The sequence below is a fragment of the Planctomycetota bacterium genome (genome assembly GCA_016207825.1).
In the GTDB taxonomy this organism is placed as follows: Bacteria; Planctomycetota; MHYJ01; order JACQXL01; family JACQZI01; genus JACQZI01.
Genome location: JACQZI010000008.1, coordinates 142,152 through 199,822 on the forward strand (window position 1 = coordinate 142,152; position 57,671 = coordinate 199,822).

General features: G+C 45.7%; 54 protein-coding genes and 1 pseudogene (2 of these 55 cut by a window edge). 30 read left to right on the top strand and 25 right to left on the bottom strand.

Annotation, left to right across the window (positions count from 1 at the left end; genetic code table 11):
- The 3 genes and pseudogenes from HY811_03895 to HY811_03905 form a co-directional block, all read left to right on the top strand.
- Positions 1-591: pseudogene (locus HY811_03895) on the top strand (NAD(P)H-dependent oxidoreductase subunit E); it begins 1,336 nt to the left of the window's first position.
- Between the two features lie 63 nt (positions 592-654).
- Positions 655-2,157 (top strand): (2Fe-2S)-binding protein, encoded by a 1,503-nt coding sequence (locus tag HY811_03900; protein MBI4833947.1) that lies wholly within the window; start codon positions 655-657, stop codon positions 2,155-2,157.
- Between the two features lie 4 nt (positions 2,158-2,161).
- On the top strand, positions 2,162-3,085 hold the full coding sequence (locus HY811_03905; GenBank protein MBI4833948.1) for an ROK family protein: 924 nt from the start codon (positions 2,162-2,164) through the stop codon (positions 3,083-3,085).
- Here the strand turns inward: HY811_03905 and HY811_03910 are convergent.
- Positions 3,069-3,974: a hypothetical protein gene (locus HY811_03910; GenBank protein ID MBI4833949.1), complete on the bottom strand. Its 906-nt coding sequence runs from the start codon at positions 3,972-3,974 to the stop codon at positions 3,069-3,071. The two genes, HY811_03905 and HY811_03910, sit on opposite strands and share 17 nt — an antisense overlap.
- Before the next feature lie 117 nt (positions 3,975-4,091).
- On the opposite strand from HY811_03910, the gene HY811_03915 reads away from it, so the two are divergent.
- Entirely contained in the window at positions 4,092-6,398 is a 2,307-nt protein-coding gene (locus tag HY811_03915; protein MBI4833950.1) for a hypothetical protein, read from the top strand.
- A 33-nt stretch (positions 6,399-6,431) separates the two neighbouring features.
- Here HY811_03915 and HY811_03920 read toward each other — a convergent pair whose 3' ends face one another.
- From HY811_03920 to queF, 6 genes are all read right to left on the bottom strand, one after another.
- The gene (locus tag HY811_03920) at positions 6,432-7,574 is read right to left on the bottom strand and encodes an isoprenylcysteine carboxylmethyltransferase family protein (GenBank protein ID MBI4833951.1); all 1,143 of its coding nucleotides are present in this window, start codon (positions 7,572-7,574) and stop codon (positions 6,432-6,434) included.
- Positions 7,561-8,868: a (Fe-S)-binding protein gene (locus HY811_03925; protein ID MBI4833952.1), complete on the bottom strand. Its 1,308-nt coding sequence runs from the start codon at positions 8,866-8,868 to the stop codon at positions 7,561-7,563. Before HY811_03925 ends, HY811_03920 begins: the two co-directional genes overlap by 14 nt.
- 49 nt (positions 8,869-8,917) lie before the next feature.
- A complete protein-coding gene (locus HY811_03930) occupies positions 8,918-10,288 on the bottom strand; it encodes an FAD-binding protein (GenBank protein MBI4833953.1) in 1,371 nt (456 codons plus the stop codon).
- A gap of 7 nt (positions 10,289-10,295) precedes the next feature.
- Complete coding sequence (locus HY811_03935) at positions 10,296-11,084, bottom strand: inositol monophosphatase (GenBank protein ID MBI4833954.1); 789 nt, start codon at positions 11,082-11,084, stop codon at positions 10,296-10,298.
- Positions 11,085-12,287 (bottom strand): OFA family MFS transporter, encoded by a 1,203-nt coding sequence (locus tag HY811_03940; protein ID MBI4833955.1) that lies wholly within the window; start codon positions 12,285-12,287, stop codon positions 11,085-11,087.
- 82 nt (positions 12,288-12,369) lie between these two features.
- The gene (gene queF, locus HY811_03945) at positions 12,370-12,765 is read right to left on the bottom strand and encodes an NADPH-dependent 7-cyano-7-deazaguanine reductase QueF (GenBank protein MBI4833956.1); all 396 of its coding nucleotides are present in this window, start codon (positions 12,763-12,765) and stop codon (positions 12,370-12,372) included.
- A gap of 208 nt (positions 12,766-12,973) precedes the next feature.
- On the opposite strand from queF, the gene HY811_03950 reads away from it, so the two are divergent.
- The 11 genes from HY811_03950 to HY811_04000 all read left to right on the top strand — a co-directional run bounded on the left by HY811_03950 (position 12,974) and on the right by HY811_04000 (position 21,933).
- Positions 12,974-13,843, top strand: coding sequence for a purine-nucleoside phosphorylase (locus HY811_03950; GenBank protein ID MBI4833957.1), 870 nt, complete (start codon positions 12,974-12,976; stop codon positions 13,841-13,843).
- A 9-nt stretch (positions 13,844-13,852) separates the two neighbouring features.
- Positions 13,853-14,233, top strand: coding sequence for a cytidine deaminase (gene cdd, locus HY811_03955; GenBank protein ID MBI4833958.1), 381 nt, complete (start codon positions 13,853-13,855; stop codon positions 14,231-14,233).
- 61 nt (positions 14,234-14,294) lie between these two features.
- Positions 14,295-15,095 carry a phosphoribosylformylglycinamidine synthase I gene (gene purQ, locus HY811_03960; GenBank protein MBI4833959.1) on the top strand — a complete coding sequence of 267 codons (801 nt, stop codon included), beginning with the start codon at positions 14,295-14,297 and terminating at the stop codon, positions 15,093-15,095.
- A gap of 42 nt (positions 15,096-15,137) precedes the next feature.
- Positions 15,138-15,488: a four helix bundle protein gene (locus tag HY811_03965; protein ID MBI4833960.1), complete on the top strand. Its 351-nt coding sequence runs from the start codon at positions 15,138-15,140 to the stop codon at positions 15,486-15,488.
- Between the two features lie 54 nt (positions 15,489-15,542).
- On the top strand, positions 15,543-16,010 hold the full coding sequence (locus HY811_03970) for an AIR carboxylase family protein (GenBank protein ID MBI4833961.1): 468 nt from the start codon (positions 15,543-15,545) through the stop codon (positions 16,008-16,010).
- Between the two features lie 79 nt (positions 16,011-16,089).
- Positions 16,090-16,557 (top strand): transcription elongation factor GreA, encoded by a 468-nt coding sequence (greA, locus tag HY811_03975; protein MBI4833962.1) that lies wholly within the window; start codon positions 16,090-16,092, stop codon positions 16,555-16,557.
- 60 nt (positions 16,558-16,617) lie between these two features.
- Positions 16,618-17,181: a M48 family metallopeptidase gene (locus HY811_03980; GenBank protein MBI4833963.1), complete on the top strand. Its 564-nt coding sequence runs from the start codon at positions 16,618-16,620 to the stop codon at positions 17,179-17,181.
- Positions 17,182-17,352: 171 nt separating this feature from the next.
- A complete protein-coding gene (locus HY811_03985; GenBank protein ID MBI4833964.1) occupies positions 17,353-17,883 on the top strand; it encodes a TIGR03546 family protein in 531 nt (176 codons plus the stop codon).
- A 171-nt stretch (positions 17,884-18,054) separates the two neighbouring features.
- Positions 18,055-19,815, top strand: a complete 1,761-nt coding sequence (locus tag HY811_03990; protein MBI4833965.1) for a TIGR03545 family protein — start codon at positions 18,055-18,057, stop codon at positions 19,813-19,815.
- Positions 19,816-19,870: 55 nt separating this feature from the next.
- Entirely contained in the window at positions 19,871-20,167 is a 297-nt protein-coding gene (locus HY811_03995) for a hypothetical protein (protein ID MBI4833966.1), read from the top strand.
- An 89-nt stretch (positions 20,168-20,256) separates the two neighbouring features.
- Positions 20,257-21,933 (top strand): hypothetical protein, encoded by a 1,677-nt coding sequence (locus tag HY811_04000; protein MBI4833967.1) that lies wholly within the window; start codon positions 20,257-20,259, stop codon positions 21,931-21,933.
- Between the two features lie 980 nt (positions 21,934-22,913).
- Here HY811_04000 and truB read toward each other — a convergent pair.
- On the bottom strand, positions 22,914-23,603 hold the full coding sequence (gene truB, locus HY811_04005) for a tRNA pseudouridine(55) synthase TruB (protein MBI4833968.1): 690 nt from the start codon (positions 23,601-23,603) through the stop codon (positions 22,914-22,916).
- 78 nt (positions 23,604-23,681) lie between these two features.
- On the opposite strand from truB, the gene HY811_04010 reads away from it, so the two are divergent.
- Positions 23,682-25,520, top strand: coding sequence for a VWA domain-containing protein (locus HY811_04010; protein ID MBI4833969.1), 1,839 nt, complete (start codon positions 23,682-23,684; stop codon positions 25,518-25,520).
- A 5-nt stretch (positions 25,521-25,525) separates the two neighbouring features.
- Here HY811_04010 and tdh read toward each other — a convergent pair whose 3' ends face one another.
- On the bottom strand, positions 25,526-26,569 hold the full coding sequence (gene tdh / locus HY811_04015) for an L-threonine 3-dehydrogenase (GenBank protein MBI4833970.1): 1,044 nt from the start codon (positions 26,567-26,569) through the stop codon (positions 25,526-25,528).
- 144 nt (positions 26,570-26,713) lie between these two features.
- Between tdh and HY811_04020 the strand changes: the two genes are divergently transcribed.
- The 7 genes from HY811_04020 (at position 26,714) to HY811_04050 (ending at position 36,513) form a co-directional block, all read left to right on the top strand.
- On the top strand, positions 26,714-28,663 hold the full coding sequence (locus tag HY811_04020) for a sigma 54-interacting transcriptional regulator (protein ID MBI4833971.1): 1,950 nt from the start codon (positions 26,714-26,716) through the stop codon (positions 28,661-28,663).
- Positions 28,664-28,880: 217 nt separating this feature from the next.
- Complete coding sequence (locus tag HY811_04025; GenBank protein MBI4833972.1) at positions 28,881-30,548, top strand: hypothetical protein; 1,668 nt, start codon at positions 28,881-28,883, stop codon at positions 30,546-30,548.
- A gap of 54 nt (positions 30,549-30,602) precedes the next feature.
- The gene (locus tag HY811_04030) at positions 30,603-30,815 is read left to right on the top strand and encodes a hypothetical protein (GenBank protein MBI4833973.1); all 213 of its coding nucleotides are present in this window, start codon (positions 30,603-30,605) and stop codon (positions 30,813-30,815) included.
- Positions 30,816-30,976: 161 nt separating this feature from the next.
- On the top strand, positions 30,977-31,531 hold the full coding sequence (locus HY811_04035) for a hypothetical protein (GenBank protein ID MBI4833974.1): 555 nt from the start codon (positions 30,977-30,979) through the stop codon (positions 31,529-31,531).
- An 82-nt stretch (positions 31,532-31,613) separates the two neighbouring features.
- Positions 31,614-32,660, top strand: coding sequence for a TlpA family protein disulfide reductase (locus HY811_04040; GenBank protein MBI4833975.1), 1,047 nt, complete (start codon positions 31,614-31,616; stop codon positions 32,658-32,660).
- Between the two features lie 22 nt (positions 32,661-32,682).
- The gene (locus HY811_04045) at positions 32,683-34,638 is read left to right on the top strand and encodes a hypothetical protein (GenBank protein MBI4833976.1); all 1,956 of its coding nucleotides are present in this window, start codon (positions 32,683-32,685) and stop codon (positions 34,636-34,638) included.
- A gap of 135 nt (positions 34,639-34,773) precedes the next feature.
- On the top strand, positions 34,774-36,513 hold the full coding sequence (locus tag HY811_04050) for a DUF4082 domain-containing protein (protein MBI4833977.1): 1,740 nt from the start codon (positions 34,774-34,776) through the stop codon (positions 36,511-36,513).
- 816 nt (positions 36,514-37,329) lie between these two features.
- On the opposite strand, the gene HY811_04055 is transcribed toward HY811_04050, so the two are convergent.
- The 6 genes from HY811_04055 to HY811_04080 form a co-directional block, all read right to left on the bottom strand.
- A complete protein-coding gene (locus HY811_04055; protein ID MBI4833978.1) occupies positions 37,330-38,820 on the bottom strand; it encodes a UDP-N-acetylmuramoyl-L-alanyl-D-glutamate--2,6-diaminopimelate ligase in 1,491 nt (496 codons plus the stop codon).
- A 119-nt stretch (positions 38,821-38,939) separates the two neighbouring features.
- Complete coding sequence (locus HY811_04060) at positions 38,940-40,649, bottom strand: penicillin-binding protein 2 (GenBank protein ID MBI4833979.1); 1,710 nt, start codon at positions 40,647-40,649, stop codon at positions 38,940-38,942.
- Between the two features lie 29 nt (positions 40,650-40,678).
- Positions 40,679-40,990, bottom strand: coding sequence for a hypothetical protein (locus HY811_04065; GenBank protein MBI4833980.1), 312 nt, complete (start codon positions 40,988-40,990; stop codon positions 40,679-40,681).
- 113 nt (positions 40,991-41,103) lie between these two features.
- The gene (gene rsmH, locus HY811_04070; GenBank protein MBI4833981.1) at positions 41,104-41,988 is read right to left on the bottom strand and encodes a 16S rRNA (cytosine(1402)-N(4))-methyltransferase RsmH; all 885 of its coding nucleotides are present in this window, start codon (positions 41,986-41,988) and stop codon (positions 41,104-41,106) included.
- A 6-nt stretch (positions 41,989-41,994) separates the two neighbouring features.
- Positions 41,995-42,285 carry a hypothetical protein gene (locus HY811_04075; protein MBI4833982.1) on the bottom strand — a complete coding sequence of 97 codons (291 nt, stop codon included), beginning with the start codon at positions 42,283-42,285 and terminating at the stop codon, positions 41,995-41,997.
- Positions 42,286-42,304: 19 nt separating this feature from the next.
- On the bottom strand, positions 42,305-42,769 hold the full coding sequence (locus HY811_04080) for a hypothetical protein (GenBank protein ID MBI4833983.1): 465 nt from the start codon (positions 42,767-42,769) through the stop codon (positions 42,305-42,307).
- 339 nt (positions 42,770-43,108) lie between these two features.
- On the opposite strand from HY811_04080, the gene HY811_04085 reads away from it, so the two are divergent.
- The 4 genes from HY811_04085 to HY811_04100 all read left to right on the top strand — a co-directional run bounded on the left by HY811_04085 (position 43,109) and on the right by HY811_04100 (position 47,329).
- A complete protein-coding gene (locus HY811_04085) occupies positions 43,109-43,960 on the top strand; it encodes a pantoate--beta-alanine ligase (GenBank protein MBI4833984.1) in 852 nt (283 codons plus the stop codon).
- Positions 43,957-44,814: a 4-(cytidine 5'-diphospho)-2-C-methyl-D-erythritol kinase gene (ispE, locus tag HY811_04090; GenBank protein ID MBI4833985.1), complete on the top strand. Its 858-nt coding sequence runs from the start codon at positions 43,957-43,959 to the stop codon at positions 44,812-44,814. Before HY811_04085 ends, ispE begins: the two co-directional genes overlap by 4 nt.
- A 25-nt stretch (positions 44,815-44,839) precedes the next feature.
- On the top strand, positions 44,840-45,268 hold the full coding sequence (locus HY811_04095) for a septation protein SpoVG family protein (GenBank protein ID MBI4833986.1): 429 nt from the start codon (positions 44,840-44,842) through the stop codon (positions 45,266-45,268).
- A 216-nt stretch (positions 45,269-45,484) separates the two neighbouring features.
- A complete protein-coding gene (locus HY811_04100; protein ID MBI4833987.1) occupies positions 45,485-47,329 on the top strand; it encodes a hypothetical protein in 1,845 nt (614 codons plus the stop codon).
- A gap of 7 nt (positions 47,330-47,336) precedes the next feature.
- Here the strand turns inward: HY811_04100 and arsB are convergent, their stop codons facing one another.
- The 10 genes from arsB to HY811_04150 all read right to left on the bottom strand — a co-directional run bounded on the left by arsB (position 47,337) and on the right by HY811_04150 (position 54,627).
- A complete protein-coding gene (arsB, locus tag HY811_04105; GenBank protein MBI4833988.1) occupies positions 47,337-48,380 on the bottom strand; it encodes an ACR3 family arsenite efflux transporter in 1,044 nt (347 codons plus the stop codon).
- 6 nt (positions 48,381-48,386) lie between these two features.
- The gene (locus tag HY811_04110) at positions 48,387-48,800 is read right to left on the bottom strand and encodes an arsenate reductase ArsC (protein ID MBI4833989.1); all 414 of its coding nucleotides are present in this window, start codon (positions 48,798-48,800) and stop codon (positions 48,387-48,389) included.
- Between the two features lies 1 nt (position 48,801).
- Positions 48,802-49,482 carry a hypothetical protein gene (locus tag HY811_04115; GenBank protein ID MBI4833990.1) on the bottom strand — a complete coding sequence of 227 codons (681 nt, stop codon included), beginning with the start codon at positions 49,480-49,482 and terminating at the stop codon, positions 48,802-48,804.
- A gap of 5 nt (positions 49,483-49,487) precedes the next feature.
- Positions 49,488-49,943, bottom strand: coding sequence for a thioredoxin family protein (locus tag HY811_04120; GenBank protein MBI4833991.1), 456 nt, complete (start codon positions 49,941-49,943; stop codon positions 49,488-49,490).
- A 12-nt stretch (positions 49,944-49,955) separates the two neighbouring features.
- On the bottom strand, positions 49,956-50,762 hold the full coding sequence (gene arsM / locus HY811_04125) for an arsenite methyltransferase (GenBank protein ID MBI4833992.1): 807 nt from the start codon (positions 50,760-50,762) through the stop codon (positions 49,956-49,958).
- A 9-nt stretch (positions 50,763-50,771) separates the two neighbouring features.
- Positions 50,772-51,017, bottom strand: a complete 246-nt coding sequence (locus tag HY811_04130) for a TM0996/MTH895 family glutaredoxin-like protein (GenBank protein MBI4833993.1) — start codon at positions 51,015-51,017, stop codon at positions 50,772-50,774.
- A 27-nt stretch (positions 51,018-51,044) separates the two neighbouring features.
- Positions 51,045-51,602 (bottom strand): Fe-S cluster protein, encoded by a 558-nt coding sequence (locus tag HY811_04135; protein ID MBI4833994.1) that lies wholly within the window; start codon positions 51,600-51,602, stop codon positions 51,045-51,047.
- Entirely contained in the window at positions 51,602-52,768 is a 1,167-nt protein-coding gene (locus HY811_04140) for a permease (protein MBI4833995.1), read from the bottom strand. Before HY811_04140 ends, HY811_04135 begins: the two co-directional genes overlap by 1 nt.
- Positions 52,768-53,142, bottom strand: coding sequence for a winged helix-turn-helix transcriptional regulator (locus HY811_04145; protein ID MBI4833996.1), 375 nt, complete (start codon positions 53,140-53,142; stop codon positions 52,768-52,770). The genes HY811_04140 and HY811_04145 overlap by 1 nt, the downstream gene beginning before the upstream one ends.
- A gap of 216 nt (positions 53,143-53,358) precedes the next feature.
- A complete protein-coding gene (locus HY811_04150; protein ID MBI4833997.1) occupies positions 53,359-54,627 on the bottom strand; it encodes an EF-hand domain-containing protein in 1,269 nt (422 codons plus the stop codon).
- Between the two features lie 323 nt (positions 54,628-54,950).
- On the opposite strand from HY811_04150, the gene HY811_04155 reads away from it, so the two are divergent.
- The 3 genes from HY811_04155 to HY811_04165 form a co-directional block, all read left to right on the top strand.
- Positions 54,951-55,793 carry a bifunctional methionine sulfoxide reductase B/A protein gene (locus tag HY811_04155; GenBank protein MBI4833998.1) on the top strand — a complete coding sequence of 281 codons (843 nt, stop codon included), beginning with the start codon at positions 54,951-54,953 and terminating at the stop codon, positions 55,791-55,793.
- A gap of 140 nt (positions 55,794-55,933) precedes the next feature.
- Positions 55,934-56,893, top strand: coding sequence for a class II fructose-bisphosphatase (glpX, locus tag HY811_04160; GenBank protein MBI4833999.1), 960 nt, complete (start codon positions 55,934-55,936; stop codon positions 56,891-56,893).
- Positions 56,894-57,004: 111 nt separating this feature from the next.
- Positions 57,005-57,671 carry the 5' portion of a hypothetical protein gene (locus tag HY811_04165; GenBank protein ID MBI4834000.1) on the top strand. 161 nt of this gene lie beyond the right edge of the window, so 667 of the gene's 828 nt are visible here — the first part of the coding sequence; it begins with the start codon at positions 57,005-57,007; its stop codon lies beyond the right edge, outside the window.

A 57,671-nucleotide genomic window follows, 5' to 3' on the forward strand; every position in this document is an offset into this window, starting at 1 on the left:
GGTTCAATGATGGGTTCCGGGGGAATGATTATAATGGATGAAGATTCCTGCATGGTTGATGTGGCGCGTTATTTCGTCAAATTCCTTTCGGAAGAATCATGTGGCAAGTGTATTCCCTGCAGGGAAGGCATTGCCCAGATGCTTACGGTATTGGACAGGATAGTTGAAGGCAAAGGCAGGGAGGGTGATGTGGAATTACTGCTGGATATCGCGGATTTGCTGGAGGCATCGTTATGCGCTCTGGGCACGACCGCGGCAAACCCGGTGCTTACTACCATCAAGTATTTCCGCAGCGAATACGATGCACATATCAGGAATAAAGAATGCCCGGCACGTGTATGCAAGGCATTGACATCTTATTACATAAATCCGGAAAAATGCGCTGGATGTATGGTTTGCCTTAAACAGTGTCCGGTGAAAGCCATTACTGGCGATAGAAAAATGGTCCATGTCATCGATCAGAAGACATGCACCAAGTGCGGCACTTGCTTTGAAGTCTGCCCGAAGAAATTCAGGGCGGTTGACAAGATTTCTCCTGAAAGTAAATTGCCGGAATCTTTGAAAAAACCTATTGCGGTAATCAGGAGTTAATCAGATGTTTTATAACCTGATAAACAGATATACAATTTATGATATAAAAGAGGATAATGAAGTATGACACAAGTAAACCTTAAAATTGACGGTAAAAGCGTATCCATAGAATCCGGGAAGACTATCCTGGAAGCAGCCCAGAAAATAGGGGTTATTATCCCGACGCTCTGTTACCATAAAGACCTGACACCCTTTGGTGCCTGCAGGCTTTGTATGGTGGAACTTGTTCGTGGAAACAAATCACGCATAGTCGCTTCCTGCGCCTATCCGGTTGAGGAAGGCTTGGATGTCCAGACTGGATCTCCAAAGGTGAACAAGATTCGTAAGTTGATGACCGAATTATTGCTGCCACTGGTTCCTTACAATAAGATGCTCCAGAAACTTGCCCAGGAATACGGTATTAAAGAAACCAGGTTTAATAAAAAGATGGATGCCTGTATACTTTGCGGGTTATGCGTCCGGTATTCAGCCGATGTAAAACACCAGGATTCGGTTGGTTTTGTAGGCAGGGGTGTAGAAAGGCATATTGCCTGGGTTCCTAAGCTCGATATAGAAAAATATGAATCATGTTCGGATTGCTCCAAGATTTGCCCGACCGGTGTGTTCCAGCGCAAGGAAATGTCTATGCAAGAAGAGCTTTTTGCTTCAGGTCACAGGCTCTGTGCTGGGTGTGGCGCTGCCACGACCATGCGGCAGATTATGCTTTCTGTGGAAGACCCTGTCGTAGTTTCTGCGGCAACCGGTTGTTTATATGTCGCGACTGCCACTTATCCTTATACGGCCTGGAAATGCAACTGGATTCACAGTGCCTTTGAAAACTCCGCCGCGACTATTTCAGGGATAGAAGCGGCTTACAAGTCGCTGAAACGGCAAGGCAAAATCAATAAGACCATTAAATTCATCGCCCTTGGCGGTGACGGCGGCACCTATGATATCGGGTTGCAATCTCTTTCCGGAGCCTTGGAGCGTGGACACCAGTTCCTTTATGTTTGCTATAACAACGAGGCATATATGAATACCGGCATCCAGCGTTCAGGCGCGACCCCAATGGGCGCTTCGACCACGACATCGCCGGCCGGCTCGGTCGGTTACGGCAAGAATGTTTTCCGTAAAGACCTTACTGCGATAGTGGCTGCCCACAATATTCCTTATGTCGCCCAATCAACCCCGGCTCATTGGAGCGACTTAATATCAAAGGTTAAAAAAGCACTGGCGGCGAACGGCCCCAGCTTTATCAATGTCCTTTCTCCCTGTCATCGCGGCTGGCGCGTCCCGATGGAGAAATCCATGAAATTAGCCCGTGTCGCTGCAGATACCTGCTACTGGCCGCTTTATGAAATAGAAAACGGCGAGTGGAAGTTGAATTATATGCCCAAAGAGAAAAAAGCGATTACTGAATGGTTAAAGCCCCAGGGCAGATTCAAGCACCTTTTTGACAAGGCGGAAAACAAGCCGGTGATAGAAAAAATTCAGGCAAGCGTGGATAAGGAATGGGCATCGCTCCTCAAGAAGTGTGGAGTGAAACAGCCCAATGAAAAAGCCGTCCCGGTAAGAGATATTTGTTAAGCCGATGAATTCATTTGCGATTGGTATCGACTTGGGCGGAACGCATTTGTCCTCCGCATTGGTTAATCAGTCTGGGCAAATCAAACGTAAGAAAACTGTCTCGTTCACCAAGGCGCCTGACGGGAAGCAGGGAATTCTTCTTATCAAACGACTTGTTAAATCTATTAATTGTAAATCTATTGCCGGGATCGGTCTTGCTGTGCCTGGTTGCGTTGATACGGATAAGGGGATTGTCCTGGCGGATTCTCCTAATCTTATCGGCTGGCGCGGGATTAATATAAAGAAACCTTTGGAAAAAGAATTTAAAGTTTCGGTCGTGATGGATAATGATGCAAATCTCGCGGCATGGGGAGAGAAATGCTGGGGTGCTGGAAAGAAAGTACGGAATCTTATCTGCCTGACATTGGGGACTGGCGTGGGCGGAGGGATTATTATAGACAATAAGATATACCGGGGAAGCCATTTCTATGCTGCGGAAATCGGGCATATGATGGTTAAGGCCGAAGGCCCCGTGTGCAGTTGTACCAGACGCGGACATCTGGAGGCATTGGTCAGCGCGACGGCAATTGTCCGCGATTACAAGAAACTTAAAATACAATTCAATATTAAAAATATCAGCGCCAAGGATGTTTTTAACGCGGCAAGGAAAGGGGATAATATCGCACGGCACGTAGTCAGTGAGGCGGCGCGTTATTTGGGGCTTGGTGTAGCATCATTGATTAATGTCTTTGACCCGGAAATGGTAGTAATTGGCGGGGGAGTGGCTAATGCCGGTGATATATTATTCAGACCTTTAAGAAAAGCCGTTCAGGATGGCGTTATGAGGCATGCGTTTAGGAAACCAAAAGTCCTTCCTGCGAAGTTAGGAGAAAATGCTGGTTTATTAGGCGCGGCTGCTTTGGTGTTTGGTGTCAAAAACGCCAGTTAAGCCCTAAATCCAATCCGAAATATAATGTGTCATTCTTGGGCCACTTGGTGGTGCCGTAAATCGTATCTTCCCATGAACTGCCCGTCCAGTGCAGTTGTCCAAAATGGAGTTGTGTTTGCAAGGCAACCAGGCCTGCTGATTTGGGGATAATATAATCCAGCCATCCCTGTCCTTCAAAAGAATACCCCCCCCTGTTTTTAAAGACGATATCGGGCGTTATCGAGTTGGTTGTCCTGACATTAAGCGGGATGCCTGCTTCTATTCCCCAACCCCATTTCCATCTGATAGGGGGTTCGTCTTTTTTGTCGCGGTATTGGTAGTCAGGAAGTTTTTCTTTTATGATACCTTCGCCTTTCAACCCGATTAGCATCCATTTTGATTCAACTTCTTCCGTGCTTACTGTTGATTGGGGTACGCCCAGAACTACAAATTCAACGCGCTTAAATTCTGAATCTGATTGTCGGTAGCCTCCGTAGACTATGTAATTAAGGTGCTGGGGGGAGTGGTAAAAAGAATAGCCAAAATAGGCGTCGTAGCGCGTCCATTCGTAAGTAAGGGAGTTTTCCTGATAGGTATCAGAATAGCCCAATGAATCCCATTTTTCGGTCGTCTTGTTTATCGATAACGGCAATACCCCCTTAACACCGATTACCCAGGAATAAAATAATTTAGCAGAAGCATTGAAGCGTAAGATTTCATTCTTGCACATGGCTCTTGAATCTGTTTTGGTGTCCGGTTCTTTCTCGGAATAGTAGAGAAATTCTTTGCCGAATGATAGTGTCAGGTTAGTTAAAGTCGGTTTTGTTTCGCTATCTGTCTTTTCCTCTGCATTGATAATTTGGAAAGATAATATCAGGGCGATTAATAGCAGGGTTAATAATTGTCTCATAGGCTAAACTTAAAACTCCGATAAGTAAGTGTAACATTAATAAGTTGTGGTGGTCAAGTATTACATCGGCAAAAATTATCCTTGACCTTATCAGGATTTATAATAAAATAAATAGATATGAAATCTGCGGTCAAACTGTGTATTTTGCTGGTGATTACTGTTGCCATATTTGTGAATTCCGGTGCCAGATGTTTCCGCGATGATGATGAAGATGATACAACTACTGGAAGCAGCGGTGAGGTGGCGCGCTGGTTTGAAATGAACGATGCAAACGCTCCGACTGTCCGTTTGTATTCATCCGCTGTTTGGGCGGATGGTAAAATGATAATCTGGGGCGGCACGCCTGATTTGGCTACCTATCTTAACGATGGCAAAACTTATTCTCCGCCTGATTATATCTGGTCTATTATTAATTTGCCTTCAGGCGAGTGGCATGACATGACGTTAATCAATGCTCCTGCCGGCAGGATTCATCAATCAGCTGTTTGGACCGGAAATCTTTTTGATGGAGGGACGGGCGAGGTGATTATTTGGGGCGGGCAGGATGGCTCGGGCGCTTTGCAATCGGGCGGGCGATACAGTCCCGCAACCGATACATGGACCGCCACTGGATTAGGCGCAAACCTTCCTTCTGCCCGGTACAACCATACCGCAGTTTGGACCGGTTCTATCATAGAAGGCAGCACAGATGAAATGCTTATCTGGGGCGGGCAGGATAATAGCGGCGCGTATTTAAATTCAGGCGGCAAATATAAGGCGTCTTTGGACAGCTGGTCGGTGATAACCGATACCGGCGCCCCTTTTCAGCGCGCGTCTCATTCCGCTACCTGGGTTGGCAATGGGATGATCGTTTGGGGCGGACAAAATGATTTCATCAGTTTTATAAATACGGGAGCTAAATATGATGTGATTAATGATGCCTGGGCGGTGATTACCGGAACCAGGGCTCCTGAAGCGCGGGCTGAACATACGGCGGTCTGGAGCGGAACGGAAGTAATATTTTGGGGCGGGCATGCGACCAATGATATGAAAACCGGCTGGCGTTATAATCCTTCAGCCAATACATGGACGGAATTAACCTGGACCGATTCCCCACAGCAGAGAAAAGCTCATACCGCTATCTGGACAGGCTCGGATATGATTATTTGGGGTGGAGATTACAATGGAACCGCCCTTAATACCGGAGCTGTCTATAAGACTAATGATACCTGGACGGCAATAAATGATACCAATGCTCCTATCAGCCGTTATGGGCATACCGCAGTCTGGGATAATGTTAATAATGAAATGCTTGTCTGGGGCGGAACAAACGGGGCTGTTTATTATGATACCGGTGCCATATATTATTCTATTACCGATACCTGGGTATCAATAACGACGACCGATTCGCCTTCTACCAGAACAGGCCACACGGTTGTTTGGACAGGTGATAAAATGATAGTCTGGGGCGGGTATAATGGCATCAATTATTTTGATAGCGGCGCTATTTATGACCCGGTTTCCGATACATGGACAGCACTGCCCATAACCAATACACCCGTCGCCCGGCGCGGCCATAGCGCTGTCTGGACCGGAAGCGATATGATTATCTGGGGAGGAGAAAGCCTGACAAGCACTCTTTATTCCGGAGCAATCTATAATCCCATCACCAATACCTGGACTGCACTTACCACTACCGGCGCGCCGCTTAGCCGGACAGAACACACGACAATATGGGCAGGGAATGATATGATTATTTGGGGAGGGAGATCCGGTGGGACTTATTTTTCATCAGGCGCAAGATACAATCCGGGCTCCGGTGCGTGGTTATCCATAGACTCGACCACGGCTCCTCAGGCAAGGCGGTTGCACACCTCGGTTTGGGATGGACAAAATATGATTGTCTGGGGCGGCAGGAATAGTTCGGGCGCTTATTTGAATTCAGGGGGAAAATATAATTTTGCCGGTAATACCTGGACAAATATTATTGCTCCGCCTGAAACGCCTTTAGGCCGGAGATATCATACCGCTATCTGTACAGGGTCTTATCCTGGTAAAGGATATGTGTTATTATGGGGAGGGGAAGAAGCAACCGGTGTTGTTAATACGGGCCTAAAATACGATGTCCTTAATGGGACGTGGGGCACGATTACCTCGACCAATGCGCCATCAGCACGGATGAACCATACCGCTCTATGGACAGGGACTTATATGCTTGTCTGGGGCGGCAAGAACAGCATTGATTACTTTAATGATGGCGGTGTTTATGACCCGGCAAACGATACATGGGTAGCGTTAAATTCAACAAATGCACCTTCTTTAAGAGCCTATCATTACGCGGTTTGGACCGGCCTTCCTGAAGCCGGCGGGACAGGTGAGATGATTATCTGGGGCGGCCGGGATATTACCAGCTTAATCAGGAACGGAAAAAGGTATAAGCCGTGAACCGTTGCTGATTCATGGTAAGCCCTAAAGAATTTACCAGAATGATATAACAATACCGCTGTGTAAATTCATCTTTAATAACATCAAGCCGGTTCCTATAAGCAGAAATCCTATTGTTATCAGGAATGGTGTGGCCCATCTTGTGTGCTGTTTCTCTGCTTTTTCTCCATGGATTATCCGCGGGATATAATAGCCCAAAGGGAATAATGCGAGCCACGGTTGTTCAGCCAGGAAAGACAATAACAATGCGATAATGCATCTTATCGTGTTATAAAACCGGAATTTTAACCAAAGCCTTTTTGGGCTTAGTAAGATGAATATTAATAAAAGAATGGATGATAATAATTCTATCTTTAGAACAAAGGTTTTTGTTCCAATCGGAAAATGATTGACAAAGAAAAGAGCATCCAAAAATAATACCATAAAAATATACTGGATGATATTAACTCCTGCCCATTCGGGCAAAGCTGGTTTCTTTTCCTTTAAGATAATCCGTATTGCGTAAGCCAGCCATGCCAACAATATAAACATGCTTAATGCCAGCGTGTTAAAACCGTCTAAGGTGAAATCTATTCCCTCGCTCATTATTCCGGAAAGGCAATAGAAAAGAAACGGCAGATAGGCGAATGATAACAGGCGCGATATTTCTTTCCCCTCGGCGATATTCGGGCTTTTCCAGGAAAAAACCGTTGATTGCTCGCCTTCACTTTTTAACGGCAGTTTGTAAGGGACAAGCATTGGGACTTTGGATTTGTAATCGATGAAATCATCCCCGAAAATTCCTTCGAGCGTCGTTTCCTCGCGCCGGATGGTTTTGAGGTATACAAAGAGCCATAACGCGATATAGGTAATGCCAAGGATGACGCTGTTTACCATCAGGCATATGGCCAAGTCTATTAAAAGGTCGGCAAGGTAAAACGGATTCCTTATCCACCTGTAAGGGCCGGTTTTAGTGAGGATTTTATTCTGGTGAAGATGTCCCTTTGTCCAGAGGTGTAACGCCATTCCCGGCAGCATGATTATTATTGCAGGGATAGTAAAAGCATTATTCCATTCGCTTACTTTCAGGGCGAACAATATGATTCCGGTTAAAATAAGCAACGAGCGCAGTTTCTTCCGCCTGGTTGGTATGTATCCTTTAAATCGCTCAATAAAACTATGATTATTTTCTGCCACTCGTTAATAACTCCGTTATATGTTTAACATTAATATCGGTTTTCCCCGAGCTATTCAATAAATATCTTAACTGCATAATGCATCCCGGGCATCCGGTAACGACAGTCTGTATGTTTGCCGCCGTAGGCGAGCCTCGTCCCGACGTTCCGTCGGGCGGGGATATCTTTAATAATAATTCTATTTTATGCTGTCCGATTTGTCTGGATAATTCCGGATATTTAAAGGTGAATGCGCCCCCGCCTCCGCAACATAGGTTTTCTTCATCCGTTTCTTTATAATCTGATATTTCTTTCAGTGTTTCCCTGCTTATTTCTCCGGCTTTTGTCCAGGTAAAGTGGCAGGGTTGGTGGTAAGTAGTTTTTAGATTGCGGAGCGAAGCCGAAGGTCCTCGAAGCGAAGCGAAGAGGGCGGCGTCCCGATGAATATCGGGATAACTTGTAACCGTGGATAGAAATTCCATAACATCCATTATTGGAACTTGTAACTTGCAATCTGTAACCTGTAACCTCGGATATTCGTCCTTGAGCATCCTCCCGCACGAGGCGCACATGGTAATAATCGCGTCCACCTTTTCCCTTTGGAATACTTTCATATTATGCCGCGCGATGCGTCTGGCATTGTTCCTGTCTCCGTATAAGAGTAGCGGAGTCCCGCAGCAAAGCTGGTCTTTAGGCGTAACATATGAAACGCCATATTTATCCAAGAGGTTGGTTGTCGCTACGTAAACTTCAGGATAAACATAATTAATCAGGCATCCGACAAAAATACCAACCCTCCGGTTTGGAATTTGGGGTTTAGAGTTTGAGGCTTGCGATAAAGCCGTTTTCTTGGCTATCGCCGGTATTTTATTAAACGGATCCGTCAATGCCAATGGGAGATGTCGGGTAATTCCTCGCGCCTGGTTATTTCGGATGAATAATTTATTATAAATTCTCAATCCGCAATCCGCAATCTGCAATGTCCAATCATAAAGCCATCGGTGGGGCACTATAAACCTGAATCCTATTTTTAAGAGTAACGGCATGCCAATCCATTCCCGAGCCGAGCGGATGAGTTCCGTGGTTTCCACCAATGAGGGGCATTTATACTTGCACTTCATGCACACAAGGCATTGATCCAGTATCTTCCGCAAAGTAGCAGAAGCTGTTAAATCCCCTTTAAGGGCTTTATCATATAGCGCAAGCTTGCCTCGTGTTGAGAGCGTCTCATCCTTGGATTCCTTGAATACCGGGCAGACCGAGCGGCATGTTCCGCACTTGGCGCAACGTTTTAATGCCTTTGAAATGTCATCCATAATTTTATTTTAGCATAAATAGGGTTGGTTTGCGAGATTATTTAGCGGGTTAAAACAGTTTGCCCGGGTTTAATATACCTTTGGGGTCGAAGAGATTTTTTAACTGCTTCATTATTTCGAATTCCCGCGGTGGAATTGCCAGGGAAATATATTTTGATTTGGTTATGCCGATTCCATGCTCGCCCGAAAGCGTTCCGCCGAGAGCTACCGTGGCTTTGAATATTTCTTCAACGGCTTCTTCAGCCGGTTTTTCCTGCCCACCGACCGAAGTCAGGAGATTGACATGTAAATTGCCGTCTCCCAGATGCCCGAAGACCGCTATCGGGATTCCGTATTTTGCCTCCAGCCCGGCAAGTGTTTCCATCATCGGTATTATTTTATTTAAGGGGAGCGAGATGTCTTCGCTGATTTTCTGCTCGGTTATGGAAAATAGCGCCGGCGAGATTGCCTTGCGCACTGCCCATAAATTATCCGCCTCGATTCTGTTTTTGGCATGGAGAATCTTTATCGCGTCGCCATTTTCCCATATTTTGATCGTTTCATCAGCCAATCTTAAAGTGTCGGATTTAGCGCCGTCAAGCTCCAGTAAGATTATTGCCTTGGTTCCTTCCGGCATAGAAAACTCCTTGTAGTAACTCTGGACCGCTTTGGTGGAGCGTTCGTCCATGAATTCCAACGCGGTCGGCAGTATTCCGTTATCAAGTATCTTTTGCGCCTCGGAGACTGCGGTATCAACTTTCCGGTAAAAAGCTATAATCGTTTCCCTGTGCTCCGGTTTCGGGATTAGTTTGAGAATGATTTTGGTGAAGATGCCGAGCGTGCCTTCCGAGCCGACGAATAAACGGGTCAGGTCGTATCCGGTTGAGCACTTTATCGTATAACTGCCTGTATGGATAATCGTTCCGTCCGCCAAGACGGCTTCGAGGCCGATAACGTAATCACGCGTCACGCCGTATTTGATACAGCGAAGCCCTCCGGCCGAGGTGGCGATATTGCCCCCGATGGTGCAGGTGTCCGCGCTTGCCGGGTCAGGCGGATAAAACAATCCTTCTTTTTCGACCGCTTTCTGGAAATCACCGACGACCACGCCCGGTTCGACAATAGCCATAAGATTGGTTTTATTGATTTCGATAATATGGTTCATTTTGCTCGTGTCAATTACAATTCCGCCTTTTACAGGCACGGCCGAGCCGGTTACGCTGGTGGCGGCGCCGCGCGGGTAAACCGGAATATTATTCTCATTGGCTATTTTAAGGACTGCGGAAATCTCTTCAGGCTTAATCGGTTTTATGACGACATCAGGTTGAGCCATTCGTTTTGATGCGTCATAAGATGCCGCGGTTAAATCTTCCGGCGCGGTTGAAATGCGGTCTGATGGAATAACGGATTTTAGTATGTTTAATACGGAATTATCCAGCATAATATTTTCAATGTTTAAGAACGGACATCATTTCTTTATGAATCAGTCCGTTGCTGGCAAGCGTTTCACTAGGGGAATATACTTGATAAGGAGTCCCGTTAAACCTGGTTAATTTCCCGCCGGCCTCGGTTATGATGATTGAACCTGCGGCGACGTCCCAGGGCTGCAAGTCGCGTTCCCAGTAGCCGTCAAATCGTCCGCAGGCGAGATAAGACATATCGATTGCCGCCGAGCCTAAACGCCTGACCGCCTGTCCGATTAAGCTGAACTTCTTGAAGTTAACAAAGTTATCATGCGGGTCTTCTCTGGTGGAGTAGGGGATGCCTGTAACCAACAAGCTTTTCTTCAGCGCAGGCGTTTTGGAGATATGTATCCTTTTCCCGTTGCAATACGCGCCTTTGCATTTGGCGGCGTAATACAGTTCTTTCAGGCTGACGTGGTAAACCACCCCGGCAATAACCTTTTTATTATGGGCTAAGGCGATTGAAACCGACCATAAAGGCAGTTGGTGCGCGTAGTTGGTCGTGCCGTCCAGCGGGTCAACCAGCCATTCGAATTCCTTATCAGTTCCGTTACAGGCGCCGGATTCTTCGGCCATGATGCAATGATGCGGATATTCCTTCCTGATTGCTTTGATAATCAGTGCCTCGGAAGCCTTATCCGCGGCGGTGACCAGGTTGCCGGAATTGGTTTTATAGTGTATCTTGCCGAAGTTAGACGCCATTCCGGTAAGCAAACTCCCGGCGCGCAGTGCCGTTTCCCTGGCAAAGCCCAGATACCGGTTTATATCCGTCATTTATGCTTTAGTCGGCTTTTTTATGGTAAAGGATAATATAATGCTTACAATCAATAAGGCTCCGGATAAGAAAAACGCCATCTGGAAACACTTGGTCCTTTCATAAATTATTCCGCAGACCAGTGTCAAGGTGGAACCGACTCCCCAGGCCGTAAATATCATCCCGTAGTTGACGCCAAAGTTCTTTATCCCAAAGAAATCTTTGGTGAGCGATGGGAATACGGAAAGGTTGGAGCCGTAGCACATTCCGATAAGGGTGGAAAACACCGCCAGGACTATCTTGTCATCCATAGACGGTGTCAGGAACATTAATGCGGCTTGTACCAAGGTGAAAATCTGCAGTGTCCTGACGCGCCCGATTTTATCTGAAAGCACGCCGGCAAAAACCCTGCCGCCGGCATTTCCGATTGCCAGAAGCGCGACCATAAGGAATCCGCCTTTATAACCTGATTGTTCTTGTACAACAATCGCCAATTTTCCGATGACCATAAGTCCCGCGCCGGCGTTAAATGCATACATCAGCCATAACATATAAAATTGGTAGGTGGAAAGGACTTCCTTGGCGGAGTAATCGGAACTCTTGACCGCGGCGGTTGCCGAAGTCGCGGCAGGCGTAACAGGAGCAGGCGGGTTTTTAAGTAATTGGGCAAGTATTACCACCACGACAAGGAAAGCGATACCCAGAGCCATCATTGTATTAGGAACTCCGTATTGGCCGATAAGATAGTTGGATAGCGGGGCGGTATAAACCGAAGCCAGTCCGAATCCGGCAACTACGATACCCGCGATCAATCCTGTCTTGGCTGCCGGGAACCATTTTATCGCCGGAGGAGTGGCCGAGGCGTATCCGAAGCCGATGCCTGTTCCGGCTAAAACCCCGAAGAATATGATATACATGGGAATCGTAGTAAACCGGCTGGCTAAAATAAAACCGGCGCCGACGAATATTCCGCCTAATGCGGCAACCATCCGGGGACCGAATTTATCCTGCAATTTACCCGCCGGAACCATCATAAAAGCGAAGAAAAGGCAGGCAATCGTGTAAGGCAATGCTTTTTGGGCTTCATCCCAGCCCCATTCTTTGGGGATTGCTTTGGAAATAACGCTCCATGAATAAAGAACGCCCAGTGCCAGGTTAATACCCGTGGCCGCCAGGGTTACTGTCCATCCTCGGTTCGAAGTTGCCGTCGTCTCTGCTGCCATAACTCGTCCTTTCTAATTAATATAGTTAATCAAGTGTAAGATTAATAATACTTATCGGAAATTATAAGTGGTTTCCGTTTAGTTAAGAATATTTTATTCCCTTTTCTATCTGGCAAACCGAATCAATCCCTCCGCGGGTATTGTAAATGGTCTTGACCAGCAATCTTTTAGGTTTCAGCAGTTTCCACAAATCGGCAAAGACGCGGTTGGTTACCGCTTCCTGGTAAATGCCGACATTACGGAAAGAGATAAAGTAATATTTAAGCGATTTCAGTTCCACGCAGAGCTTGTCCGGGATATATTCGACGATTACAGTGGCAATATCGGGCAATCCGGAAAAAGGGCAGACTGCGGAGAATTCCCTGGTCGTATATTGGATAAGCTGTCGCTCGCCTTTATAAGGGAAGCTTTCAAGAAAGCCTGCCTTGATTTTATCCGGCTTGTCAAACGGGAATATCTGTCCTTCTGCTTTAGGCATAATGTGCTATAAAATATCATCGGCTTTTGGATTTGTCAAAGATATTCACCCCGTTAGAAAGTTCAAGGGACAATGTTTATAGTAGTGCAATAGTTTATTACTCACTTGTAGGCCTTTCTAACGGGGTAAACACGCTTTCGATTCAGAACGATTTAAAGGTTTCTTGACCTTAAAGCATAAGTATGTTATTTCTGATTAATGTTAATTTATGAAAAATACGTTGAGATTGATAACGGCATTTCTTAAAAAGCGCGTATGCGTATCAATTACGCCGGATTATGTCGTAATACTCGGCTCCGGGGTAAACATTATTTCCCCCAGCGATTACCGGATTATTAAGAGAATTCCTTATAAAAGTATTCCTCATTTTCCTCATCCGACCGTTGCCGGGCATAAAGGCGAATTAATCGTCGCGCAACGGAATGGAGTTAATGTCATCATATTCAGCGGGCGCTTACATTATTATGAGGGGCATAATCCGTCTGAAGTAGTGTTACCCGTGCGCATAGCCGGATTGCTTGGGGCAAAACACCTTATCGTGACAAACGCCGCCGGCGCCGTGAATCCGCAATATAAAACCGGCGATATCATGCTTATCAAAGACCATATTAACCTCATGTTTATGAATCCGTTGATCGGTAAACATGATGAAAGATTAGGTCCGCGCTTTCCTGATTCCTGCCCGACTGTCCTCCCGGACGAGCCTTACGAACGAGAGTCGTTCAGGCGGGTATGTGATTGCTATAGCCCGCAGTTTATTGATAGGGTCCAGAGGATTGGAAATAAGCTCGGCATAAACCTGCGTAAAGGCGTTTACGGGGCAGTAACCGGCCCGAACTTTGAAACACCGTCTGAAATAAAGATGCTGAGAACGCTCGGGGTGGATGCAATCGGGATGTCCACTGTCCCGGAAGTATTGGCAGGCGTCCAGATGGGGATGAAGGTGTTAGGTATTTCCTGTCTGGTTAACAAGGCGGCAGGTTTAACTAAAGAATTATTGAATCATAAGGATGTATTATCTATAATGCGCCGGATAAACGGCAGGTTAAGCGGCATAATAAGAGAGATAATAAATTAGGAGTATAATATGAAAAACGCTGAATTAATTAACCAAGCGAAAGCGGCGATGAAGAATGCCTACGTGCCGTATTCGCGCTTTAAAGTCGGCGCGGCGTTATTAACCATGGGCAATAAGGTGTTCACAGGGTCTAATATCGAGAACGCTTCTTACGGATTAACCGTCTGCGCCGAAAGGGTGGCAATATTCAAAGCGGTATCAGAAGGCGAGCTGAAGTTTAAGATGATGGTAATCGTTACGAACAGTTCTAAAATAGCCATGCCCTGCGGCGCCTGCCTACAGGTCATTGCCGAATTTGCACCCAAACTGGAATTGATATTAGCCACTACAAAGGGCAAGTATATAAAAAGGAAGCTTTCCGGTTTATTGCCGGAAGCTTTTACCTTATAGTGTTGGTAATAGGCGTGCCTAAAATCTTTGACTAACTTCAGGTTATCATTATAATGCCTCTATGCAACCTAAAGTGTTTATATTGCGCACGGCCGGGACAAACTGCGATTACGAAACCAAAGCAGCTTTTGAAAAAGCGGGTGCTTTAGGTGATTTAATACATATTAATAAATGGGTTGGTAATAAAGAATTGATTCATCAGTATCATATCCTTGCTTTTCCGGGCGGCTTTTCCTACGGCGATGACCTCGGCGCGGGCACGGTCCTGGCAAACGAAATCAGGGAGAATCTTTCCGAAGACCTGCTCAAATTCATCCATGGAGGCAAACTGATTATCGGGATATGTAACGGGTTCCAGATAATGACTAAGCTAGGGCTTTTGCCCGGCTTTGGCTTAACGGAAAATAAGCTCGAGCAGGAAGCAACTCTTGCCACCAACAATTCCGGCCGTTACGACGACCGCTGGGTGTATCTCAAGAAATCATCGGATCTGTGCGTTTTTACCAGGGAATGGCATAATGATCCGGTCTATTTTCCGGTGGCGCATGCCGAAGGCAAGTTCATACCTATGGATAAAAAAGTGCTGGCACGCCTTAAGCAGAATAAGCAGATTGTATTCCGGTATTCAACTCCCCAAGGCAAGCCGACCAGCCGTTTCCCGTTTAACCCGAATGGGGCAGTGGATAATATCGCCGGCATCTGCGATTCGACCGGACGGATTCTGGGTATGATGCCTCATCCGGAACGATTCCAGGACCCGACCAACCACCCGCGCTGGAGGCGGGAAAAGATAAACGAGCCGACCGACGGCATGATGGTATTCCTTAATGCCGTAAAATATGTGAGGGAAAACCTAGCTTAGAGCTTAGGGCATAGAGCTTATAGTAGAATAAAGGGAACAGGTATGTTTAGGTTTGAAACGTTAGAGGTGTGGAAAAAATCAATAGTGCTTTTAGATAAGTTATTGGATATTGCCGATGAATTAGCCGATAAAAACCTCTTCCGGTTTGCCGAGCAGCTTAGAGGGGCCGGATTATCTATTCCTAATAATATCGCGGAAGCAACAGGTTGTAACACACGTAAAGAAATAACGGTTTTCCTGAGTTACGCAAAACGGTCAGCATATGAAGTGGTAAGTATGCTGGTTGTTTTTGTCCGCCGTAAGTATATTACTGTATCTTTAAAAGAGCAATTAACTGGCGAGTTAGAAGAAGTGTGTAAAATGATAACAGGCTTTGCAAAAAGCCTTCACTGATTTACTATACGCTCTAAGCTATAGGCTCTACGCTTTAAAGAAAGGAGCAGCCTGATGAAAATTGTAATCATCATGGGTTCAAAAGGGGATTTGGAACATTCGAAAAAGATAGCCGATTTCGTAAAGAAGTTCGCCATTCAGTGCATCATGAAAATAGCCTCGGCCCATAAAGTGCCTCTTAAAGCGCTGGATATCCTTAAAGAGCATAAAGGCGAGAACACAGTTTTTATCACGGTTGCCGGTCGCAGCAACGCTTTAAGCGGATTCGTGGATGCCAATACAGCCTCTCCTGTTATTGCCTGTCCCCCTTACAGCGATAAATTCGGCGGTGCGGACATCTGGTCAACGCTTAGGATGCCTTCAGGCGTTTGCCCGATGCTGGTCTTGGAGCCCGAAGAAGCCGGCCTGGCCGCACTTAAAATACTGGCCTCTTCAAACTCGGTGCTTCGTAAAAAGGTATGGGATTACCAGAAATCTCTTAAAGACAAGATAGAAAAAGAAGACAAGGAACTTGCCAAATGAAGTTTCCCGTATTGGACTGCCTCGGCATCCCGAAGCAGATTCATCGTGAGCAAGCTTCATTTGGGAGAAAGGTTTGAATATGGAACGCCTGCCGATAACGCCCGAAGGTTTTGAGAAACTGCGCGCGAAACTGAAATATCTGGAGGAAGAAGTGCGCTCGGCCGTGGAAAAACGCCTGGGCGAGGCGCGTGAGCTGGGCGACCTTTCGGAAAACTCGGAGTTTGACAGCGCCCGCGAGGAAATGTGGCGGGTGGACCGCCAGATTGCCGAACTGCGCGACCGCCTGAGCCGCGCGGAAATAATCAATCTGGCCAAGAGGAAAGCGGACGGCATAGCTTTCGGCTCCAAGGTGAAAATGCGCAATATTGATTCAGGAGACATCCTTGAATATACATTGGTGGGAGAGGGCGAGGCCGACCCCTCCGAGGGATTCATCTCTATCATGACCCCGGTCGGCAAGGCATTGCTCGGACACAAGGCCGGCGAGAAAGTGGATATCAAAGTCCCGGCCGGCACATTGCATTACGAAATTATCAGCATTGAATAAAACGCTCTGTTCATTATTCAATTTAGCTATTGAGCTAATGAACTATTGAACTAAGTATTCATGGAAATAAAAATCATCCGCAGTCGCCGGCGCCGCCGGACCATCAGCGCGCGCATGGAAGGCGGTGTAATGCTCGTGAGCGCCCCCCGGCACACGCCCGAGGCGGAATTAAACACGGTCATTGCCAAGTTCCGCAAACGCTTCGAACGGCGTAGCCTCAGGAAAGAGCTTAATCTCAAACAAAACCTTAACGCGGTCTGCCGCAGGTTTAACGAAGAGTATTTCGATAACCGGATAGATATCAGGTCAATCGAATATTCGACCGAGCAGACAACGAAATGGGGCGTCTGCAACCACCGGAATAAAACCATCCTCATTTCCCACCGCCTTGCTGCGATGCCCGCCTGGGTCAGGGATTATGTCATCATCCACGAAATGGCCCATATTCTTCATCCCAACCACGGCGAACGCTTCTGGCAGCTCGTCAACCGGTATAGACTGGCCGAACGGGCGCGAGGGTATCTCATCGCAAAAGGGTATGAGGATATTGATAAAGAAGATGAAGGAACAGATAATAAATCAGCCACGGATTTCACAGATGGAAGAGAAGGAAAGGGTATATAAATAATGAGTGTAATCTGTGGCTTGATTTGTTTGACAATAGCGGTATCATAAGGTATGTAAGAAAATAAGTGTGCTTTGTAAACTGTCATTCCTGCGAAAGCAGGAATCTATTTCAATGTTTTATATCTGAGTTACTAGATTCCCGCTTGCGTGGGAATGACACCTTAAATAATGCTGACCTTAAAAATACTTCGGAAACTATTCAAAATACTTAACGGCGATGTCTCTCCTAGGCAGGTTGCCGGCGGGTTTGCCTTCGGCGTCATTCTCGGGCTAACCCCGCTTCTTAACCTTCACAATCTCCTGGTCTTGTTCTTGATTTGCATTATCCGCGTTAATGTTTCCTCAGCCATTTTCTCCATGCTGATATTCAAGCTCCTTGCCTTTTTAATCGACCCGCTTTCGCACCAGTTGGGGTATCTCTTGCTGGTTGATTTCGGATTCCTTAACTCCTTCTGGACGTTCTTATACAACCTGCCCATCGTTCCCTGGACCAATTTCAATAATACCCTTGTCCTGGGCAGCCTGGTTATCTCTTTAATCCTGTTCGTTCCCAATCTGGTATTTGTCTCTAAAGGAGTTGTCTCTTATCGCAATAATCTTAAGCCGAAACTGGAAAAGACAAAGTTCTTCCGGGCGTTGCAGGCAACCAAGATATATACTTGGTATCATAAAATAATTAGTTTTGGAAGTACTGAATAAACAAATACTAAATTCTAAAATTTAAATGCTAAACAAATTCTAAATTATAAATATCAAGAAACGCTGTTTGTAATATATTAATTTAGATATTCGATGTTATTTAGGATTTAGTGTTTCGGATTTAGGATTTTATTATTCCATACGTTAATCTTAAATAGAGAGCAAAGAATTATGCGTTGGAAAGGTATAATTACATTTGCGGTCATTTTGGCGCTGATGGCGTTGTTTTCATTCTTCTTCATGGATAACCTGATTAAGTGGGGGATGGAAACCACCGGCACCATGGTTACCGGCGCCAAGACGGAAATCAACAGCCTTGAATTAAGCTTCGCGAGGCTTTCTTTCTCGCTTAACGGCCTGCAGTCGGCCGACCCGGATAACGAATGGCAGAGCCGCCTTGAGATAAAAGATATCCGCTTCAAGATGAACTGGCGCCCGCTCCTGGAAGGCAAGGTGGAGATAGAGGAAATGGCCGTGGAAGGCATCCGCTCCGGCACCAAGCGGACGACCTCCGGCAAACTGCCTGCCAAGGAAATCCCGCCGCCCGACCCGGTGGTTGAAAAGGAAAAAAAGTCGCTCTCCGACCAAACCGAAGATGTCCCCGCCCTTAAAATACTTAAAGGCGAGCAAAAGGTCAATGTCGATGACGTCGTCAAGCCCAATGAACTGACCGCCCCGGCCGAAATCCAGAAGGCCAATGACGAGCTGGATAAGCGCCATAAGAATTCAATGGATTTATTGAATAACCTCAATCTCACCCCGCGGATTGATTCCATCAAAAAGCAGATTGAGGATATCAACATCAAGGAAAAAGACCCGCGCAAGCTGAAAAAGGAGCTGGACAAAGCCAAGGACGTCAAAAAGGATATAGATAAATTAAAGAATGATGTCAAAGTCGCGGAAAACCAGGTGCGTTCGGATTATGCCTATGTCGATACCGCCATGGCAACGATTGACCAGCTGAAGCAAAAGGATTACGAAGCGGCCTTGAAAACCATCACCGAAGCCAAGGGGATTACCGGAGGCGATATCTCCCGCCTGGCTTTGGGCCCGGTCTGGCTCGATAGGGCACAGAGCGCCTTGAAATGGTATAAGATAATAAAGGATTTAATGCCTGCCGGCGGACCGGTAACCGAAACGCCCAAGGCAAAGGCTTTTACCGGAATGGATATCGCCTTCCCAAAGAAAAAGGGGTATCCGGCATTCCTCTTAAAGAAGGTTGTCGTGACGACCGGAGAAAAATCATCCGATGAGCTTAAGTTCAGTGGGGTCGTTGAGCATATCTCCTCCGACCAGAACCTTTCCGGCAAGCCAACTGTTATATCGTTAACCAGCACATCTCCGGTATTTACCCTGGACGGCATGATGAAACATGACGCCACGTCCAGTGAAGACCTGTTCGTATTAAGTATCAAGGATTATGATTTAAAGGGATTCTCGCTGGGCGATTCCAAGTTCCTGCCCAAGACCGTTTCCGGCGGCAGGGCGGATATCCACGCGGCTCTGGTGAGCAGTGGGGGAAAGACCCAAATAAATATCACGATACTGCCGCGCGAGTTAGTATTCGCACCGGAAGATATGGGACAAAGCGAAGCGACCAAGCAGATTGCCGGAGTCCTTTCTTCGTCCAACGATATCAGGATAGAAGCACTTGTCAGCATAGACGGGGGCAAATTCTCCTGGAAGATAAAATCCAATCTGGATGACAAGATTTCCGATGCGGTGAAGAACCTGATTGCCGCAAGGATGGAAGATGCCAAGGCGCAAATCAAGCAGAAGATAGACGCCTCTGTTGACCAGCAGAAACAGGAATTAATGAATAAACTCCAATCCAAGCGAGTCGAGTCCGAATCAAAGCTTAAAGAAAAGAACTCATCCCTTGACGGCTTAGACAAGCTGTTTGAATCCAAGACTAAGGGGTTGGTGAAATAGATTAGCCAGTGCGAAGCCTCCCCGTAAGGGGACAGATTACACAGATTAATAAATCATGAGTAATAGAACATGGGTTTGTATTGAATGCGGTAAATCCTATCGTAGAAACCAAGCTGTGGAATCGGTACAATGTGCGATTTGCCGTAAAAAATGCGAGTATGTGCATTGGAAGATACATATTCCATCACCAAAGAAAACAAAAGAATGGCAAAGATTCTGGGCACTTTATAAGAAAGAAAAAAAATTAATTGCTATATGGATAGATGATAAATCCATAAAAGAGATTAATCTTAACCTGTTAAACAAAAAAATGATTAAGGGGAAGTATTGTGGTGAGTTGTTTCGCACGTAATTCGTAGATTCTATTTTCATTCCCCTAATCCCCTCCTCCCACTAAAAATTTTCCTTGACAGAACGCGGATGGGTTGATATCATTTTGTCATGATGCGAAACGATAGCGAAGTTACGATTCAAGCGGCGGTCCGTGGCATATCCCGTCCGAAACGTCAGCGTTTGCTTTTAGTTGCCGGTATTCTCTGCGTCTCTCTCATCTTTGTTTTCCTGTCTTTCGTCTTTCCCGCTTACGCCGATAGCTGGTCCCAAACTACTTTTACCAATGGGACGTTTACCAATACGGTGACAACCATCGGCGCGGCTGATGTAGTGCTCGACAATGCCACCGTAATAACCTATAACTACACCGGTGGCCAACAGTCCTGGGTCGTGCCGGCCGGTGTTATCTCGATTACCGTGGATGCAAAGGGCGCTCGTGGCGGTTTCGGATGGCAAGACGACACCTCAGGCGGTAACGGCGCCAGAGTCCAGACGACTATAGCTGTCACGCCCGGGCAGACACTTTATATCTATGTGGGTGGCGCCGGCGCTGACTGGGATGTCGGAGGCGGCGGTTATAACGGCGGCGGCAGTGGTGGCAGCGGCGGCGGTTTTGGTGGCGGCGGCGGCGGTGCTTCAGATATCCGTCAGGGCGGAACGGCTTTGGCTAACCGTGTTGTTATTGCCGGCGGCGGCGGCGGAGCCGCTTATCTCAGTAACGGCGGCGCCGGCGGTCAAAACGGCAGCGCCGGGGAGAGCGGTGGATCCGGTGGCGGCGGCGGCGGAACACAGGCGGCCGGCGGAACTGGCGGTTGGGGTGATGTAAGCGGTAGCGCTGGCGTCCTTGGCGTTGGCGGTACCGGTGCTAATGACTACATTGGCCAAGGCGACAGCGGCGGCGGCGGAGGCGGCGGCTATTACGGCGGCGGCGGTGGCGGTTTTACCGAGAGTAGCGGCGGAGGCGGCGGTTCGAGCAAGTCCTCCGGAGCATCCACAACCTTTACATCCGGCTATCAGAACGGCAACGGGCAGGTTATCATCTCTTATGCTCCTTCTCCCGGCAATTATATTTCTCCAGCGATAGAACCGGCCGGTATTTCTTACTGGGGTGTGCTGACCTACACCAAAACGACGCCGACCAGCACTGTCTTGACCGTGGACGTCTTGAAGTCATCCGATAACTCGTTATTGGTGGCGAACGTTGCTTCAGGAACCAATCTTTCCGTGTCGTATCCAGTTACTTTTAGCGGCATCACCGGCGTAAAGTTACGGGCGAATCTTTCCTCTTCCGACCCACTGACGACTTCCATGCTTTCCGCTTGGGGATTGGAATATGGGGCGGGTCCGACTGTTACAACCACCAACTGGACGGATTTAGCCGTAGGCGCGAGTTCGGTTAAAATGGGGCAGTCTATCGCTTATGTTAAATTTGACATGAAGGCGACAGACGGGACAATTAAATGGAAAAAGTTCAGGATAAATAAGGGTGTCGGCGCGTATGCAGGCATTGCCTGCCCGGATTCTAAAATAGAAGTCCAGGTCTGGATGGAGAATAACAGCAATGGATTCTGGGATAGCGGAGATGCATTTATCAGCAAGGGCGCTTTTACCGGCGGGGTTTGCTATCTCAACATGAAACAATGGGAAGTAACAACCGATTTCAGGACTTATTACATTGTATATAAGCTGGCGAATGATATAGGAGGGGGTCAACGCGCTGGCGTGGAGATAGTGGATAACAGCTATCTTGAATTCGAGAATGCGACGTGTGTAGGCGTTCCATAATGAGTTAGGTTCATTCCGAAAACCCTATTTCCCTTTCCCTAATCCTCTCCTCCAAAAAAACCACTCATTTATTTTTCTGTGTTGATGCAAGGTGGACATGCTATTTATCCAAACCCATGGGAGTCGGGACGGCTGGTGTTTATCATGCATACAAGGGAGTATTACATATCCTTGGTGAGACCGTTATGAGCCGTTAATCAGAGTCAGAAGAACCCACTATATAGGCACCTTCGGACGGCCCTAACGCCGTTACTGACCCGGCATCTGATTCTCTCCCAGAATACACCTTGGCATTATGAATCAGCGATATAGGCATCGTTACCCCGCCATCTCTGTATCATTTACCGGCCGGAACGTCATTACGCTTCATTGGCAGCAGTATTTCCAATCCAGCCCGACTTATAGGCTAATAAGCCCTAATGCCACCCACCACCATACCCCTACCCCCCTCTGCCGGTAGTGCAGGCTAAGAAAAAATCGCTTCCAATATCTTATTCTATAAGGGATTGTGACTTTCTGCTGAAAAATCGTATTTTTCAACTGGACGTTTTCTGTTTTTAACCATATCTATAAATGGATAAGTAGGGCAGTTCTCCTAGCCTGTGGAAATCACGGTAATACAGGAATTGGTTTAAGGATTGGCTTGGGGGCGTCCTGATATTATTTCGGGGCGCCTCTATTTTAGCCACAGATTACACGGATTTAATAAATTATTTATTTGTAATCAGCATCATCATCAGAATAATAAATCACCGTGGGTATTGACCCAGGCGCAAGGTTTTGAAAATCTTCTAATAAATGATAATGATTTTCCCCCGGACCTTTTTTGCCAATAGCTGATAAACAACATTCAGATATATACTCTAATCCTTTTTATTACCCATAATTAATAGCTCGCCTTTATCAAGTGTGATTTTTAATTTATAGCCTTCCCACATATTTTTCTCCTATTGACTAAACTCAATTTAACTTAATTCCGTTCAATCCGTGTAATCTGTGGCTAACAATCGTTTAATAATATCTTCCCTCGTCTTTAACTCTCCCAATTTCACCGCGTCAGCCAATTTATAATCGCCGATTCTGGTGCGGGTGAGCTGATGCATTACCCCGCCACAGCCAAGCGCGCGCCCGATATCGTCGCACAAAGACCGGATATACGTTCCGCCGGAACAGGCGATTTTCAGATAAACATAAGGCAGGTCAAAGCCGGTCATTTCCAGGGACGAGATTTCCACCTCGCGCGCCGCGCGTTCAATGGTCTTGCCTTGCCGTGCCAGCTCATATAGTTTCTTGCCGTCTTTCTTCAGCGCGGAAAACATCGGCGGGACCTGCTTGATTTTTCCCCTGAAGGCGGGCAGGACCTTTTCCACTGCCGCACGGGTAATATGTTTGTAGGGCATCTCCTTTAATGGCTTGCCTGTTCTATCCAGCGTGTCCGTGGCGACGCCTAACTGCATGACGGTTTCGTATTCCTTGTTGGATGCCATGAACTGGATGGACTTGGTCGCCCTGCCGAAGCAGACGACGAGAAGTCCTTTCGCCATAGGGTCAAGCGTGCCGGTATGCCCGGCCTTCCTGGCGCCAGAGAGCTTCTTCAGCTTATCCACCACGGCGAAAGAGGTCGGGCCGGATTCCTTATAAACCAGTAATATTCCGTTAAGTTCGTTCATATAATCTATTGACACCGCAAGCTTATTCAGTATAATAAAGATAATGGTTGCCTTCAAGGATAAGAAGGCAAAAGAAGTATGAACAAAAACGCACCCAAATATTTCATCATCGGGCTGTTTTTTGCCGCTTTGATAATCGGATTCCTGAATGCCCAAGACGGTGATTCGGAAAAAATCATCCGCTCATCAGATATCACAATTTTCGGACTTGATTTAAACGGCATAACTGATGATATCGTCAGGACTGCCGGGGTTTACAAACCCGCTTCCAAGGAAAAAGATGGTTATGTTGCAAAAGATCCGAAGGATACACCCTTGATTGCCTGGCTGGTGGATAACACCTCCTACATGAAAACTTCCAAATGTCCTGATTTGCTTTCCGCGGCGATTGCCAAATCATTCGATAAATGCAAAGGATACCAAATGTCTGTCATCAAGTATGCCAAAAAGGCGGTAATGGTTTGCGACCCGACCGATAACATAAAAAACGTTGCCAGCGGGATAAACTCCGTATTCCAGTCGGTTGACGACGGTTACAAAGACTCCTGCGCGGCAATCAGGGAGTCAGTCGAGTTGCTTAAGAAATACCCTAACAATAAAAAACACCTCGTTATTTTTACCGTTCAGAACAATGATCTGGAAAGCAATTTGGAAGATACCCTGGTTCTGCTTAACGAGAACAAGATTAAGCTTTTGGTCATAGGCGGCGGGACAATCCTTTGCGACCCGAATAAAGACCCTTACGGCGAAGTCCCCGAAGGCAGCAAGGTTTATCGGGCGGATTCCGCGGAAATTGAACTGTCTTTTATCAATCCCCACCTGGAATGGTGGTATCCAAAAGGAAACGATAAAAAGCTTTCATCAGGAGATGAGTATTATCTCCATAATTATCCTTATTATAATACATACGTCTTTTCCGGCTATGGTGTTTACGGATTGAGCCGTTTGGCGGCTTATTCCGGTGGAAAATATTATATGTTTTCCCCGCCAGGGTCCGGAGCGCCGGGAGCGACCTTTTGCGAGATGCATTACTGCAAATTCTGCGATAGTAAAAACAAGAAAAACCATTCCGGCGATAACGGTTGTGTTGCGCCGTTCGATAAATTTCTGCCTGTCTTTGCTCCACTACTCATTTCCCGGGAGGATTTTAATTATAAGTATTCCAGAGATCCCGTATACAGCCTTCTCCAAAAGATTTGTGCCAAAAGCGGCGCCTGGCTGGCGATTGACAAAAGCATTTTTGATGACGACGGCACTATTTCTTCCGGGTATCTTATGATGGCGGATAAAGAACTGGAAAGGGTTAATGAATTCATAAAAGATATGGAGGAGACCCTGGCGGAAAAAGCCAAAGACAGCCCCAAGCGGTTTGTTGCACATGCCGAGGCGGTGCTTGCCAACCTTTATATTGAAAGGTTCGGGCTTAACCAACAGAGGAATTTTATCATGAAACTGAAACCCAAAGACCTTGAGCCGACCGGCGGCAATACGAACTGTTACAGCACGGTGATTTTTGAGTGCCTGTGCCATATCGAGGAATTAGCCGGGATTACTTACGATAAAAATAATAAGGACGGTTATGTCGATGCTAAAGGCAGTTTGCCTGATAAAATTATGGGCGCGGTAAAACTGATGGCACAAAAAGACCGGATAACGATATACGGAGGGAAAGAAGGGGAGGATGAATTAGCCAAGACTCTTAACGTGGTTATACGCACTATCGGCCGTTATAAAAATACGCCGTGGGAGTTAATTGTCCGCAGGTTGCCTGTTCTTGCCAGGATAAGGATTGATTTTTCCGCGGTTGGCGGCGGAATGGGTGTGCCGGGCGTTACCCCTCCGCCTTCTTCCGGTAAAAAGCCTACGCCGTCACAAACCCCGGGAACCGGTCCGCGTGGCAGCCAGACCGGTAAATAAGTTCTCTACGGTGTCAGGATGATTTTACCGCTTTTGATTTCCATGGATGTCATCGCGGCAAAGCCTTTTTCGAATTCCTCCAGCTTGAATTTGTGGGTGATTACCGGAGAGGGGTCAAGTTTTCCGGAATTCAATAGTCCCGCCATCTGGTACCAGGTGCGGTACATGAGGCGCCCGTTAAAGCAAATTATCCTTACTCCTTTGAAGATAAGGTCGTTGATATCAATCTGAATGGGTCCAGGGAATATGCCGAAGGCGTTAAAGCGCCCGCCTTTGCGGACGACTTTTATGGCGTTAGGAAGCGCCTGAGGGCTGCCGCTCATTTCGGAAACGACATCAACCCCGACTCCGCCGGTTGCCTCGATTATTTTATCCGCGGCTTTCTGGTCGTCATACATCAGGATATCGGTTGCGCCCATTTCCTTGGCGATATCATAACGGAATTTATTTCTGATAATGTTGAATATCCTGGCGGCGCCGGCGGCTTTAGCAACGCCGATGGCAAAGAGTCCTATGGGGCCGTCGCCTATTATCGCGATAGTCTGGCCGGTGATATTTTCAACAAGCATGGTGTAGACCGCGTTGCCTAATGGCTCCTGGATACAGGCGATTTCAGGCTTCATTGATTTAGCATTCTTCCAGGCACAGACCGAGGGCAATGCCACGTATTCGGCAAAACAACCCTGGGTATCCACCCCGAGTATTTTCAGGTTTCCGCAGATATGCGGCTGGTCGTTGCGGCACTGGTAGCAATAACCGCAGGGGATATGGCTTTCCGCGGAGATAAAATCGCCCTTTTGGAATCCGCGCACCGCCTTGCCTACTTCAACCACTTCACCGGCGAATTCATGGCCGGTGATGATAGGGGGCTTGATGCGGTTCTGGCTCCAGGCATCCCAGTTATATATATGGACATCCGTCCCGCAGATAGAAGTGGCTTTTACTTTTATCAATAAATCCTCGGCTCCCGTTTTCGGGATATCCGTTGTGATAAGTTCTAATCCGCGGCCTGGTTTTGTTTTGGCGAGCGCTTTCATCTTTCCTTCCATAGGTGTCTCCCTTCTAATCGGCTTTAAGTAACTTAATGGATTTAAGCAAAGAAAAGGTGTGAGAGCAAATAAAAACGATACGCCTAAAAACTTGATTTGAATTTGAACTTGACAGCCGATTATTTTTCCTGTATAAATACACCCATGCTGAAACGCAGCCCGTTATCCGATTATCTGGAACAAATCAAATCTTTATTTGATAAAAAAGAAATAACTAAGGCAAAACGTCTTGCGGAAAAGGCGTTAAAGAAACTTCCTGATTTATCTTATACGCCTTATGAAGAATACCTTTTGCATTGCCGGTTAGGTTCCGTTTACCATTGGTTGTTGGATTTATCACGTTCTTTGGACAGTTTTCACAAGGCATACCTGGTTTCCTCCAGGAACCATCTTTCCCTGCCTTATATTGTTTATACTTCATATATGATGGGGTATGATTTCCTGCTGCTTAGAAATGCCAATATGGCGTTAAAACAGTTTGAAAAAGTAGAGGCATATTATGCCAAGCATGGAGACCAGTCGTTTCCCATGGATAAAGCGACCCATCTTAAGACACTTGTCGATTTGGCATATTGTTATTTGCTGAAGAACGACCTGGCTAAAGTTGAGGCAATCATCGATAAAAAACTTTCCCGATATGGTGTTTCTTCCACGGACAAGAATTTCCAAATAAACTACAAGCATCTAAAAGGCGAGTACCTAATGGCATTAAAAGATTATATCGGCGCCAGGAACCTTTTTTTGGAATGCATTAAGGATGATTCGAATTCCGAATACCCGTCAAGCACCCTTGATGTGAAAAAACACCTGGCAACGATTGACTTTATAGAAGGAAAGCTTGATGATGCAATCCAGCGTTCGCAAGGCATTCTTAAAGAGGCTAAACGGCTTGGTTTTAATGATGTTGTATGTGAAGCAGGGCTTTTTTTGAGCAAATGTTATTTTTCCAAAGGGCTTACTGGTAAATCAGAAGCCATAGAAAACAGGATCAAACCCCTATTAGCCGTTCTTGATACATCGTGGCTTTATGAAAAGATGCGGGATTTCGTAAATCTTTTCAGGCAATCACCTCCGTCTAAAAGCGTTTCGGATATTCTTGTCTATACAATTAACCGTCGTTATGAAACATCTTTATGTAAAGAGATTGTCATCGGCAAATCCGCTGTAATGCAAGAAGTTTACCAGCTTATCGAAAAGATCGCTCCAACGGATTTGCCCATCCTGATCCAGGGCGAAACAGGGACAGGCAAAGAGCTTATTGCCAATACTATTTACCAGAATAGCTTGAGGACGAAGGCCCCTTGGCTGGCATTCAATAGCGGGGCAATGCCTGAAACCCTGATTGAATCAGGATTATTCGGGCATACCAAAGGGGCTTTTACAGGTGCCATAGAAGAGAAAAAAGGTTATATTGAACTTGCCTCAAAAGGAACGCTTTTCCTGGATGAGATTGGGAATATGTCCCCGTCTATGCAGCAAAAACTTCTGCGCGTCTTGGAGGAAAAACTCCTCTGGCGTGTCGGTGCTTCAAAACCCATTCCGGTTGATACCCGTTTTATCTTTGCCAGTAATCAGGATATTGAACAGATGGTAAATAATAAACTCTTTCGGAAGGACCTTTTTTATCGAGTCAATACTATTGTTATTAATCTTCCTCCCTTGCGCGACCGTAAAGACGACATTCCTTTATTATTCCAGCAGTTCGTTAAGAAATACTCTCTTCCAAATCACACTACTCCGGTAATATCATCCGGTGCGTTAGCTTTTCTAAACGCTTATGCATGGCCTGGGAATGTAAGAGAGCTTGAAAACGAGATAAAAAGAATTTGCGTCCTGTATCCGGATGCCGGGGTTATTGAAGAACACATGCTTTCCGAAATTTTCAGGAATTATAAGCCAACCTCACCCGTATCTGTTATATCTCATATAGGATTAACCCTTAAAGAAATGGAGCGCAACACTATTGAGGACGCTCTGAAAAGATGCAATGGCAACATGAGTAAAACAGCAAAGCAGCTTGGACTTACCCGTGCCGGTCTTTACCGGAAGATAAAACGGCTTGGCATAAAACCGCCTGTTGTTACCATACCGTAACGCGGAACGAACATACTGTATATTTTGTATACACTATTCTAAAACGGATATTCTCCATCCCTAAGTCTATAATCATAACCCTTTTATTTACAGTATATTAGGTGTTTTAGCCCATTCTATAAATTATCCGTAAATTTGGCACGATATTTGCTTGTATTTAATGTATACAGATTAATAATTGTAAATTATTCAATAATATTTTTGAAAGGATGTTCATATGAAATACCACATTTGGCTTATAATGATAGGGGGATTGCTTTTATTGGGGGCGGCAATGCTAATAAACGGGCAAAAAGGCACGGCGGATGACAATAACTCTAAAAAACCGGCATGGCAATACGAACTGGGAAAGGTACAGCTGATTAATTACCATGTAAAGCTGTCTCACCAGAAATATGATACTCCGGTGGGTAATCCTAACGCAACAGAAGTGTTAACTCCGGAAGTATCAGCAAATCCCAATCCTGAAAAGGAAAGGAGAACAGGAGAGGAAAGAAAAGCGGAAGAGGCGGAAGAAAGACAAAAAGCAGTGAGTGCTGAAAAGATTGTGGCTATTAAGAATGCCTTGTTTACCAATGCAATACATGCATCTTTTATTGATCATGTATTTGCACAACATGAAGCGAGCATTAAATCGTCTAATATAAGTATTGACAAGGTGGTTGAGGCGCAAACTAAATTTGAACAGGCATTTAAGAATACGGTTGAAGGATTAACCAAGCAAGGAATCTACGACCCGAATAATCGTGAGCATCAAAAAATAATGGAAGAGATAAAAAAAGGATACGATATAAATAATCCTAATATGATACTAGGGGTTATTCGCATGAAGATTGGTGATGTTCGAGTCGCAGTATCCGGAAGTGTTTTGGAAGAAATTAACCAAAAACTTGACAAGGTAATAGAAAAAAAGGGAACTCTGGCTTTTGATGATCCAGAGGTTACTGAATGTTGGCAAATAATTAAACAAGCGACAATATCTAAAAGTAAAGAGGCGGGTTTTAGTGATGACGAAATCCAGGCAATTGTAGCACAGACAGAGAGTGGTTTTAAGGGGACTATCCGAGAGAGTAATAGCCGGGGAGAGTTTCTGGCATATATAGACCCCATTATCATAGAAGCAGATATCGGGATAGAGCCGGTGAAGTTTCTGGATGATAAAAAAGCCTGGTTGGTCAGGGTCGGCTACCGCAATATCAAGGTGCGCTATTGGGATAACCTGGTAAACCTGACGTATGATTTCAACAATCCGAAACACCAGCAAGCCGCCAGGAAACTATTGGAAGATGCCTTGGGTAAATACGGTAATGAAGGCTCCCGCAAAGCTTTTAAGGGAAGAGGAGATACGCATCCGGCTGCCCAAGCCGCAAATTATCCCGACCTTATCCGTGTCTTGAGTCATATATGTTTTATTAACCGCGGATTCCAGGCGGAAATCTCCCCTGATGGCAGTAGGGTAAAGATAATTGATTTAGACAAGGTATTAGACGAAGGTTTAAAGGGATTGCCGGAAACAGAAGCCACGGCTGATTTGAAAAAGGCGCTTTTAAACGATGCCTTGTATAATTTGCAACTGTTTTTCCTCCCAATGTATGCTTTCACATACCAGCATAACGGAAACTTCCTTATATATGAGGAGAAACCCCAGAATGAAGTAAAAAAGGAGTTGAAAGGGTTTACGCAAAACAAGAACAGCTTAAGAGTCGTTTATGACAAACGCCGGGGATTGATAACCGAATATAAAGAGAATACGTGGCGGGATTCCATGACTACTGATGAAAATGCAATAAGGCTTATAATCACCGCACCTAATGATGCAAGTTTAAAGGGCCTTTTTACGCAAGAATCTTACGAAAGCGAAGTTGTCCTGACTTATATAAAATAATTCTTGATGAATTTTTATATGCTTAGTCCTTTTGGCAGTAATAAGGAGAAAACGATGAATAACACCAAGTTGTGTAAAATACCGCCTTTAACTCCGGACGATATCCAAACTTTGCGCGGCAAGCCGGCGGTTAAATTAACCTATCCGAAAAAGGTTTCAAATATGCCGCCAAAACAGGAATGGATTTATATCTCACCGATTGCCGGAGAAGAACGTTATTTCTTTAATAATGGATGTTTGGTGGGCTGGCGACGAGATAAAATATAAATGCCCCGCTCCGCTTTGCTACGTGGACACCCGATTAATAGGGAGTCCCAGAATGGGGCCGTCCCTTGACGAAGTCGAGGGGCTGGCGACGAGATAAAATATAAGCCCATAGCAATGGGATTATGCCGTTACAACGTAACAATTGGCGAAAGGAGTAACAGATGAAAACAAAAAAATGGATAACCTTAGGGATAACCCTAGTGATAAGTTTTGCCACCATCTGCGCCGAGGGGCGGGGTTGTTGGGGGCAGGGGTTGGTTGAAAATAAAGATGGCAGGTATGGTTCTGATACCGTCAGCGGAAGTAGCGGTGGTTCCGGCAGCAGCAGCCAAAGCGATGAGGAGAGTCGTGGAGGGAGCAGTGTGGTTAATCTTGGCCCGGGAAAAGCGACAAATCCTACCCCGGTTATCGGTGCATTAGGCATTTCGCGGGTGCTTGTCGAGACCAGTGGAGAGTTAAGATGGGATGCGCCTACTGGTGTGAATTATGCGGACGTGTGGTACGAGGTTTATTTCGGGATAAACTATCAGTTAACTGAAGATGATTGGATAATAGGAGATGCCGAAGATGGCGATGGAGACGGTCGAGTCACAGTTTATTTAGGTGATGCTTTGTTGGACGCATTGGAGCCTCAAACCACTTACTATTGGAGGGTGGATTCTAATGGGCCTGACGGCAAAACCGAGGGCGATACCTGGTGGTTTATTACGCAATGAAATGTTTCTTGTAAAATAATACGGTTGACAAAACATAATTCATGCCGTATATTTTTGCTGAATGGCGAAAAGAGGATGATATATGTGTGGCTGTAAGGATATAAAGATAATGTGTTATACTTTTTTGGTATTATTGATTATCGGATGGTGTTGCATACCGGATATCCGGGGTGATGCTCCGAGTATAGACGGCATTACGTTAGATAAGATATTGTTAGGAGAGGAAATCGACAAGGAAGATTTAAAAGGCCATGTTGTTGCGGTTGAGTTTTGGCGGCTTGATTGCCCGACCTGCTGTAAAAGTATTCCACATATGGTTGAGTTGGCGAAAAAATATGGTTCTAAAGGTTTTATCCTAATCGGCGTTCATCTCCAGGATGCGCCTGCAGGGGAAGTGATTAATTTCTGCAAATCAAAGAAAGTAAATTACCCGGTTTACCAGGGAGGAAAGATAAATGGCGTAAAGTTTTCCATAGTGCCTCATTTTACTCTTTTTAACCACAAAGGGGAGATGGTTTTTGGCGGCCGCCCTTCGGATGCGGATAAAATGTTGGAAGATGTGATGAAAGTTGCTCCAGACCCGTTAATCGGTGAAGGAACGTATAGAAAACTTGATGCTCTGTCAAAGAAGATTACCGAACGTAAAGAACTGGGGAAAATACTGGCAACGCTTAAAAGCAAATACTTGGATTCAAATGATGCAGAGGAAAAGGCGGAGGCGGAAAAGTTAGTTGAATGCCTGAACCGATTAGGCAACAGGATGCTTTCAAAAGCTGAGGCGAAAAAGACTAAAAAGCCGACCGATGCCTATGAACTTTATAACGAAATAGCTATTCTCTTTAAAGGCGATGAAATCGGCGATAAGGCAAAAGGTATCGTTGAGGAACTTAAAAACAATGAGGTTTTTCAGGAAAATATGAAAGCAGACAGGGAACTTGCCTCAATAGAGGGTGAGGCGGAAAAATTAAAACCTTGCTCTAAATGCAAGTGGTTTACAAAATCCTGCGAAGGGTGCAGGAAAAGAAACCCATCATACCCCAATCTTATAGCGCGTGCAAATGCATTAGTGAAAAAATATCCCGATTCCCCGGCCGCGGAAAAAGTTAAAGAGCTCTTTTTAATGGAATAATTGCTTTTAGATGGAGATGTTTATGCGAAACACTAAAAATTGGAATTTTGAACTTTGGTTATTGCCGCCCATTCGGGCGAGCCTCGCCATTGGCGGGGTGCTTGTTTGGTTATTGCTAATTGGTCATTGGAATTTACATGCAGATACCTGGTCCCAAACCACCTTCATCGATGGGACTTTTACAGATGTAATCACAACACAAAATAATGCAGAAGTAATACTTAGTGTTTTTTATAGTGGAAGCAATGAATCTGACGGAGCTTTAATCGTTGATGGAACTACAGCAGGCAATAATACAGTAAACGGTGTTCTTATCCCGGGAGGACCTTTTAATTCAGGTAATCCTTTAATAATCGATACGGTAATCCCTCGTGCCAACCGGATATATAATTTTACCTGTGTAACTTTACAGAATAATGCAATTGTATCTCATTCACAAGCGGTTGGTGCTGGCACTGGATATGAAGGTGTAGAATTCCGTGTTTCAGCAACATTGTTCATAGATTCTACCAGTAAGATTGAGTTGACTGAAAAAGGTTATACTGGTGGTACAGGTGGTGGAGCAGGTAATGGGATTGGTGGTGGAGCAGGCGCTTCAGCATATACGGGAGCCTCAGGTGGAGGCTACGGAGGTGAAGGGGGTAATGGAGCAAGTAATGGCGGAATTACTTATGGAGCATCTTCCTCTGTAGCATATATGGGGTCCGGTGGCGGACATAATTCTAATATTGGTGGCAGGGGAGGACATGGTGGTGGCAGAATAGTAATTAAAGCTATGAATGTAAATATTGCCGGGAGTATTCAGGCTAATGGAGGAGGCGCTCAAGGTGGAAAAAACGGGGGCGGTTCTGGTGGAGGGATATATATTTATGCTAAGCAAATAACTCTTTCGGGAATTTTAAGCGCAGCAGGCGGGGGAGGTGGGTATTATTCCAGTCAAAGTGGTGCTCCCGGTAATAATGGGACTGGCGGTGCTGGGACAACAGTTTCTAATACTCCTGGTTCACCTGGTATAGGCGGTAAAGGGGGAAATGCCGGTTCTTCGAATCCTGCTGGCCCTTCAGCGGGCGCCGGTGGTTGGCCCGGTGATGCAGGTGCTGGAGGCGGTGCCGGGCGGATTGCTATTTATTATGAAACATTTAATGGTGACTTAGTAAATGGCGGCGTAACTAATTATTCAAATGGTCCGGGTGCGTCTTCTAATAAAATAGGTCCATATGCATATTGGACATATTTACCCCCCTCTTCTGTTACTTCAGGTGTCTATATTTCATCCGTTATTAGCATAGCAGAGCTTTCGTCATGGGGAATTTTAACGTATACTCATACTGCCCCATCCAGTACTACTTTTAGTATTGATGTCTTGCGTGCGATAGATAATTATGTCTTTGCTACTAACGTTGCTTCTGGGAGTAATCTGGCTAATGTTATAAAAACTCCGACTTATGCCATTAAACTCAGGGCTAATTTTACTACTGAAAATACTACCAAAACCCCAACCCTTTCTGATTGGACAGTAAATTATGCTATCGGAGGAAGTGCGGTTGTCACCACCACCAACTGGACGGATTTGGTTAACGGAAACCCTGTTAAAATGGGGGCATCTATTGCGCATGTTAAATTTGATATGAAAACGTTTGATGGAACAGCCCTCTGGAAACGCTTCCGCATTGACAAAGGATTAAAATCATATGCAAATCTTGCCTGTCCGGACAGTAAAATAGAAGTTCAGGTTTGGTGTGAAAACACCGGCAACGGATTCTGGGATATTGGGGATACCTTTATCAGCAAAGGAAACTTTAATAACAGCACTTGTTACCTCAATATGAAAAAATGGCAGGTAACAACAACTCCCAAGACTTATTATATTGTATATAAACTATCCGGTGATATTGGCGGTGGTCAGCGTGCCGGGGTGAAGATTGTGGATTCGAGTTACTTAGAGTTTGAAAACGCAACTTGTATAGGAGTCCCATAGAAAAGATGTTGGAGTTTTCCGCCGAAGGCGGACCCGCCTCTGGCGGGGAGAACGCTACATGCGTAGGAGTCCCATAAGTGGACTCCGAAGTCCCGTTGAATAACGGGATATAAGAGTGCCATAATAGGGGGCATTATGAGAATTTGTAGTTTAGTGATTGTAATTTGTTTGGCAATTGCGAAGCTATGCGTAGTCCCGATTCTCATCGGGGGAAATTGGAATTTGAGTAATTTCGCCTACAGCGATTCCTGGTCACAGACTACCTTTACAGAAGGCTCATTTTCCGATACGGTAACAACCACCGGTGCGGCCGAAGTAGTTTTGAGTATGAGCGCCAACGCTACATTTACCGAGACTTTTTCTACCACCACTTATAAAGACCCTGTCACCACTGCGGATTGGAATACCGCAAGCGGAATCTTAGAGCTTACTTCATCAATAAATCGCCCGTTTAATACGGATACAGCCTCTTCTAATTATGCAGGTGCCAGAAGTAACGGCTACCGTTTCTATCCCACAGTCAACGGCCAGATTACCGCATTAGGGAGATATCACGATACCGCCACAACAAATACTACCGTTATCTTATGGACTGATGCGGGTGTCGAATTAGGCCGGGTTACCGTTCCGGCCGCTACCGGATGGCAATGGGCAAACCTGGCTGCCCCGGTTAATGTTACGGCTAATACTTATTACCGCGTAGCCGTTAGTTGCGATGCGGGCGGAAAAAGTAAGGGTTTTACTTATCCTGTTACCAAAACAAATATTGCCATTACAAATAGCTGTACAGTGTTTGCTCTGAATTCTTTCCCTAATACGACGGGAACTACCAGTCTAATTGGGCTAGCAGATATTGAATTCAAGACCTATCAATCCCCTAAAACAGGCCAATCGCTTAAAGCCAATGCCGGGGCATCCACGATTAATAAAGCCACCCTTATTGCTACCCAAACATTAAATGGTGGAGCCATAACATATGAAATGACGGCAAACGGTTCAAATTGGGAATCGGTTACTCCCGGTGTCGAGCATATATTCAGCAATCCCGGCACTGATTTAAGATGGCGGGCAAATATCTCTACCGCTGTTTTCGGCACCCCTTTAATTGATCAGATAGTGATTGATTATCCGGGTAATTACGCAAGTCCCGGTACTTTTATATCAACTGCTATCAGCCCGACAGGTGTTTCTTATTGGGGCATACTTACTTACTCAAAAACCACTCAGGTTAATACCACGATTACCGTGGATGTGCTTAAAGCCTCGGATAACTCACTGTTAGTGGCTGATGTTTCGTCAGGCACCCATCTATCAGAGACTTATCCCGCCATTTTTAATGGTGTTACGGGGATTAAACTTCGCGCTAACTTAACTACGAGCGAACCGGATAAAACCCCTCAACTAGAGGGTTGGGGAACAGAGTATATGTGTGGGATAATAGTAAATACTTACAACTGGACGGATTTAATTAATGGAAAAACTGTTCAAGGGGGGCAGTCTGTTGCATATGTTAAGTTTGAAATGACGACCGTTTCAGGCACGGCTAAATGGAAACAGGTCCGTATTGACAAGGGCATAAAGGCATATTCTTCTAACATCGCCTGCCCGGATTGTAAAATAGAAGTCCAGGTCTGGTGCGAGAATACCGGAAACGGCTTCTGGGACGTTGGCGATACGCTCATCTCTAAAGGCAATTTCACCAACGGCACGTGTTATCTCAATATGAAGTGCTGGCAAGTGACGACCACCTCTAAGACATATTACATCGTGTATAAACTGGCCAATGATATCGGGGGTGGTCAGCGTGCCGGGGTGAAGATAGGCGATAGTTCGTGGCTGGAGTTTGAGAATGCTACCTGTGTGGGAGTGCCATAAGTTCTCCGCCAGAGGTGGACACGCCTTTGGCGGGGAAAACGCGACGTGTGTAGGTGTCCCCTGAACTTGCCGAAGGGGCGTACCGCCATAAAGATAGAACACGAATGACACGAATAATACCGAACAGGACGAATAGAATATATTTTTATTAGTGTGATTCGGTTTCATTCGTCTTATTCGTGTTTAAAATTACCCCGCTATATTTCATTTCTGGGGTACCCGATAATAGTGAGTTCTCGTAGGGGACGAAATCAAACAAGGTGGGTAACGAATTTACGGATAAGGGGCTATGTCTTTACGATGAGGGGAGCACGGCTTTATGATTAGGAGAGCGCGTCTTTACGGTGAGAGGGACACGGTTTAACCGCCAAGGGGGCACGGCTTTACGGTTAGGGGGTAACGGTTTTACTATGAATGCCTCACGGCTTTACGAACGGGGGAGTACGGATTTACGATAAGGGGGGCACAGATTTACTGCCAGAGGGGCACGTCTTTACGATAGGGAGAGCACGGTTTTACCGTCCACTCCTTACGGAGGATGCCGTATCCCCTCCCCCCACTTGTATTTTTACAAAAGCTATAACACCTTATGGAACAGGATGATACAGCTAAAAATCTGGTCTCAAAAGTGCACATCAAAATCCCGATTCCGACACCTCTCTGTCATTCCCGACCCCGCCTTAGCAGCAGAAGTTCTGCGCTTGGTTAGGAATCATTTCGACAAAGTCATTAACCGCTTTCTTTAGTATAGAGCGCTGTTCTTCTATGATACCGCCGTGACGGCCAGGGAAAGCAAACACCTTTCTATAGGCTTAATTATAAAAACACCATCAGTCCTGATGATGCTTTCTTGGGATTTAGTCCCAGTATTTCTTCCACAACCGCTTTGTCGTCAAAGGGTTTGATGGTGTTCTTGAATATCTGGTATGTTTCGTGTCCCTTGCCGGCAATAAGCACCAAGTCGCCTTCTTTTGCCGAATCCAATGCCTTTTCGATTGCCCTGCGGCGGTCGGCTTCAACGATATAGTTCTGGGTGGTTAATCCCTTTTTGATATCTTCAATAATCGCCATGGGGTCTTCCGAGCGTGGATTATCCGAGGTAAGGACCATCATATCCGCATATTGTTCGACGGCCTTAGCCATTAACGGGCGCTTGCCTTTATCGCGGTCGCCTCCGCATCCAAAGAGGACTATTAGTTTTCCTTTAACCAAAGGTTTTAAGCTTGACAGGGTCTGTTCCAGCGCATCCGGCGTATGGGCGAAATCAACCATGACACTGAAGGGCTTATCGGTCCGGACGCTTTCCAACCTGCCGCGCACGGATTTGAGGCGTGCTATTCCTTTGGCAATGGTGTCCGCATTCGTGATGCCAAGCGAGTATACCGTAGCTACTGCGGATAGAATATTATAGGCGTTATGTTGCCCGATAAGCGGGCTTTCCACGGTAAATTCGCCGACAGGCGAGTTGATAATAAGCGAAAGACCTGATAATGAGTTAGATTTTATTTGTGCGCTAAAACCGGACTTTTGGGTAAGCCCGTACTTTAATACGCGCGCCTTAGTGATTGATTCAAGATAATTGCTTGATGGGTCATCCGCGTTTAATAGGGCAGTGCTTTCTTCGGGAAGCTCTCTGAATAGAATTGCTTTTGCCTTGAGGTATTCATCCGTATTCTTATGATAATCCAGATGGTCCCTTCCAAGATTGGTGAAAACTCCGGCAACGAACTTTATGCCGTAGACGCGTTTCTGGACGAGTGAATGGGACGATGCTTCCATCACCGCGTAATTCAGTCCGGCAGAAAACATCTCGGATAAATAATAGGCGATGTCGCAGGATTCCGGGGTGGTAATGGGTGCCGGTATTTCCCGCGAGCCGATGGAATAAGAGATAGTCCCCAACTGTCCCACTTTGTTTCCGGCCGCCTCCAGGACAGAGCGGATAAGGCAGGCGGTGGTGGTCTTACCGTTGGTGCCGGTAATGCCGATGACTTTTAGCTTAGAGCTGGGCTGGTTATAGAATTCGTGGGAGATTACTGCCAGGGCGAGCCGCGTATCCGGAACGACAATCTGCGGTATATTAGTATCCGTATCGGTTTTTTTCTGGGTAATAATGGCCGCAACGCCGCGCTTGATTGCCTCCGGGATAAAGCTGTGTCCGTCGGTTGCTTCCCCTTTAATGGTGACAAAGAGCGCGCCGGGGGTTGCCTGCCGCGAATCGTAACAGACAGAGGTGATTTCAAAATCACGCCCATTGGAAACGACCTGATGCTTTGGAATAATCTTTTTTATCTGGGAAAATTTCATGATAAGTACTTAATGTTATTCAGAGACCGTCGGGTTGTGTCATTCTGAGCCGAGCGAAGAATCTCTTAATCAGCTCTTCACTTCGTTCAGAGTGACATTATAAAATCATTTTTATATATTTACTCCGTCGTGGCGATATTCAGCCTGGACGGGGTGCCTAAATATTTAAGGGTTTTACGGATAATATTGGCGACGACCGGTGCGGCAACCACGCCGCCGTAATAACTGCCTTTTGGTTCGTCGAGCATCACCAGGACGGTTATTTCCGGGTTTTCCACCGGGGCAAAGCCGACAAAAACCGCCCGGAATTTATTATGGGAATATGTCCCGTCAGGATTCATCTTCTGGGCAGTGCCGGTTTTGCCGGCAATCGTATATTCTTTGATATTCGCTTCCGGCGCAGTGCCGGTTTCTACGACCTTCCTCAAAATAAGGCGCATCTCTTTTTCCGTTTCGCTGGGCAATAGCCGGTAGCTTTTATTATTGTCACGTTCGGAGACGATATTGCCTTCCTTATCCGCTATTTTGGAGAGTATAGTCGGGTTGACCAGTTTACCACCGTTTGCAAAGACATTGAACGCCTTGATTAACTGCATACTGGTAACCGCGATTTCATGACCCATGGGGACGGATGCCAAGGTGTAGTCGTTCCATCTTTCAAATGGGGTGATGATGCCGGTTGCCTCGGCAGGGAGTCCCACGCCGCTTGGCGCGCCGAATCCGAATAGTTTTACGTAATGGAACATTTCACTTTTGCTCATCCGCATGCCCAGCTTGGCCATTCCGATATTGCTGGATAGGGCAACCACATCACGGAAGGAAAGGTTACCGTGGGGTTTATGGTCGTTAAGGATGCGGCCTCCCATTTTGTATTTTCCGTTTTCACAGAATATGAGTTCATCCGGGTTAGCCATATTGCGCAATAATAGGCTGCTTGCGATGAACGGCTTAAAGACCGAACCCGGTTCATATTGGTCCGCGACGCAATGGTTTCTGTATGTTTCCTGCGGATAAGCAGACGGCTGGTTAGGGTCGAATACGGGTCTGTTTGCCATGGCAAGCACTTCAGAGGTGGAGGTTTTTAATACTATCACTTCCGCCGAAAGCGGCTTCCATTTTTTGCAGGCATTATCCAGCTCTTCTTCCGCAATAAACTGAATGACGGTGTCAATGGTGAGGTATATATTTTTACCCGGCAGTGGAGGTTTTTCTATCATTTCAAGTGTGACCACTTTTCCCGCCTTGGCGTCACGCGGGACGTAACGTTCGCCTTTGGCGCCTTTGAGGTAAGTGTCATACGCAGATTCTACTCCGCCTAATGCCGTTTCGTCCAAGCCGCGGAACCCGATAAGATGGCATGCCAGGGTCCCGTTAGGGTAGCAACGCTTGTATTCCTCCTGGAAACCCAGTCCTTTGATTTTCTGGGAGCGCAGGTTGGATGATTCTTCATCGCTTACCCGGCGCTTAAGCCAAACAAACGATTTGCGGGCGTTATAACCTTTTTGCAGGATATCGTTCAGGGTCTCTTCGGTTATTTTAAGGATAGCGCTGACTTTTTTTACTTGGGCTGAGTGTGCTTTTAAGACCTTTGGATTGGCATAAACCGAATCGACTTTTTTGGAAAGGGCCAGGATTTTGCCTTTACGGTCAAATATAATGCCGGCCCGGGGAGCGGTTTCTTCCTTGTAATAAAATTGGCTGCGCTGGATATCCTTATATTCTTTATGGCGGGATACCTGGATGGAAAATAACCGGTATGATAAAAAGGCAAACGCACCGCAAATTAATACGAATATGCATATAGACCTCAGGCGATAGTTATTTGCCATAACTCTTTAACCGTAACCAAGCGTTTTTGTTATTGATATTCGGCCAGTAATTTTTGCAGCTCATTCGGCATCGCAGTGATACGGCTATTCGTCTTTTCTTCACCTTTGCCGTAGCTTACTACGATTTTCTTTTCCTGGGCAAGCGCAAAAAGATATTGAGGAGAGGTAACCGATGATAATTCCACACGTAAAGTTTCTCTTTCCTCGTTCAGTTTCTTTTTCGCTTCCATTGCCTCGGAAATGCGATACCCCCATTGGGCTGTTTGAATCCGCTGCCAGACCGTGACAAACGCCAGAAAAGTCACAATACCGAGTACCAACAATACTCTTCTTTGGGTCATCTTACCCTCTTTTCAGATGACCCCTCTCTCACTTAATCCCTAAAACACGAAAAGGATTCACGAAGACACGGAATTATTTTAGTGTTTTCGTATCTCCGTTTCGTGCTTTCGCGTTATACTTTTTCGGCCACCCTTAACTTGGCGCTGCGGGACCTCGGGTTTTTATCCATTTCGTCCCTAGTAGGTGTTATCGGTTTTTTTGTTATAATCTTAAAGATATTTTTTACTTTCTTGTCTATAAATGCCCTTTTTACCAGCCTGTCTTCCAGGGAATGGAAACTTATGATGACCAGCCTGCCTTTAGGATTAAGATTGTTTTCGGCCGTTTGGAGAAATTTAGATAGATTATCCAGTTCGCCGTTTACCGCAATCCGCAATGCCTGGAAAACCCTGGTTGCCGGATGGATATTACCTCCTTTATAGGGAATGGAGGATTGGATAATTCCGACCAGATCTTCAGTCGTTTCTATTGGATGCTTTTGCCGGGAATTTACGATGGCTTTGGCGATTCTTTTTGACCAGCGCTCTTCCCCGTAATCTTGGAAAATCCTGATAAGTTCATCAAGCCTGGCTTTGTTGATGATATCCTTTACCGTGCTTTTTGCCGATTGGTTCATCCTCATATCTAGTGGGGCGGTGCTAAGAAAACTGAACCCGCGCCCGGCCTCGGAAAGCTGGAACGATGAAAAGCCTAAATCAAGTAGAATTCCGTCAACGCCTTTTATGCTGAGATTTTTAAGGATATTTTCCAGATTGGCGAAATTATCGTGGAACAGGTTTGTTTTGTCAGAATCAGGAGCTAAATTGGCTTGGGCTATTCTAAGGGCTGCTTCGTCCAAATCTATCCCAATTAATCTGCCGCCGGGCGTGATTCTTTTCAGTATCTCGGAGCTGTGGCCGCCTAATCCGATTGTTCCATCCACCACGGTTTTGCCGGGAGATAAATCAAGTAACCCGATTGCCTCATCGGGCAATACCGGTTGATGATGGCCATTCATTTCGCTTTACAGCAATCCGGCCGCGCGTGATAAGAACGGGAAATACTTTATTACCTTGCGGCGTTCCAGCATGCGGAATAACGTATAGATGTCTTCGCTTAAATCAACCTGCTGGAATTTATCGGAGACGGCATGAATCCGTTCGAGCTGTTTAAACAAGGTGTACAATTCCGGTTCAATCGCCTTCACCTTTTTTTCTATTTCCTCCGGTGTCATGTCTATGATTTGCTCCATGAATTTTGCCACAGTGTCGAATGCTTCGCCGCTTTGGACTGCCACAGCCTGCTTATCAGTCATAACTGCTCCTTTCTAACTATTAAGATGAACGATAGATAAACTTTTCAAAATCCGTTGAATGTTCCTTGAGCCATCCTGAGAGTTCTTTCCATTTTTCCAGACCCCAGACTTCGATGTGGTTGATTGCACCGGTAATCATGATATCCCTTTTTAAATCGGCCGAAGTTATTAAACGCAAGGGGACAACGATTCTCCACTGGGCATCAACCTTGCAGAATTCCGTATCGCTGGCAAGTTTTCTCATATACCAGCGGACTTCTTCTTTTTCCTGCGCGGCTTTGGCAATCCAGTCGGTATGTTCCTTCCACGCTGCTTCAGGATAAATTGCCAGACAGTTTGATATGGAGTTGTTATGCTCAATCCTATTTACGGAAACATAGACACCGATTTCTGTTTCCCCTTGAGGGAAAAAGTTACGGAATTTAGAAGGGATTACCAATCTTTTCTTCGTATCCAGCGTAAATTGAAACTGCCCGACAAACATATCGTTTCCTCTATATTATTCCCTAGTATTCCACTATATGGGATTTCATGGGATATTCTACCTATTATTATCGGTAAGTCAAGAAATAATACTTTAATTAATAAATTTTATTGATATCTTCGATAATAGCACGCCCTGAAAGCGTCTAAAATAGCCAGTTACAAGGCGTTATCTACCGTAGATTAAGATAAATAAAATTTTCATATATTTTATATTTTTTTGGAACGATATTTTACTAAAATGGCATATCCCACTTTATGGGATAACAGCTCCAAATAAACCCAGAAATAGGACATTTTTGATTGACATTCGTTTTATATCTTTTTACACTCGCTAGTTATGGTTATCATAAAGACAATCAACGGCCTTAAAAAACTAATTCGCGCTTGGAAAAAGAAAGGTGTGAAAATAGGCTTCGTTCCGACCATGGGCGCCTTACATGAGGGCCATATAAGCCTTATCAAAAAGGCGCGTCGGGAATCCGATAGAGTTGTGGTTAGTGTATTTGTTAACCCTACACAGTTTGGGCCCAAGGAGGATTTGAAAAAATATCCGCGTCCGTTCAGGCATGATATCCGTTTATGCCGCCTAAATAAAGTCGACCTTGTTTTTTCTCCTGCGGTAAATCAAATGTATTCTGGATTTGGTCCTGTTCCTAAAACATATATTGATATGGAAAAACTACCGGATAAACTTTGCGGGCGTTCACGACCGGGGCACTTCCGCGGGGTGATGACAGTGGTGGCCAAGCTGTTTAACCTGGTTGAGCCGGATACCGCGTATTTCGGGCTGAAAGATTACCAGCAGTCGTTAATTATAAGTAAGATGGTTAGTGACCTCAATATTAATACGGTTATTAAAACGCTTCCAACGTTCCGCGAAAAAGACGGACTGGCAATGAGCTCGCGCAATAAATATCTTACCGCCAGTCTGCGCGCCAAAGCTGCCTGTCTTTATCAGGCGCTTGGCATGGCAAAAAAACTTATCGCAAGCGGAGAATATTCATCATCCAAGATAATCAAAGAAATGGCGCGATTTATGAAAAAGATCAATAAGGCCCGCATTGATTATATCGCTATCGTTGATCGTGATACGCTGGAAGATTTGCCGAAGGTTAAAAAAGGCAAGACCCTGATTGCGTTGGCGGTTTTTCTTGATAAAACACGTTTGATAGATAATACACTTGTATGAAAAAACTCCTGATTAATTCCCCTGCAAAGGTAAATCTTTTCCTGGAAGTGATTGGCAAGCGTCCCGATGGTTATCACGAACTGGAAACAGTAATGCAGGAAATATCGCTTTGTGACAGGCTTCAGCTCCGACAGATAAATAGAGGGGTGCGCATAAAAACGGATTATCCTGGATTGCCTATCGGTTCTTCCAATCTTGTGTATAAAGCCGCCATACTCCTGCAAAAACGGTATGATATTAAAAAAGGCGTGGAAATAACCATATCCAAAAAGATTCCTGTTGGTGGGGGATTGGGTGGGGGGAGTTCCAATGCCGCTTATACCCTTAAGGGATTGAATAAATTATGGAACCTCGGTCTTTCTCAGCTTGAATTGGCCATTCTTGCGCGGGAAATCGGTTCCGACGTCCCGTTTTTCATATACGGCAAAACCGCGCTCTGCAAAGGACGCGGTGAAATCGTGTTCCCTCTCCAAAATCCTTCCCAATTCCGCTACCTCATCGTTTATCCGGGGGTTTCCGTCCCTACCAAAAAAATATACCAAAATTTAATTTTCCGCTTGACAAAACGAAAATTATTTTGTAAACTATTGGCGTCAAACCAACCGGTATATGGCCAAGGCATGAATATGTTTAACCGGCTGGAAGAAACGACCTTGGCGTTATATCCTGTTTTAAGGGGCGTGAAAAGGGAAATGATGAGTTGCGGAATTGAAAAAGCTATGCTCTGTGGAAGCGGCAGTTGTTTTTTGGGAATTGTTTATACTGCAAAGGAGGTGAGAAAAGCACTTAAACGATTTTCCGAAAACAAGATACTCAGCCGTGCGACTGTTTTCCATGCCCGGAGCATCTTGTGAGATACATTTATTAAGGGAGGGGAGTATGGAAATTTCTGAAGTGAATATCAGGCTTTTGGATAGCCGCAACGATAAGCTACGCGCTTTTTGCAGCATTACCATTGATAATGCTTTTGTAGTTCGCGACCTTAAAGTAATTGACGGTGCAAAAGGGATCTTTGTTGCCATGCCTAGCCGCAAGATAACCTGCCGGTGTATAAAATGCCGCACTAAAAACTTCGTAAAGTCTAACTTTTGTAATGAATGCGGCACGAAAATGGTTCATGCAATCGTTCCGGACAAAACCGGCCGCCCTAAAATCTATGCCGATATTGCACACCCGATTAATAGCCAGTGCCGTAATATGATACAGGATAAGGTTCTTGCTGCTTTCCATGCTGAGAAGCAAAACTCCAAAAAAGAAGGATATAAGCCACCGGTTGGCGCGGTGTCGCATGATGATATCGAAGATTAGGCGGGAATAACTTGTTGTTCAACTTTCTTGCTCCGTTTAAATTAAGGAGAGCTGATTCATACGGCGTTCCTGCCAAAGGCATATGACCTCCGGGATAATAGGGTCGTTCGGCAGTCGCAAATCTTTCAAACCACAAATAACCGCTTTATAGTTCGTCTTTACACTCTCTATTATTCTTGCCAAAATTACGGTTCATCTGTAAAATCCTTAGCACAAATGAAAATGGTTCTTTATAAGTCAGCAAAGCCTTATACACGTTGGTGGTGGTTTGCCGGAGAGATTAAAAAAGATGATATTGCCTTTCAGTTGGATTGGGTAAAGGAAAATAATTTCGGCGGGGTTGAAATTGCCTGGCTTTATCCGTTGAAGAAATCACCGCATACCCCGAAATGGCTGAGTTCGGAATGGGACAAAGTGGTTGCTTTTGCCAAGAAATACGCTACTTCAATCGGACTAGGATGCGATTTCACTTTCGGCTCACTCTGGCCGTTTGGCGGAACGATTGTTCCCAAAAAAGATGCTTCAAGGAACTTTTACGGAATATCATGCCAGAAGATTGACCGTGCCTGGGAAATGCATTTTAATAAGCAAGGTTATGTTCTTAATCATCTTAACCGTTTTGCCCTTGTGCGATATTCAAAGAAAATGGGTAAAGCGCTTGCCCCAGCACTGAAAATCGCCCCTGCTGCCTTGTTCTGCGATTCCTGGGAAGTGGATACCGAGAAGTTGTGGACACTTGATCTTGATAAGTCATTCCTTGAAAAATACGGTTACTCGGTTAATAAATACATGCAGGAAATAGACAGGTATCCCGATGTCCGTTACGACTACCGTAAGCTCATTGCCGAATATATTCTGGATGAATTTTATAAGCCTTATACGGAAATATGCCATAAGTTAGGTGCTTTTTCCAGGGTGCAATGCCACGGCTCACCGACCGACCTTTTGGCAAGTTATTCTTACGCGGATATACCAGAATCTGAAGCGATACTCTTTGACCCGGAATTTTCCGTTATCACTGCTTCAGCCGCCTTACTTTCAGGCAGGAATATCGTTTCTACCGAAGCATTTACCTGCATCTACGGATGGATTCCGTATCCCGGTCCCGGACAATTCCAGAAGAAAGAGCAAACTGCTGATATGAAACTTATGGCAGATGCGCTTTTTGCCAACGGTGTTAATCAGGTAATCTGGCATGGCATGCCGTATAATCCGCAAAACTCCGATAACCGCTTCTATGCATCTGTTCACGTCGGGCCGGATAGTTCCTTCGCTGACGAAATTACCGCTTTCAATAAATATATGCAAAAGGTTTCTTCCATCATGAGATTAGGCCGGGTGTATTCGGATGTCGCGGTATATCTTCCGATTGAAGATACCTGGATGGCGAATACTCTTCCCAGGAAACTACAAAAACCCAGCGCAAAGTATCACTGGGAAATGCACTATACCAGAACTCCTCCTGAACTAAAAGGCCATCATCCATTATGGATATCATCATATTTCCTTAAAAACGCTAAATATAAAAAAGGTTTGCTTAGGTGTGGTAAGGCGGAATTTACCTCTTTATATATAAATTCAAAATGGCTGGATATGGATGGGTTAAAACATATACTCCGCCTGGCAAAAGAGGGTTTGCCTGTATGCCTCACGCAAATACCCAGACAGCCGGGCAGGATAAAAAGTCCTGATTATAAAACCATGTTAAAGGAATTGGTCTCACTCAAAAATGTCTCAAGCAGTTTCAATAAAATAGCGGTAAGGGCAGCATTGGTTATCGGGAAAAACCTGCCTGATTTCTGGTGCCGTGAAAAAGGGAATGGAAAGTATATCTTCTTTGCACATCCTAAGGCGCAGAACCTGACATATCCCTTAAAATACGGTTATTCATTTACCAAAGGCGTTATTAGAAAGTCTATTAGGATATGGGTAAAAGGAGTCTATAAGAAAATAACGCTTGTATTCAAACCGTATCAGTCAATTATTCTCAAAATAGACGCAAGCGGCAGAATAAAACCAATCAAGGTCGATTTCATTCCTAAAACACCGGTGGTTTCGTAACAGGCGGTCATTTAAAGTATTTGCGCTTAAAGTAAAAAGCGACGTTAACCAGCCCTATCATTACAGGTACCTCAATCAACGGTCCGATTACCGCGGCAAAGGCCTCCTTGGATTGTATGGTAAAAACCGCCACGGCTACGGCAATGGCTAATTCAAAGTTGTTGCTTGCTGCCGTAAACGATAGGGTGGTGCTTTGTTCATACGTTGCCCCGATTTTCTTGCTGAGGAAGAAAGAAACAATGAACATCACCACAAAATAAATTAATAGCGGAATGGCAATCCTGACCACATCCATCGGTATTTTGACGATGTATTCGCCTTTTAGCGAGAACATTACTATAATGGTAAAGAGAAGCGCAATTAAAGTAATCGGACTGATAACCGGGATAAAAGATTTCTCGTACCATTCCTTGTTCTTTAGTTTTATCAAAGTGAATCTGGTGACCATCCCGGCTATAAACGGGATTCCCAAATAGATAAAGACACTCTTTGCAATCTGCCCGATGGTAATCTGGACGGCGGCGCCCTCAAGCCCGAACCAGGTGGGCAGAACCGTGATAAATACCCAGGCATAGACCGAGAAAAATAACACCTGGAAAATAGAGTTGAAAGCCACCAGTCCTGCGGCATATTCACAATCGCCTTTGGCCAGGTCGTTCCAGACAATGACCATGGCAATGCAACGTGCCAGTCCGATAAGTATCAATCCGCGCATATAAGCCGGTTCGTTATGGAGGAATATTATGGCAAGCGCGAACATCAGTGCCGGCCCGATTACCCAGTTCTGGATGAGCGACAGAATTAATACTTTGATATTCCGGAAGACATCGCCGAGTTCTTCGTATTTCACCTTGGCAAGCGGCGGGTACATCATGAGTATGAGTCCAATGGCAATCGGAATGTTTGTAGTGCCGGACTGGAATTTATCCCAGAAACCTACGATTGAAGGCACAAAATATCCGAGCCCAACTCCGATGCCCATGGCCAGGAATATCCACAAGGTCAGAAAACGGTCGATAAACGATAATTTCTTGTCTTCACACTTGTTCATAGCTCTTTACCTTTCGATTAATTGACTGATAATCTTATTTTTTATTTCATCCCGGACTTTTCTGAATATGGTTAGAATTTCTTCTTCAGTGCCTTTAGCATCTGCCGGATCAGGCATACCCCAATGCAGTTTTATCGCCTTTCCCGGAAAGAAAGGGCAGGTTTGCCTGGCATTATCGCAGAGAGTTATGACGTAATCAAAGGACTTGTTAATAAATTGCGATACATCTTTTGAATATTGGTTAGAAATATCAATCCTGATTTCAGCCATTGCTTTTATTGCAAATGGGTTAATTGGAGACGGTTTTATTCCGGCGCTCGTGACCTCAAACTTATCGCCTGCCATATGCCGTAATAATCCTTCTGCCATCTGGCTTCGTGCGGAGTTGCCGGTGCAAAGGAATAAAGCTCGTTTCTTCATATTACGCAGTCCAGATAAAATAAAGGCCGACAACAATAATTAAAACAGCCGCTATTTTCTTTATAATATCAACGGCCGTTTGAGCCCCTTTAGATTCAAGCAATCCGCGCGCCGCTCCGATTGAAGTCCCTACTACCACGATTAAAGCGCAATGCCCTAATCCATAGCATAACATCAGTGTTCCGCCAAATAGATTACCCTTTAAAGGAATAAACGAGATAATTAACAAAAGAGCTGGCCCGGTGCATGGAAGGGATATGAAACCGAACAGTACCCCGAACAAAAGTGCGCCAATTGCGCCGGTATATTTGGGTAATTTATCTTGCGATATCGGCAGGCGAATCTGGAAAACTTCAAGAAAATGGAGTCCCAGGAGTATGCAGATTGCCGCAATAACATAATTCATCCAAGCTCCTCTGAAGAACGGTGCTATCGATGCCATGATTGTGAAAAGCAATGCTAATTGGATGGCAAAACCGAGCACCAAAAGAAGTGAATACAGGAATGCCTTCTTTGTTGTTATCCCATTCTTTACCCCACCGATAAATCCCATGATAAGAGGAACCATTATTAGGACGCAAGGGTTCATTGCGGTGAGCAACCCCCCAAAAAAGGCTCCAAAGAAAGCCAGCCATCCGCCGGACTGAATCAGCTGGTTAAAAAAATCAACTACCGTTTCCATTATGGTTATTTCCTTTCTGCGGCAGATACGTCAATATTCATCTTTTTAAACTGTTCCAGTATTTCCTCGCGGGAGAAAAAACCTTCGTGACGAAATACTTCTTTGCCGCCTGCGTCGTAAAACACCTGGGTCGGGATTAGCCTGATTCCATATGACCGGCTGGTGTCAGGGTTTTCGTTTACGTCAATAAACTCAACGCTTACTCTGTCCTTAAAATCGTCTTTTAGTTGTTCTAGTATCGGAGCCATTTTTTTGCAGGGAATACATTTAACCGAGCCTAAATCCACGAGCCTCGGCAGCGCTTTCGCCGGTTCGCTGATTACCGGCTCTTTGGTTTCAGCCGGACCGGGTGTCTGCGCGTTTCCCGATGCGTGGTTATCCTTCTCCGATTTTATGTAAACCATAGTTCCAATGGCCAAAGCGAGGATTACTATTATCCCTATCTTAATTCCTTTACTCATAAAAGGTCCTTTCTATTTACAGCCTTCTACATAAATGCTTGTTACATAATTATGGATTGATTTGCCTTTGGGTAAATTATCCTTAAGTGATTTACAAAATGGGTCATTGGTATCATCACTCACAAATGTATATTTCTTGGGGGTAATTTTTACTCTTCTAAACCCGGCTGATTCCATTATTGCTTTATATTCACCAACCAGGATTGCTCCGCTGATACAGCCGACATACGCTTTGATATTCTTTGCGATACTCGCCGGTAATTCTTTTAATAAAGCCATATCGGAAATGGCTACTTTTCCGCCCGGTTTTAATGTTCGGTGGATTTCCTTGAATACCTTTTCCTTGTCCGGCGACAGGTTAATCACGCAGTTGCTGATAACCACATCAATTGAACCGTTTTCCACAGGAAGGTTTTCAATCTCTCCCAATTTGAATTCTACGTTGGTGATTCCGGCCTTCCGTGCGTTCCCTCGCGCCTTTTCTATCATTTCCGGCGTCATATCCACGCCGATTACCTTTCCTTTTGCGCCGACTTTGTTGGCGGCGATAAAACAATCGATTCCCGCGCCCGAGCCGAGGTCTAGCACGGTTTCGCCTCTTTTAAGATTAGCCAATGCAGTCGGATTTCCGCAACCCAGCCCCAGATTGGCATCGTTTGGGATGGCGCTTAAGTCCTTTTTGGAATAACCTATGGCAGAGGCAATGCCTTGTGTATCCCCGCAACAGGAACTTCCGCTCCCGCATCCGCACCCGCTATTCGCTTGGGCAATCTTACCGTAGGCTTTTTTGACTGTCTTTTTAATGTCTTTCTTATGCATAAATCTCCTTTACTTTTGAAGGTTAGAGTTTATCAGGCTTTTTATGTCATCTTTATTCGGGACTTTTCCCGCTACTTTGACTTTGCCGTCTATGACTAGCGCCGGAGTCATCATCACCCCGTAATTCATAATCTCATTTATTTTCTCCACCTTGACAAGCTCCGCCTGAACCCCTGACTCCTTAATCGCCTCGCTGGTTAATTCATACAGTTTCTTGCACTTGGGGCACCCGGTTCCCAATATTTCTATCTTCATCTTAAATCTCCTTCCTTTTAAGTTTAACTAAACATCCGAAAACGGTGCAGGCACACTGTACCCGCAAGATTTTAAGAGCCTGATAAGCTCATTGCGTTTTTCATTATATTTGCCTGAGAATAAATCAGTGCAGACCATAATATTCTTTTCATCATTTGCCAGTTTCACCGCAAAAGCCATGCAGGCCGGTTCGCCGCATTTCCGGCAATTCGTCGCAGGCAGCAATTTATATATATCAAGGGGTAATAACCTTTTTCTGCGTTCATAATTCGGCGTAATCGTATCCCGCTTGTTATAACAATCATTGACTATCGTTTTAAACCATTCGATTAATTCCTGCGCGTCTTTAAGGTCGATTACCTTGCCGGCGGCTAATTGCCTTGGTTGTATCCCGATTAATCGGACGTCTTTTTTCATCGTGATGCTCGGGCCGTCCTTATTATAAATTGCATCGTCAATGACCGCATTAAGATAAGGCATAATCTCCGAGATATTAATATCCAGCTCCGCGATAAACCTGATTCGCTCCGGCATCGCGATGCAGGGCATCGTCTTAATTATCGTTACGTTGTTTAAATAAGGCATTAGAACCACGCTCCATAAATCATCCCGCTGATTGTTGCCATAACTACCACCAGCGAAACATATGTTAACATTTTCTTGGTTCCGATAATCTGCCTGATAACTACCATGCTGGGCAATGACAGTGCCGGACCGGCAAGCAAAAGCGCCAGGGCAGGCCCTTTTCCCATTCCGGAGCCTATCAGTCCCTGCAGAATCGGCACTTCGGTCAGGGTGGCAAAATACATTAATGCTCCGGCAACAGACGCAAAGAAATTAGCAAACAGGCTGTTTCCTCCGACCAGTGTTTCTATCCATTTGTTTGGAATCAGGGATTCATGGCCCGGCCTGCCTAAAAGGAAGCCTGCCACGAAGACCCCCGCAAAGAGCAGAGGGAATATCTGTTTGGCGAATCCCCAGCTGGAATCCACCCACGAAACCAATTCATTCTTTTTAAACCATTTCTTCAGCATTATTGCTAAAATTAAGAGCAGCCCGGCGCTGATAATCCACTTAGCTTTATAAATTGCCTGCCAGGCGTGCATCGTTTCATCTTTTCCCCAGTTGGCAAAGACCAGAATTCCGCACATCACCGCGAAATATAATGTATTCATTCCCAAAGTTCGTGAGCCTTTTTCCTCTTCAGGCACGACTAAATCGGCGGCGGATTGCTTGTTTAGCTCTTCCTTGCGGAATATGAGATGCATTAATAATCCTATGACTACGGCAAAAACTATCGCGCCGACCGCCCGGGCAATCCCCATTTCCAATCCGAGGACGCGTGCGGTGAGTATGATAGCCAGGACATTGATTGCTGGCCCTGAATAAAGGAATGCCGTGGCCGGGCCGATGCCGGCGCCGCATTTGCAGATTCCGGCAAAGATGGGAAGAACCGTGCACGAGCAGACCGCTAAGACACTTCCGGAGACAGAAGCAACCGAATATGCCAGCCATTTATTCGCTTTGGCGCCGAAATATTTCATCACGGCGCCTTGGCTCACGAAATTCGAAATCGCTCCCGCAATGAAAAAAGCCGGAACCAAACATAACATCACATGCTGGCGGGCATAATCCTGGAGCATATAAAATGATTCCATCAGGGCGTTTTGGATACTTAAGCGTTCAAACGGGATAAAATAAGCCAGAAGGAACACCCCGATTATCAGGAATAGCTTCGTCCGTTCTTTCATTATTCATTTTCTCCTTTACAGCATTTTAATCTCAGGCATAAAAGCCCCCGGTTTTTCAAGCCTGCCAGGCGTTGGTATTCCGTTTTGAAAGAGGGGGGTTTGCCCAGCGTCTTTTTAAAGAATGATGCCGTCTCTTTTAAATAACCGTTTAATGCCTTGCGGCGTATCCCGTAGACAATCCATTTCCCTTCACGCCGCGAATCAATGAGATTATGGTTTTTCAAAATTGCCAGGTGCTGGGAAACGCAGGATTGGTTAATCTTTAAAATATCCATTAGCTCGCACACGCACATGGATTGGGTGGAAAGCAGTTTGATAATTTTGACTCTGGTCGGGTCTGAAACGAGCTTGCCGAAATCAATCAGCGCTTTCATTGTTAATTCCTTTCGAATGGATTAACATATTCGTTTATACGAATATGTTATCATAGCGGGAATGAAATGTCAAGAAAACTTAGTAACCGTGCTCTTAAAGGCGAATCGCACGAATTTTAGAAGGAGTGTGTTTTGCGGTTATTATTTTGCTTGGCTAATCCCGCTCCTATCTCCCCGGCGTAATACCGGGGAGATAGGTGGTATCGGATTGGCGTATTATTTCTTGCGCTTGGGAGTAGGCTTGTGTTTTGGCGCAGGCGTCTTATTCTTGCCCTTGAAGAAATTATCGTTCCAGCCGTGGTTGTTATCCCATGCGTTTTCCTTGCGGTCGCGGACGTTTTCTTTCCTGTCGCGGACGTCCTCGCGTTTGTCACGGCGGTCTTCAGCCCGGTCGAACTTGTCTTCTAACTTGTCTTTTTTGCCGCCGTCGTGTTTGCTGTCCCAGATATCCTCACGCTTGTCGCGGACGTCTTCGTGCCTGTCGCGGACGTTTTCATTCCGGTCACGGACATTCTCGCGCCGGTCCCAGGTATCCTCACACCGGTCTAACCTCAACCAGTGCTTTTCCATGTTTCCCCCCACCACAGGGTGGTTTTCCAGCCACTTTTTATCCTGCCTGATTTCATGCAACGTTTTGGAGTGCTCCTTTACCCAGTAGGGGTGTGCGGCAAGGGTGTTTAGTTCGTCCGGGTGGTTTTTAATCCATTCGGGTTTTTCCGGGTCGTAATCAGGAAAACGTTTCTTGATATCTTCGACGACTTTCTTTTCTATTTCCCGGTGATGCTCCCGTTCCCACTGTTTTTCGGTTTTGCATTCTTCTAAGCTTAAAATGCCGTCGTTGTTGGCATCGGCGTGCTGGAATCTTTTGCCGTCTTTATAATATTCGAAATCTTTCCGGGCGGCTTTGATTTCATCCATATCGAGTATTCCGTCGTCATTGGCATCGGCGTTATCAAACCGTTCCTGGTCGTAGACTTCCTCGTAAATTTCATCCCGGTTGGCTTTGCGTTTTTCCCAGATTTTTTCCGCGACTTCCGAAATATCGGTGCATTCGCCGCTTTTCTCGCGTTCCTCGCGCCACCTGTCAAGCAGTTCTTCCTGTTTTTCCTGCAATGCGTTGCGTTCGGATTCATCCAGCGTGCCGTCGTTATTGGTATCACCGTGTTTCAGCATGAACCGTTTCTGGGCAGTCCGGAATGCGGTGAAGCGCCTGAGTGTTTCTTTGAATGCGGCGGGGTCCTTTTCCTTGAGCTGCATCAGTTTTTCTTTAAACTTTGCCTTAAACTGTTCCGGGTCGCTGTCGCGCAGGGAAATTAACTCATCCTTGTCATCATTACCCTGTCCGCTGTTGCCGTCACCGATTTGATCAGCTTTGCCGCTGTTCGGGTCGTCTTTGTTGTCGCCTTCGGCATTAACAACAAGGCTTATGCCGAAAATGAGCACGGCAACCGTTGCCGCGGCTAACAGCCATTTTGCCTTTTCCATAGCATTCTCCTTTCTTTAAATATGTTGTATTTGTCTTAAATATATAACACTATACGGCAGGGAAAGTTTCGCAGAAATATTATTATCTTAAAGTAAATAATTCTTGTCACCGGCCGAAAGCCAATATAAAATCAGGGTGTAATGGCATAACACGTGCCCCTGCTGATAAGAGGGGTTTTAAGGATGTTTAGTTTTATATGAAACCGGTATTATATACATTAATCATTGCCTCTATCGCGATTGTTGCGGCATGGGCGGTATGGTTCGGCTCTAAGCCGGCTCCCGAAGCCGCGCCCACTCAAGAGAGAGAAGGAGTAAAAGATATGCCTTATAATGCACTCACCCCTGAAGAGGAAAATGTCATTCTCCGCCGCGGGACCGAACCGCCTTTCAGCGGCAAATACGATGATTTCTTTGAAGAGGGTCTCTATATCTGCCGCCGCTGCAACGCGCCTTTATACCGTTCGCAGGATAAATTCAAATCAGGATGCGGCTGGCCTTCCTTTGACGACGAAATTCCGGGCGCGGTAAAAAGGACTGTTGACCCGGACGGCGCGCGCGTGGAAATCACCTGCTCCCGTTGCGGCGCGCATTTGGGGCATGTCTTCACAGGGGAAGGCATGACGCCCAAGGATACCCGCCACTGCGTCAATTCCATTTCCATGGTCTTCGTGCCGAAGGAAAATCTTAAGAGGGCGATTTTCGCCTCAGGCTGTTTTTGGGGGACGCAATATTATCTCGAGCGGGCTTCCGGAGTCATCACTACGACCGTCGGATATGCCGGCGGAACTAAGGAAAACCCCACTTATGAAGAAGTCTCCAGCGGCAAGACCGGCCATGCTGAATCGGTCGAGGTGGTTTTTGATAACCGCAAGATAACCTATGAAGAACTGGCAAAACTATTCTTTGAGACGCACGACCCAACACAAGTGAACCGGCAGGGGCCGGATATCGGGACGCAATACCGTTCGGCGATATTTTACCTGGATGAGGAGCAGAAAAAGACGGCGGAAAAACTCGTCAAGATTCTGGAGTCTAAAGGCTATAAAGTAGCGACCGAGGTTACGCCGGCCGGAAAGTTTTGGCATGCGGAGGATTATCACCAGGAGTATTATGATAAAAATTCCGGAACCCCTTATTGCCATGTATATACCAAAAGGTTTTAAGGAGTGGTGTGCATAATAATCTGTCGCAGCTCTAGTCGTAAAAAGATTGAATAAGGAAAGGGAAAAGAGTAAAATCCTAACTGATTAACTCATGGACTATTGAACTAGTGAGCTACTGAACATATAAGAAAGGAGCATCTATGGATAGGAATATGGCATTGGAATTTGTCCGGGTAACCGAAGCGGCTGCATTGGGGGCTTCCAAGTGGATGGGGTTAGGCAATGACAAGTCTGCCGACCAGGCCGCCGTGGATTTCATGCGCAAGGCATTTTCTTCAATCAGGTTTGAAGGAACCGTGGTCATCGGGGAAGGCGAACGTGACGAGGCGCCGATGCTTTATATCGGGGAGAAAATCGGCAAGGGCGGCGACCCCAAGCTTGATATCGCGATTGACCCATTGGAAGGGACGACGCTCACCGCCCAGGGGCGGCCTAATGCGATATCGGTCGTGGCGGCGGCGCCGCGCGGCCATTTCCTGAATGCCCCTGATACCTATATGAAAAAGATTGCCGTCGGCCCCTGCGCCGCCGGAGTAATAGATATCAACGCGCCGGTAAAAGACAATGTCCGGGCGGTTGCCAAAAAACTGGGGCGCCCGGTGGAAGCGGTAACGGTAGTTGTTCTGGACCGCCCGCGCCATGCGGATATCATCAAGGAGGTGCGCGAATTGGGAGCCAGGATTTATTTAATCCAGGATGGCGACGTGGCCGCGGCAGTGGCGACCGCTTTTGCCGAAGAATCAGAGGTGGATATGTTATTGGGCATCGGCGGGGCGCCCGAAGGGGTATTGGCAGCGGCGGCATTGCAATGCCTGGGCGGCGATATGCAGGGACAGCTTAAACCACGCAACGAGGACGAGGTGCGCCGCGCCAAGGAGATGGGCATAAAAAACATAGATAAGGTCTTTACCATGGATGAACTGGCCAAGCCTGAAGATATCATGTTTGCGGCGACCGGCGTGACCAACGGGACGTTTTTGAAAGGCGTCCGGTTTATTACCGGAGGTGCGATTACCCATTCGGTGGTGATGCGCTCCAAGACCGGGACGGTCCGTTATATAAAGGCTTACCACAAATTCGCTAAAAAACCGTTATATTAAAGATACGGCGTCTGGTTCAGGGGATACCATATTGAATTGGAATGAGGCAGATTCATCCCGCTTTAGGGGTTTTGTGCCACTCTAAGAGAACCGGGTATTGCAAGATATATTATGGTATCAGAAAAATCGCGCCAATATAACATCACCATTGCCGACATATTAAACGATGAAATACCTCCCGGCATCAAGTTGATGACCTGTTACATATATAATATTAAAGAAAACGGTGGTAATTACGAGCCGGTTCTTGCCAGCAAAGAAACGCAAAAATATGCCGTTGAAGGGAATAATCTTGTTTGTTGCCATTATGATGAGACAGGGGAAATGGTATCTAAAGATGTATTAATAGGCAACGAAGAAGCTAAAACCATCGAGAAACATACTTTCTCCATGCCCGGCGGCGCCTTGTTTTCAAAACATATTTTCAAATACGACAATCACGGCAACTTGGTAAAAGATATTAATTATCTCAACGATGGTGTGCATGTCAATACCGCCCAATATTCCTACGATGACGAAGGAAGATTAACCCAAAGGCAAGCCTGTGATGCCGACGGTATTTCCCAGCAAATCATAAGAATATATGATGCATCCGGCCTTTTAACCGGAGAAGACTATTACGAGGATGATGTTCTGCAGGAAAAAAAGCTCCTTAAATACGACATAAACAACAAAACCGTTGAGACAGTTACATATGAAAATGGACGGGAAAACTGGTCGGAAAGGCATGTCTCCCTTTATGATTCCAATGATAAGGAAATTGAAAAATTATGTTATA

Excerpts from the sequence above, each read along its gene's own strand:
- HY811_03900 (MBI4833947.1), top strand. The coding sequence starts at position 655 with ATGACACAAGTAAACCTTAAAATTGACGGTAAAAGCGTATCCATAGAA.
- HY811_03905 (MBI4833948.1), top strand. The coding sequence starts at position 2,162 with ATGAATTCATTTGCGATTGGTATCGACTTGGGCGGAACGCATTTGTCC.
- HY811_03910 (MBI4833949.1), bottom strand. The coding sequence starts at position 3,974 with ATGAGACAATTATTAACCCTGCTATTAATCGCCCTGATATTATCTTTC.
- HY811_03915 (MBI4833950.1), top strand. The coding sequence starts at position 4,092 with ATGAAATCTGCGGTCAAACTGTGTATTTTGCTGGTGATTACTGTTGCC.
- HY811_03925 (MBI4833952.1), bottom strand. The coding sequence starts at position 8,868 with ATGGATGACATTTCAAAGGCATTAAAACGTTGCGCCAAGTGCGGAACA.
- HY811_03930 (MBI4833953.1), bottom strand. The coding sequence starts at position 10,288 with ATGCTGGATAATTCCGTATTAAACATACTAAAATCCGTTATTCCATCA.
- HY811_03935 (MBI4833954.1), bottom strand. The coding sequence starts at position 11,084 with ATGACGGATATAAACCGGTATCTGGGCTTTGCCAGGGAAACGGCACTG.
- HY811_03940 (MBI4833955.1), bottom strand. The coding sequence starts at position 12,287 with ATGGCAGCAGAGACGACGGCAACTTCGAACCGAGGATGGACAGTAACC.
- queF (MBI4833956.1), bottom strand. The coding sequence starts at position 12,765 with ATGCCTAAAGCAGAAGGACAGATATTCCCGTTTGACAAGCCGGATAAA.
- HY811_03950 (MBI4833957.1), top strand. The coding sequence starts at position 12,974 with ATGAAAAATACGTTGAGATTGATAACGGCATTTCTTAAAAAGCGCGTA.
- cdd (MBI4833958.1), top strand. The coding sequence starts at position 13,853 with ATGAAAAACGCTGAATTAATTAACCAAGCGAAAGCGGCGATGAAGAAT.
- purQ (MBI4833959.1), top strand. The coding sequence starts at position 14,295 with ATGCAACCTAAAGTGTTTATATTGCGCACGGCCGGGACAAACTGCGAT.
- HY811_03965 (MBI4833960.1), top strand. The coding sequence starts at position 15,138 with ATGTTTAGGTTTGAAACGTTAGAGGTGTGGAAAAAATCAATAGTGCTT.
- HY811_03970 (MBI4833961.1), top strand. The coding sequence starts at position 15,543 with ATGAAAATTGTAATCATCATGGGTTCAAAAGGGGATTTGGAACATTCG.
- greA (MBI4833962.1), top strand. The coding sequence starts at position 16,090 with ATGGAACGCCTGCCGATAACGCCCGAAGGTTTTGAGAAACTGCGCGCG.
- HY811_03980 (MBI4833963.1), top strand. The coding sequence starts at position 16,618 with ATGGAAATAAAAATCATCCGCAGTCGCCGGCGCCGCCGGACCATCAGC.
- HY811_03985 (MBI4833964.1), top strand. The coding sequence starts at position 17,353 with ATGCTGACCTTAAAAATACTTCGGAAACTATTCAAAATACTTAACGGC.
- HY811_03990 (MBI4833965.1), top strand. The coding sequence starts at position 18,055 with ATGCGTTGGAAAGGTATAATTACATTTGCGGTCATTTTGGCGCTGATG.
- HY811_03995 (MBI4833966.1), top strand. The coding sequence starts at position 19,871 with ATGAGTAATAGAACATGGGTTTGTATTGAATGCGGTAAATCCTATCGT.
- HY811_04000 (MBI4833967.1), top strand. The coding sequence starts at position 20,257 with ATGATGCGAAACGATAGCGAAGTTACGATTCAAGCGGCGGTCCGTGGC.
- truB (MBI4833968.1), bottom strand. The coding sequence starts at position 23,603 with ATGAACGAACTTAACGGAATATTACTGGTTTATAAGGAATCCGGCCCG.
- HY811_04010 (MBI4833969.1), top strand. The coding sequence starts at position 23,682 with ATGAACAAAAACGCACCCAAATATTTCATCATCGGGCTGTTTTTTGCC.
- tdh (MBI4833970.1), bottom strand. The coding sequence starts at position 26,569 with ATGGAAGGAAAGATGAAAGCGCTCGCCAAAACAAAACCAGGCCGCGGA.
- HY811_04020 (MBI4833971.1), top strand. The coding sequence starts at position 26,714 with ATGCTGAAACGCAGCCCGTTATCCGATTATCTGGAACAAATCAAATCT.
- HY811_04025 (MBI4833972.1), top strand. The coding sequence starts at position 28,881 with ATGAAATACCACATTTGGCTTATAATGATAGGGGGATTGCTTTTATTG.
- HY811_04030 (MBI4833973.1), top strand. The coding sequence starts at position 30,603 with ATGAATAACACCAAGTTGTGTAAAATACCGCCTTTAACTCCGGACGAT.
- HY811_04035 (MBI4833974.1), top strand. The coding sequence starts at position 30,977 with ATGAAAACAAAAAAATGGATAACCTTAGGGATAACCCTAGTGATAAGT.
- HY811_04040 (MBI4833975.1), top strand. The coding sequence starts at position 31,614 with ATGTGTGGCTGTAAGGATATAAAGATAATGTGTTATACTTTTTTGGTA.
- HY811_04045 (MBI4833976.1), top strand. The coding sequence starts at position 32,683 with ATGCGAAACACTAAAAATTGGAATTTTGAACTTTGGTTATTGCCGCCC.
- HY811_04050 (MBI4833977.1), top strand. The coding sequence starts at position 34,774 with ATGAGAATTTGTAGTTTAGTGATTGTAATTTGTTTGGCAATTGCGAAG.
- HY811_04055 (MBI4833978.1), bottom strand. The coding sequence starts at position 38,820 with ATGAAATTTTCCCAGATAAAAAAGATTATTCCAAAGCATCAGGTCGTT.
- HY811_04060 (MBI4833979.1), bottom strand. The coding sequence starts at position 40,649 with ATGGCAAATAACTATCGCCTGAGGTCTATATGCATATTCGTATTAATT.
- HY811_04065 (MBI4833980.1), bottom strand. The coding sequence starts at position 40,990 with ATGACCCAAAGAAGAGTATTGTTGGTACTCGGTATTGTGACTTTTCTG.
- rsmH (MBI4833981.1), bottom strand. The coding sequence starts at position 41,988 with ATGAATGGCCATCATCAACCGGTATTGCCCGATGAGGCAATCGGGTTA.
- HY811_04075 (MBI4833982.1), bottom strand. The coding sequence starts at position 42,285 with ATGACTGATAAGCAGGCTGTGGCAGTCCAAAGCGGCGAAGCATTCGAC.
- HY811_04080 (MBI4833983.1), bottom strand. The coding sequence starts at position 42,769 with ATGTTTGTCGGGCAGTTTCAATTTACGCTGGATACGAAGAAAAGATTG.
- HY811_04085 (MBI4833984.1), top strand. The coding sequence starts at position 43,109 with ATGGTTATCATAAAGACAATCAACGGCCTTAAAAAACTAATTCGCGCT.
- ispE (MBI4833985.1), top strand. The coding sequence starts at position 43,957 with ATGAAAAAACTCCTGATTAATTCCCCTGCAAAGGTAAATCTTTTCCTG.
- HY811_04095 (MBI4833986.1), top strand. The coding sequence starts at position 44,840 with ATGGAAATTTCTGAAGTGAATATCAGGCTTTTGGATAGCCGCAACGAT.
- HY811_04100 (MBI4833987.1), top strand. The coding sequence starts at position 45,485 with ATGAAAATGGTTCTTTATAAGTCAGCAAAGCCTTATACACGTTGGTGG.
- arsB (MBI4833988.1), bottom strand. The coding sequence starts at position 48,380 with ATGAACAAGTGTGAAGACAAGAAATTATCGTTTATCGACCGTTTTCTG.
- HY811_04110 (MBI4833989.1), bottom strand. The coding sequence starts at position 48,800 with ATGAAGAAACGAGCTTTATTCCTTTGCACCGGCAACTCCGCACGAAGC.
- HY811_04115 (MBI4833990.1), bottom strand. The coding sequence starts at position 49,482 with ATGGAAACGGTAGTTGATTTTTTTAACCAGCTGATTCAGTCCGGCGGA.
- HY811_04120 (MBI4833991.1), bottom strand. The coding sequence starts at position 49,943 with ATGAGTAAAGGAATTAAGATAGGGATAATAGTAATCCTCGCTTTGGCC.
- arsM (MBI4833992.1), bottom strand. The coding sequence starts at position 50,762 with ATGCATAAGAAAGACATTAAAAAGACAGTCAAAAAAGCCTACGGTAAG.
- HY811_04130 (MBI4833993.1), bottom strand. The coding sequence starts at position 51,017 with ATGAAGATAGAAATATTGGGAACCGGGTGCCCCAAGTGCAAGAAACTG.
- HY811_04135 (MBI4833994.1), bottom strand. The coding sequence starts at position 51,602 with ATGCCTTATTTAAACAACGTAACGATAATTAAGACGATGCCCTGCATC.
- HY811_04140 (MBI4833995.1), bottom strand. The coding sequence starts at position 52,768 with ATGAAAGAACGGACGAAGCTATTCCTGATAATCGGGGTGTTCCTTCTG.
- HY811_04145 (MBI4833996.1), bottom strand. The coding sequence starts at position 53,142 with ATGAAAGCGCTGATTGATTTCGGCAAGCTCGTTTCAGACCCGACCAGA.
- HY811_04150 (MBI4833997.1), bottom strand. The coding sequence starts at position 54,627 with ATGGAAAAGGCAAAATGGCTGTTAGCCGCGGCAACGGTTGCCGTGCTC.
- HY811_04155 (MBI4833998.1), top strand. The coding sequence starts at position 54,951 with ATGCCTTATAATGCACTCACCCCTGAAGAGGAAAATGTCATTCTCCGC.
- glpX (MBI4833999.1), top strand. The coding sequence starts at position 55,934 with ATGGATAGGAATATGGCATTGGAATTTGTCCGGGTAACCGAAGCGGCT.